Below are 54,148 nucleotides of genomic sequence, written 5' to 3' on the forward strand. Positions count from 1 at the left end.
AAATTGCCCTCTTCGCCCGCAGGCGCGCCGGGCGCACCCGACATGGTGAAGGCATTGCGCGACCAGTCGCAGGAGGCGCCAAGGCGCTTCAACTGACCGATGATCGTGTCGCCCGATTCCTGTTTCCAGCGCCAGATTTCATTGGTGAAATCCTTGCGGTTCCATTCGCGGCGCGGCGGCTTGCCCTCGGCGGCCAGCTTGCGTTCCACCACCATCTGGGTCGCGATGCCGGCATGGTCCTGACCGGGCTGCCATAGGGTGTCGAAACCGCGCATCCGGTGCCAGCGCACCAGAATATCTTGCAGCGTATTGTTCAGCGCGTGGCCGATATGCAGGCTACCGGTGACGTTCGGGGGTGGGATCACGACCGAGAAGCTTTCTGCCCCCGGTTTCGCGTTGGCACCGGCTGCGAAAGCATCGTTCGCCGCCCATTCACCCGCGATCCGCGCCTCGGCGGCATTCGCGTCGAAATTCTTTTCCATGGCCATACTGGTCACCCCTTTGATCGCCAAAGGGGATAGCGAAACACAGACAAAAGGCCAAGAGGTGCTAGGTCAGGAACCTTGCCGGAATAAGCTTGGGGAAGGGGAAAAGCTTGAGGTAAGGCAGCGCCTCGGTCCGGGCACGCTGAAACGAGGGCCGCGCCAACAGCCGTTCGAAATAGCCCGACAGCGCCGGACGGTCGCCGAACGGGTGCAGAATGCCCGCATAGAACAGCGCCGGAGAGGCCGCACAATCGGCCAGCCCGTATTCCCCCGCCGCCCATTCCCGCTTCTGCAAATGATGGTCCAGCGCATCATAGGCCAGATCAAGCTTGCCGCGGGCAAAGGCGCTGACCGGGGCCTCGGCCCCCTCGCCCATGAACAGCCGCGCATCGACGATCTGCTGGGCAATGCCATTGACCTGAAAGTCAAAGAAACGGTCCCATTGCCGCGCCAGAGACGCGGCATCGGGATCGGCGGGCAAGAGCTTGCGCGTGCCCGGATAGTGCAGGTGGATATAGTCGATCATCACCGTGGATTGCGACAGGATCACGCCGCGCGCCTCGTCCCGCAGGCCCGGCATGCGGCCCATCGGCTCAATCCGCTTCATCAGCGCGCGGTCCTCGGGGCTGCCCAGATCAATATGGCGAAAGGTGAAGGGCGCGCCGGTTTCATACAGCGCGACCAGCACCTTCTGGGTGTATGAGGATAGCGGGTGCCCATAGATCGTCAGCATCATGCAGCCTCGGCATAATGGGCAAGCTGTGCGGAAAGGGCGCGCTGGAAGGCGGGCCGCGTGGTCATGCGTTCAAGATAATCCGCCAGCACGGGATGCGGGGCAAGTTCGTCCATATGCTCGACCAGCCGCAATTCCTCGGCGATCAGGATGTCGGCGGCGGTGAAGCGTCCGGCAGCGATGAAGTCGCGCTTGGCAATGATCGGTGTCAGTTGCCGCAGGCGCTCATGCAGGCGCGGCTCGAGCAGCGAGACTGCCGTCGCGTTCCCGTCGCTGATCGTGGCGATGAAATAGGCCATGATGACCGGCTCCAGCGTATTCAGGCCCGCGACCATCCATTGCTGGGTCTCGGCCCGCTGGGCGGGGTCGCGGGGCATCAGCGCCTCGTGCCGGTCGCCCAGATACAGAAGGATCGCGCCGCTTTCGAACAACGAGATATCCCCATCGTCGATCATCGGCACCTGCCCGAAGGGCTGGCGCAGGATGAACGGCAGCGTCTTGTCCCGCACGCTGGTCGATTCGACATGATAGGGAATGCCCGCCTCTTCGCAGGCCCAGCGGATTCGGATATCGCGCACGTAGCCGACCGAGATCTCGGGGACCCAGTCGAAGGTCGTGATCACAAGGGTCATGGCTCACTCCTTTCGAGCGAACTCGGCGTCGATCCCGATCAGGATCGGCTCGGTGAAAAACGCGTTGAGGCCATAGGCCTGAGGGTCGATTTCGGTCATGGCGTGCAGGCCGATCAGATCGCGGATGACGGGATTGCCGTTCTCGTCGCCGGTGAAACCCTTGCCCGCACCGATCAGTTCGACCTTGAACGTCGCCGGATGGGTTCTACCCATCAGGGTCAGTTGGCCGGTAACCGTACCGGAAGTATTACTTTCGGCGGCGAAGCTTTCGGACACAAAGCTGGCCGTCGGGTTCGCGGCGCTGTCCAGATAGTCCTTGCCCGTCAGGATCTCGGAAAAACCCTGCACCGGAGTCGCGATGGACCCGACCTCGACTGTCGCGGTCAGCTTGCTGGCCGTTGGGTCATCGGGGTTCCAGTCAAGCGTGCCGCTGACCTTGTCGAAACGGAAAACGCTGTAGGAAAACCCCAGATGCAGGACGCGGGCGATGATGCCGGTATGGCCGGCGTCCAAGGCATAGCTGCCCGCGCCCGCGGCATGATAGTCCTTCTGCCCATGCGGCACGTCCGAGGGTTTGTAGTCCTGCGCCACCACGGGGGTGACGCAGAAAGCCAGCGCAAGGCAGGCCGCGCGGATCATGGCGTATTTTCCTTGGGCCCCACGATCGAGAAATGGGCCCCCTGCGGATCGCGGAAGAAAGCGATGAACGCCCCGCCGGGAACTTCGACAGGCCCGTGCAGCAGTTCGCCGCCGCCTGACGAAATCCGCTCGATCGCGTCATTGACGCCATTCACGCCGAAATATGGTAGCCAGTTCGGCACGGGCGAATTGCCCAGCCCCATCATTCCGCCGATATCCGCACCCTGCCACGAGAACAGCTGATAAGTTCCCATCTCGCCCATATCGACCGGAGTCGATTTGGTCCAACCCAGCAACTCGGCATAGAAGTCGAACCCCGCCTTCGGGTCCGAGGACATCAATTCGATCCAGTTGCCGTGGCTTTCCTTGTTCTGGTCGAACGCCCCGCCGTCGCTTGAAGGGTTCTGTTTGTCCATCGGCAGCGGTTGCAGGACCCCGAATGCCGCACCTTGCGGGTCCGACAGGATGGCGAAACGTCCCGTGCGGGGAATGTCAGCCGGTTCGCGAAAGATCTTGCCGCCCAAGGATTTGACCTTGCTGGCCGCAGCATCCGCGTCATCGACATCGAAATACACCATCCAGAACGGAGGGATCTCGGCACAGTCATCCGGCATCTCCATCATGCCGGCGACCATGTCTCCGCCATAGCTGGCCAGATGATAGGTGAAACCCTGCATACCGGCATCGGCAACGGACCAGCCGAAGACCTTGCTGTAGAAATCATCAGCGTCCGAAAGCCCGCCTTTGGCGGCGGAAAGCTCGAACCAGATCGGTTTACCGTGATACATGGCTCGGCCCTCAGCTTTCATCCAGAACGGGCTCGAACCCGCCCCAGATCATCCGCATGCCGTCGAAGGGCATTTCTCCCATATTCGCCATTTCGGGATCGGACATCATCTTGTCATAGGCGGCGTCGGCGGTCGCCTTGTCGGCCCATTCGACCCAGGAAAACATGATCGTCTCATCCTCCTTCGCCTTGGTCGCCATATAGAAGTCGGTCACCTTGCCGTGGGGGACATCGACCCCCCAGTTCTCGACCATGCGGCGAGCGCCCAGCTTCTTGAAATAGGGCCAGGCTTTGCGCGCGTGATCGACGTATTTCTGTTTGTTCGCGGTCGGCACAGCCAGAAGAAAACCGGAATAGTAAGTCATCTGTCGTCCTCCTCATCACGACGCATGAAAACGTCGGGTGAGTCGAAGGGTCGCAGTTGAAGTTGTAAAAAGCAACTGCTAATATGAAAACATGACAGAGTTGAGCCAAACCCCGCGTATCCGCTATGATGAAGGGTGCCTCGGCGCCCATGCGTTGAATTTCATCGGCGACAGATGGGCGCTACTGGTGGTGCGCGAACTGATGTTCGCGCCCAAGCGCTTCCAGATGATCCGCGCCGGAATGCCGGGGATCACGGCAAGCGTTCTGACCCAACGCCTGACACAACTGGCTCTGTCGGGTGTCGTCGCGCATGACGAGATTCTGGGAATCTATGAACTGACCCCGTCCGGACGGGCCTTGCATCCGGTCCTGACCGAGCTTTGTCGTTGGGCCCTACTGATGCCCGGACATGATCCGTCAAAATTCATCAGCATTTCGGCGCTGATGATCTCGATCTCGGCAACGGTTAATCGGGTGCAGGCGGCCGGTTCCGATCTGCGGGCCGGCTTCCTGTCCGGCAGCGAGGGTTTCGAGGTCACGCTGACCCGTGACGGGCTGGCCGATGTGCGCGCAAGCCGTCATCCCGATGCGGATTTTGTTCTGGAAGGCAGCGGAAACAATCTGGCCGCGGCTGTTTACGGCCCCCCGCCCACGGCATTGGCGGCGGGAGGACATATTTCCCTGCACGGCGATCCTTTCGCCGCGCAGGCATTTACCAAGCTGTTCAGCCTGAGACCTCAGACGAGATCCAGCAGCGAGTCGCCCGAAGAAATGGTGCAGGCGCCAGCGGCTTCCTCGACCTGAATCTCGGTCACGACACCATCGGACAGCAGCATGGCATAGCGCTTCGAGCGGCCATTGACCCAGCCCGCGCCTTCGATGTTCAGGCCAAGCGCCTTGGTGAAGCTGCCATCGGCATCGGCCAGAACCTCGATCCCGGCATCAGCGGCTCCGGTCGCCTTGGACCATGCGCCCGCGACAAAGGGGTCGTTGACGGTGATGCAGACGACGCGCGAGACGCCCTTCTCGCGGAATTTGTCGGCATTTTTCACGAAGCTCGGCATGTGGCTGTTCGAGCAGGTGGGCGTGAAGGCACCCGGCACGGCAAAGATCGCCACCTTGCCTTGAGCCAGTTCGGCGGTATCGACCTCGGCCGGACCGGCCTCGCCGAGTTTGAACAGTTTGCCGGCGGGCAGCTTGTCGCCTTTGGAAATGGACATGCGCGTTCTCCAAGATTTGCATCGATGCGGGGCGGACTATAGATTGCGCGCCTTGGGCAGACCAGAAGGGCTTGGAATGAATATCGTGATCCTTGGCGCGGGGCAGGCAGCGGCATCAATGGCAGCGAAATTGCGCGCGCTGGGGCATGAGGGCAGGATCACCGTGATCGGCGACGAGCCCGCGCCCCCCTACCAGCGCCCGCCCTTGTCCAAGGCCTACCTGCTGGGCGATATGGATCTGGACCGCCTGACCCTGCGCGGTGCCGAATGGTGGGACGAGCATCAGATCACCCTGCGCCTTGGCGAGCGTGCAACCGGCATCGACCGTGATCGCCGCGTTATTGTCACCGACAAGGGCGAGGTTGCCTATGACGCGCTGGCCTTGACGCTTGGCGCAAGCCCGCGCCGCCTACCTGCGGCCATGGGCGGCCACCTGCGCGGCGTGCATGTCGTGCGCAACCTTGCCGATATCGCGGGCGTGCGGCCCGAACTGGTCGCCGGTCGCCGCCTTGTCGTGATCGGCGGCGGCTATATCGGGCTCGAGGCCGCCGCCGTCGCCCGCAAGCTGGGGCTCGAGGTGACGCTGGTCGAAGCCGCTCCCCGTATCCTTGGCCGTGTCGCCGCATCCGAGACCGCCGATATGATCCGCGCGCTGCATGTCTCGCATGGGGTCGAGGTCATCGAGGGCGTGGGGATCGAGCGCATCACGGGCGACAGCGCCGCCGATGGCGTGACGCTGGCCGATGGTCGCCACCTGCCCGCCGATCTGGTCATTTGCGGCATCGGCGTCGCGCCGGAAACCACTTTGGCCGAGTCCGCCGGACTTGCGCTGGACAATGGCATCGCGACGGATGCGCAGGGCCGGACCTCGGACCCCTCGATCTGGGCTGCGGGTGATTGCGCCAGTTTCCCTGCCCCTGACGGTCAGATGCGACTGGAAAGCGTCGGCAATGCCATCGATATGGCCGAGGCTGTCGCCGCGAATATCCTTGGCGCGGATGCCGCATATATCCCGAAGCCATGGTTCTGGTCGGACCAATTCGAAGCCAAACTGCAGATCGCGGGGCTGAACGTAGGCTATAACCGCGTAGTGACCCGCTCTGGCGCGGGCGCGCATGGCGGCTCGGTCTGGTATTACCGTGACGGGCGGCTGATCGCCGTCGATGCCCTGAACGATGCCCGCGCCTATATGATAGGCAAGCGCCTGATCGAAGGCGGAAAATCCCCCTCTCCGGAGGCCGTTCTGGAGGCCACCGACCTGAAGGCGTTGATGTAATGCGGATCATCGGAGGCAATCTGCGCGGACTGAAGCTCGCCGATGTCGGCGAAGGCGACAAGGCCGCCCATCTGCGCCCGACAACCGATCGTGTGCGGGAATCGATCTTCAACCTTCTGGTCAATGGCACGCATGGCAATCCGATCCCGAATGCGCGGGTACTGGACCTGTTCGCAGGCACTGGCGCCTTGGGATTGGAGGCCCTGTCGCGCGGCGCGGCCCGCGTAGCCTTTGTCGATGACGGAGTTGCGGCACGGGCTTTGCTGCGGGCCAATATCGAAAAGACCCGCGCCATGGGCGTGACCGATGTCTGGCGGCGCGACGCCACCAATCTGGGCATCAACCGCAGTCCGGGATTCGACCTGATCTTTCTGGACCCGCCTTACGGCAAAGGGCTGGGGGAAAAAGCCCTGATCACCGGACTGGCCGGAGGCTGGTTCGCGCCCGGCGCCATGATCGTCTGGGAAGAGGCTGCCCCGCCTCCGGCTGTTGCCGGGCTCGAGCGGATCGACCAGCGCAAATATGGCGACACTGTCATTACGCTTCTGCGCCCCGAGCAGGGTTAGGTCGCCCGATCCAGCTTGGTCGACAGGTGGATCAGGCTTTCGCTGGAACGAACGCCGGTCAAACTGCCTATCTGGTCCAGCACATCGTCAAGCTGGCTGGTCGAACTGGCAGCCAACTGCAACAGCAGATCGACACGTCCGCTGGTCGTGTGGATCCGCTCGACCTCGGGCAGGCTGCGCAAACGGGTCAGGATTCCGGCCTGCGAGCGCGGCTCGATGGTCAGAAGACAGGTTGCGCGAATACGATTTTCCCGCGCAGAATCGCCCAAACGCAGGGTGTATCCTGCAATCGCGCCCGATGTTTCCAGACGCTCCAGCCGCGCCTGCACGGTTGAGCGTGCCACTTTCAGACGCCGCGCCAAGACAGCCACCGATTGCCGCGCATCCTGCGCAAGTTGGGCCAGAATGCCCCGATCAAGCTCGTCCAAGACCTACCCCGTCATATTGACACCAGTTTCGTCGATTTAACCGATCCTGCGCATTTTTCCAGCCTTTTCGTTGCTTCAATCGGAATCCTTCGGGCGCAAACTTTCCCCGAAGCCCGTTCCACCACGCAAAACAAGGAACCGCCGATGGGATTGACCGAGGGCCGAGGCCCCAAGACTGTCTGGAAGAACCCTGCCGAACTTATCCGCGTTCTAGCGCCGGAAAATCCGGTCATGGTTCTGGACCGGTCCCGTCTTCGTGCCACCGCACAACGTTTCTTGCAGGGTTTTCCCGGCCTTGTGACCTACGCCGTCAAGTCCAATCCCCACCCCGCCATCATCCGGACGCTTGTCTCGGCGGGGGTGCAAGGCTTTGATGTAGCCTCGCCTTTCGAGATCGACCTGATCTCGCGCCTTGCCCCCAAAGCCGCTCGTCACTACCACAACCCCGTGCGCTCGCGCAGCGAGATTGCCCATGCGGTCGAGGCAGGGATCAAGTCGTGGTCGGTCGATAGCAGATCCGAATTACAGAAGATCTTTGAAAGGGTTCCGGTCGAAAACTGCGAGATTTCCGCCCGCTTCAAGCTGCCCGTCCTTGGCGCAGCCTATGATTTTGGCTCGAAGTTCGGCGCTTCGCCGGAACTGACGGCAGAATTGCTGCGCGAGATTGCTGGCCGCGGCTATATCCCGTCGCTGAACTTCCATCCCGGAACGCAATGCGTCGATCCACATGCCTGGGAAAGCTACATCGCCACGGCCGCCGAAATCTGTCGAATGGCGGGCGTCAAGGCGCGGCGGTTGAATGTCGGTGGAGGCTTTCCTTCGCACCGGATCGGGGGGATCGAACCTGACCTGACCAAGATTTTCGACGCGATCGAAACCGCCACCGCTACCGCCTTCGGGGCCGACCGTCCCGAACTGGTATGCGAGCCGGGCCGCGGCATCTGTGCCGATGCCCATGCGCTGGTTACGCGCATCAAGGCCGTGCGCGACGATACGCATGTCTTCCTGAATGATGGCGTCTATGGCGGCCTGACCGAACTGCCGCAGATCGGCAATCTGGACCGCCTGCAAGTCCTGACCCCCGAAGGCGTCAGACGTGGGGGTGCCCCCGTTCCGCGAGTCATTTTCGGCCCGACCTGCGACTCGCTCGACCGGCTTCCCGGCGAGGTGAACCTGCCCGCAGACGTTCAGGAGGGCGACTACGTGATCTTCCACGGTGCGGGTGCCTATTCAACCGTCACGAACACCCGCTTCAACGGCTTTGGACAGATGACCTACCTGTCTGTTCAGTCAGTTTTCTAACGTCGATAAATCTTCCGGTCACGAATCCGTGCTAGCTTTGCTTTATGGAATCTGAGCACGCAGAAATTTCTCATGTGGTGTTGATGGACGGCACCTTCGCCTCTCTGAAAGAGGGTAAAGGATCGTCCATTGCCCGGATACACGCGATGCTGTCGGGCAAACACGGCCCGACGGTCGGCAAAGTGAATTTGTACTATGCGCCAGGCCAGCAATGGGCGGCCTGGCGCACGCTTCCTTTGCTGATCTCGGGCCAGATGCTGGATCAGAACATCCGCGACGCCTATGGCTGGCTTGCGCGCAACTGGCGACCAGGCAATCCGTTGTTTCTGTTCGGTTATTCGCGTGGCGGCATCGGCGTTTGCGCCTTGGCCGATATGATCAGCCGCATCGGATTGCTGCTGCCCGAGGAGGCGACGGACGTCAATATCCTATGCGCGTGGAACTGCTACCGATATGCCGGAGGAATCCCACTTGCCCCGCACCGGCGGCACGATCACGTTCCGATCCATATGATCGGCTTGCTTGATACGGTCATGTCGCTGGGCATCCACTTGCCGTTCCGGCATTTCTATTCCGATCCCGACTTCGATTACTCTCGCGGGCGATTGGCCCCGAATGTCGCGCATGGCGTCCACGCTTTGGCGCTGGATGAGACGCGCAACGCGTTCTCGCCGATCCTGTGGGGCGGCGATGGCTGCGGGCAGAAGCTCGAACAGATGTGGTTCCGGGGCTGTCACGCCGATATCGGCGGTCAGTTGGACGGGCACGAGGCAGGTCGTCCATTGGCCAATCTTCCGCTGGTCTGGATGATGTCGCGCGCGCAGGAGGCCGGATTGCCTTTGCCCAAGGACTGGCAAACCAACCACCCCTGCGATCACCGTGCCCCAGCCTTGGGATCGTGGCATCGCTGGGGTAAGGCATTCCTTAACCGCCGCCCGCGGGATGTCGGCCTTGGGTCAAGCGAGGCACTGCATCCTTCGGTCGTCCTGCCCTATTCGGGACCAGCAAATTTACAGGGACAGCTGCAATCTGCGGCGGCAGAAACAATGCCACCCAAACCGATCATGCATCTCTCGAACGACCGCGACACCGACCGCTCAGCCCCCGCCTGAGTTCACGCGACCTCGGGCAACGCGTCCTTCGGCATAACCCCAAGCGCAGCGCAGACTTTCAGCACCAGTTCGGGTTTGTTCAGCGTGTAGAAGTGCAGCTTATCGACGCCACCCGCGACCAGATCTTCGCAAAGCTTGACGCAGACATCCAAAGCCAGCCGCGCCTCGCCTTCCTTGCCGGCATGGGCAAAGGCTTCTTCGGCCCAAGCCGGAACCGACGTCCCGCAGCGCTCGGCAAAGCGGCGCGCACCGGCCCAGCTTTGAATCGGCAGAATACCTGGCAGGATCGTCGCCGTCACACCCGCCGCGTCGCATTGGTCGCGGAAACGGAAGAACGTGTCGGCGTCAAAGAAGAACTGCGTGATCGCGCTGGTCGCACCGGCATCGGATTTCCGCTTCAGCCACGCCACGTCTGCGGCGGTGTCTGGGCTTTCGGGATGCGGCTCGGGATAGGCACCGCAGCGGATCGTCATGTCGCCACGCGCGGCAATCGCCTCGATCAGATCGACCGAGTTCGCAAAGCCCTGAGGATGCGCGGTGAAGCGGTCCTGCCCTTGGGGCGCGTCACCGCGCAAAGCGACGATCTCGTGGACGCCTGCTGCCGCGTAATCGGCGACGATCTGCATCGTTTCCTCACGCGTGGCATCGACGCATGTCAGGTGCGCAGCCACATTCAGGCCGTAATGGCTGGCCAGCGCCGTCACCGCCTCGTGGGTCAACTGCCGGGTCGTGCCGCCCGCGCCATAGGTCACCGACACGAAATCCGGCTGCAACGGAGCAAGCGCGCGCGCCGTGTCCCACAGGCGGAACGACTGGTCGAGGTTCCGAGGCGGGAAAAATTCGAAGCTGACGGCGGGCGTGGTCATGGCGGTGTCCTTTTGTTGCGGGACTTGTGACATGGGTCTCGACGTGAGACAAATTCATAATCCTCAAGATAGTAATGAGTTTCATTCAAGATGCACCTTGAGCTTCGCCACCTGCGCAGCCTGCGCGCCATCCATGAACAAGGCGGCCTTGCCCGTGCCGCCGAGACCCTGAACCTGACCCAATCCGCATTGTCCCATCAGATCAAGGCGTTAGAGGAACAGGCTGGCGTGGAACTGTTCCTTCGCAAGACCAAGCCGCTGCGCTTGTCGGCTGCGGGAATGCGTTTGCTGCGCACAGCCGAACAGGTTCTGCCCATCATCGAATCAGCCGAGGCCGAGTTCCGCGACGTCGAACTGGGCCGCGTGGGCCGTCTGCATGTCGCGATGGAATGTCATCATTGCTTCGATTGGCTGCTGCCGGTTCTGGACCAATTCCGCCGCACCTGGCCCGAGGTCGATCTGGATATCCGTTCCAGCCTCGCGCTGAAAGCCCTGCCCGCTTTGGTGCGCGGTCAGGTCGATCTCGTCATCTCGTCCGACCCCGAGGATATGCAGGGCATCGTCTTCCAGCCGCTGTTCGATTACGCCCCGACCATGGTCGTGCCTGCCAGCCATCCTCTGGTCGCCAAAGGTTTTGCCGAGCCAAAGGATTTCGTGACCGAGACCCTGATTACCTATCCCATGGATCGGGCGCGGCTGGATGTCTATTCGCAATTCCTTGACCCCGCCGGAGTCGAGCCCGCCCAGCACCGGCAGGTCGAACAGACCGCGGTCGCGCTGATGCTGATCGCCTCGGGTCGCGGGGTCGCGGTCATGCCCGATTGGGTGCTGCGCGCCCATGCCGGAAATCCCGAACTGGCGCTGCTGCCACTGGGTCCGCAAGGGATCTTACGCCGCCTTTACGCCGCCGTCCGCGAGGATGATCTGGCCCAGCCCTATATCGCGCATGTCCTGCGTCTGGCGCGCACCGAACCGGTGCGAATGATGCGGGCACTGTCGCAGGGCCGAAACATGTGATGCCCCGCACCGGTTTGACATTATGCGACAATCACCTGATGTTTGACGTCAATCCGTCGCGGCAGGGCGTGCCATGAACGATCTTTCCAAGGACCATGAACTGACCGTTGAAAGCGCGGACGATGCGCTGCGCCTTAGCGGCGAGTTCACCATCTGGACCTTGCCCAGACTGCCCGCCGACACAAACATCGCCCACCGGTTCGAGCTTTCCGGTCTGACGCGCCTCGACACCGCCGCCGCATGGTATCTGGCCCAATGTCAGGCGGCGGGCGCGGTGTTGCAGGGGCTGACACCCGAACAAGGCAAATTGCTGGATTCGGTCATCGCGGCGAGCCCCATCCCCGATGATCCCGCGATCCGTCCCCACTTCTGGCAACGCTTACTGGAACCCATCGGCCAGCGCATGGTGCGTGCGTTGGTCTTTTTGCGCGAGATCGCCGAATATCTGGGCCGCTTTCTGGCCGCTTTGGCCCGCGCGATCCGGCATCCTTCGGATTTCCGCCTGACATCCTTTGTGCATCACTGTCAGGAAACTGGCCTGCGCGCCGTGCCCATCGTGGCTCTGATGTCCTTTCTCATCGGCGTGGTGCTGGCGTTTCAGGGTGCGGTGCAGTTGCGGCAGTTCGGGGCCGAGGTCTTTGTCGTCGATCTGATCGCGATCTCGATCCTGCGCGAACTGGGCATCCTTCTGACCGCGATCATCGTCGCCGGACGGACCGCGTCGGCACTGACCGCCTCGATCGGGTCGATGAAGATGCGCGAAGAGATCGACGCCATGCGGACCCTTGGCATGGATCCGGACATGGTTCTGATCCTGCCCCGTGTATTGGCGCTGGTCGTGACGCTGCCGATCCTAGGTCTGATCGCCAATGTCGCGGGCCTGATCGGCGGCGCGGTGATGACATGGTTCGAACTGGGCATCTCGCCCGCGATGTTCCGCTATCGGTTGATCACCGAAACCAGCGTCGAGAATGTCATCGCGGGGCTTGCCAAGGCTCCGGTCTTTGCCCTTGTGATCGGGATCATCGGTTGTCACGCAGGGATGAAGGTCGGCAAGGACGCGGAATCGCTTGGCGCGCAAACCTCGACAGCGGTGGTGAATGCGATTTTTGCCGTGATCGTTCTGGACGCGCTGTTCTCGATTTTCTTCGCCGAGGTCGGATTGTGACGGAAAACGTTATCGAAGTCCGCGGCCTGACCACCCGCTTCGGCAGCCATGTCGTACATGAGGCGCTGGATCTGGATCTTCGCCGTGGCGAGATTTTGGGCGTCGTCGGCGGTTCGGGAACGGGCAAATCGGTCCTGCTGCGCACCATTGTCGGGCTGATCCGTCCCGCCAAAGGCTCCGTGCGCGTGCTTGGGCAGGACGTCTCGGCGCTGTCGGGCCAAGCCCGAGAGTCGCTTGAGCGGCGCTGGGGCGTGATGTTTCAGGACGGGGCCCTGTTTTCGGCACTGTCGGTGCAGGAGAATGTCGAAGTCCCGATGCGCTCCGTGCCGAATCTGGCGCCGGATCAGCGCCAAAGTCTGGCGCAGCTCAAGGTGTCGATGGCCGGACTGCCATGGAGCGCCAATGACAAATACCCCGCCGAACTATCGGGCGGTATGAAAAAGCGGGCGGGCCTTGCCCGTGCCTTGGCGCTGGACCCCGAGATCGTCTTTCTGGACGAGCCGACTGCGGGTCTGGACCCGATCGGAGCGGATGCCTTTGACCGGCTGATCGTCGGATTGCGAGATGCGCTGAACCTGTCGGTATTTCTGGTGACGCATGATCTGGACACGCTGCACGCCTGTTGCGACCGCGTCGCGGTTCTGGCCGAAAGAAAGGTGCTGACCACCGGCACCATGGCCGAAATGCTGGACGTCGATCATCCTTGGGTCCACGAGTATTTCCACGGACCGCGTGCCCGCGCGCCAGACAAGGGAAAGGAGTAGCCGGATGGAAACCAAGGCCAATTTCGTCCTGATCGGCGCTTTCACCCTGCTCGGGTTTCTCGGGCTGCTGGCATTTCTCATGTGGTTCGCCAAGATCGAGTTGAACCAGCAATTCGCCACTTACGACATCTATTTCACCGAGGTCTCGGGTCTGGGTTCGTCCTCGGATGTGATGTTCGCGGGCCTCTCGGTCGGCAATGTCGTCGACATGCAGCTGGCAAGCGGCGAGAACGGGGCCGTTCGCGTTCGGGTGCAGGTGTCCGAGGACACGCCGATCCGCACCAATTCGCGGGCCTCGATCGAGATACAGGGCGTGACCGGTGTCTCGAACGTGGCGATCACCTCGGGCTCGCAGGACGCGCCGTTGCTGCGCAATGTCAATCCGGACAGTATCCCGGTCATTCCCGCCAACCGGTCGGCCTTGCAGACGCTCAGCGATCAGGGGCCGGAAATGATCTCGCGGCTGAACACCGTGGCCGAACAGATGACGCGCCTGCTGAGCGAGGACAACCAGCAGCGCGTCACGAATATCCTTGGCAATGTCGAACGCTCCAGCGCCAATCTGGACAAGGCATTGGCGGACGTGACCAAAGCGACCGAAGCAATCTCGGTCGCGGCGACGGATATCTCGGGGTTCGGCTCGCGGCTCGACAGCATCGGCGCAGCCGCCCAAACCACGCTTGGCAATGCCGACACCGCGATGGCGCAATTCAAGGAAACCGCGCAAAAGGCCGATACCGCGCTGGGATCGGCCACGGCAACGCTGGACGAGGTCCGTGACTATGTCTCGGGCGATCTGCGCGGACTGACCCGGAATCTGGGCGAAACCGCAACCGGCCTGCGCACCGACCTGACGCGGCTAAGCGACCGCGCGAGCGGCTCGATGGACCGGCTGGATGCCGCGCTAGAGGTAGGAAACCGCACCCTTGCCTCGGCCGAGCGTGCCTTTGACGGAGCCGACCGGATGATCAATACCGAGGTTGGTCCGGTTGCGGCAGATCTGCGCGCGACACTTGCCCGCTTCAACGAAGCCATCGGCAAGGTCACCGAGGATATTCCGGAAATCACCGCCCGACTGCGCGATGCCGCCTCTAGTGCCGATAGCGCGTTTTCCGGCCTGCAAGCCATGCTGGACAGCGCACGAGGTCCGGTGCAGGCTTTCGCACGCGAAGGTCTGCCGCAATTCACCAATACGGCCCGCGACTTGCGCTCTTTGGTGCAGAATGTGAACCAGTTGGTGAATGCGCTGAAACGCAACCCGTCGCAGATCATCACAGGGCCGCGCACGCCCGAATTCCGCCGCTGAGAGGTGCCATGACCCGCCTGCTGCCCCTGATTGCCCTGACCCTTGTGCCGCTGTTGTCGGGCTGCGCGGCGATCTCGAACCTGTCGGGCGGGCCGAAACTGGACGTGTTCGAATTGCGCCCGCTTTCGGACAGCCCCAAGCGTTGCGGACGTGGCCGCGTGGCCGAACTGGTCATCGAGGAACCGAAATCGCGCGGCACACTGAATACGGAACGGATCATGATCCGCCCCTCGGCCTTGCAGACGCAATATCTGCCGGACGCACAATGGGGCGATACCGTTCCGGTCACGCTGCAGAACCTGCTGGTGCGCGGTTTCGGCAGCTATGACGTATTCACCCATGTCGGTCGCGCACCCTTGGGCGGCGCGGGCGACTACGCCCTGATCAGCGAGATCAACGATTTCAATGCCGAAGTCTCGGGCAAGGGCGCGATGATCAAACTGTCGGTCGACGCGCAACTGGTCAGCGAGATGGAGGCCTCGGTCGTCTCACGCGGGCATTTCAATGTCTCGGTTCCGGCTGAATCCACTCGTACCGCTGATCTGGTTCCGGCCTTCGACATGGCAGGTCAGCAATTGCTGGCGCAGATGACGGACTGGGGCCTGCGCGGCATCGGGGTCAATCCGGCCAACTGCCGCTAAGAAAGAACGGGAAGCAGCAGCGCGCCGCTTCCCGCCGGATTTTCAACGGATCAGACCTCGGTCGAGGTGATCTCGTAGGTAAAGGCTTTCGCGTCCAGCTCGTTGACGTCTTTTCCACCGATGGTCGCTTGCGGATACATCAGGAACGGTAGAGTGCTGGCGCGCCCCGGCAGGGCCAGATCCTCGGCGGTGTTATAGGCGACCCAGTTTCCTTCCCAATTGCCGAACAGCGCATTGTTCACCTGCGCGACCAACGGATCGCTGGGGTCCTTGATCCATGTCTCGGATTCGGCGCGCATGACTTTCAGCACATCGGCGGGGTCCATGGCGACCCAGCCATAGCCCGACAGCCAGACCTCGGCACGGCAATGCTGCGCGCCGGTGATCACTGCGTTATTCGCGCCCAGTTGTTTGTAGCCAAAGGCCGAAGGCGCAACCCGCACGCCGAACACATCCCGCGCCGGCACGCCCGACGCGCGGGCCAGACCGACGAACAACCCGTTCAGGTCCGCACATTTGCCGCCAAGTCCCGCCGTGGTCAGCGTCGCGACGTTATCGCCCGGACCGCAGCCCGGCACATCCATATTGCGGTGGCAGTTCGACACGATCCACGCATAGATCGCCTTGACCTTGTCGACATCGGTTGCGGCCCCCGCAGTGATCTTCTTGGCGGTCTCGGCAACGACCCCGTCCAGCGGTTTATAGGTCGAGGGCTTCAGCGCCGCTTCCAGCACCATCGGATCTTCGGACACATCGGATTTCCGCAACCAGTCGATAGTGCGGTTGCGAGTCTCGAAACTGCTGACCAACTCGATATGGGGCGCACCGCCATTCTCGAAGGTCGCGCGCAGGAATTTTGCGCCTGTGGCCTCGTCGGTCACCAGTTCGGCAGCGGTGGCATTGCCCGTCCAGCTATTCTGCAATCCGCGCTGGTAGTCGCTTTCAACCGAAGGCACCGGCAGCCAGACCTGCGCCGGACCCTGACCATCGGGAAGGGTGACGACGGTGCGGGTTTCGAACTTGCGCCAATCGGTTGCGGCGGGGGCATAGGGGCGATCAGCCGCGAAAGCCTGTCGGGCGAACCCACCAACCATCGGAGCAGCACCCGCCAGCAAGGCGAGTTTCAGGACATTGCGACGAGAACGCGAAATCATGGGCTACCTCTTCAAGCGAAGGACGGCAGGGAAACCCCGCCTTTTGCCTTTCAAAGGGTAGCCCCCGAACCGGTTCGGTTCAACTTTAATTGGCAGCGCTGCGCCCGATCAAAAGAAGCTTTGCGGATCGATATCGACCGACAGCCGCAGATTGGCCGGAGATTTCGGTGCCAGCGCCAGCCATTGCGAGATCGCCTGCTGCAAGGGGGCCTGACGCGGCGCGCGGATCAGCATCCGGACCCGGAAGCGCCCCCGCACCCGGGCAATCGGCGCAGGGGCCGGTCCCCACAACTCGGCCCCGATGGCGCGCAAAGGATCGGCACGGCGGGCCATCTCGCGGGCATGGTCCTCGACCACGGGTTGGTCGGGATGGGACAGGATCACCCCCGCCAATCGACCAAAAGGCGGCATTCCGGCATGTTGGCGTTGCGTCGCCTCGGCGTCCCAGAACTCCTCGTCCTCTCCCGACAGGATGGCACGGATCACCGGATGCTCGGGTTGATGGGTCTGTAGCAGCGCCAGCCCCCGCGCATCGCCGCCCTCGCGTCCGGCGCGTCCCGCCACCTGCCGCATCAGTTGAAAGCTGCGTTCGGCGGCCCGCATATCCGCACCCTGCAAGCCCAGATCGGCATCTATGACGCCGACCAAGGTCAGGCGCGGGAAGTTATGGCCCTTGGCGACGATCTGCGTGCCGATGATGATGTCAGTCTCGCCGTCGCTGATCTGGACAATCGCCTCTTTCAGCGCCCGCGCAGAGTGGAACAGGTCCGAGGACAGCACGGTCGCGCGCGCCTCGGGGAAGCGCTCGGCCACTTCCTCGGCCAGACGCTCGACCCCCGGACCGATGGCGGTCATCCGGCCTTCGACACCGCAGCTCGGGCAAGCAACAGGCACGGGCTTCGTCTCGCCGCATTGATGGCAGACTAGGCGGTTCTGGAAGCGATGCTCGACCATGCGGGCATCGCATTGATCGCAACCGACCTGCTGCCCGCAGGCCCGACAGGCAGTGATCGGCGCATAGCCGCGCCGGTTCAGGAACAACAGCGACTGCTCTCCCTTTTCCGTGCGCAACCTGATCTCGGATGCCAGACGCGGAGAGATCCAGCGCCCTTTTTCCATATCCTGCTTGCGCAGGTCGATCGTTCCCATCTCGGGCAATTCGGCACTGCCATAGCGTGACCTCAGATCGATGCGGGCATATTTCCCCGCACCCGCATTCACCCAGCTTTCCAGAGAAGGCGTGGCCGAGGCGAGCACGACCTGCGACCTGGCCAGACTCGCCCGCAGCACCGCCATGTCGCGCGCGCTGTAAAAGACGACGTCTTCCTGCTTATACGATCCGTCATGTTCCTCATCGACCACGATCAGCCCCAGATCGGCAAAAGGCAGGAACAAGGCCGAGCGCGCGCCGACCACCATGCCGACATGGTTCGTGGCCGCCATGGTCCATAACCGACGCCGCTCCGAGCGCGTGATGCCGCTATGCCATTCTCCCGGACGCTGCCCGAACCGCGCCTCGACACGGCTCAAGAACTCCGAGGACAACGCGATCTCCGGCAGCAGGACCAGCGCTTGCCTGCCCTGCCGCAGGCATTCCGCGACGGCCTCAAGATAGACCTCGGTTTTCCCCGAACCCGTGACCCCGCGCAAAAGCGTCGTGCCGTAACGCCCGCCCTTCAGGGCATCGCGCAATTGCTGCGCCGCTTCCACCTGATCGGGCGCAAGCGGCTTGCCGGGCAGATCGGGATCAAGCGCAGGATAGGGCGTATCACGCGGAGCCAGAACCTCGGTCAGGGTCCCGGCCTTGACCAGACCTTGCACCACTCCCGAACTGACACCCGCCAGTTGCGCCAACTCGCTTGGCGCGAACCCTGCCCCGCCATGATCCTCGATCACGCGCAGGACCGCAGCGCGGGCATCGGTCATCCGCTCGGGCTCGGGGCCGGCGCGATGGATCACTCGCCGCGCCGATGGCGGCTGGTCCAGATCCGGCGCCCGTGTCGCCATGCGCAGCATCAAGGGCAGCGGCGTCAGGGTATATTCCCCCATCCGGATCAGGAACTCGATCATCTCGGGCTGCAAGGGCGGCGCATCGACCAGCCGTCCGACCGGACGCAGCTTGGCCATATCGAAATCACCCGTCCCCGGCCCCCAGACCGCCCCCATCACACGGCGCGGACCAAGCGGCACAACGACAAGCTGTCCCAGACGGACACCGCCCTCGGGCGCGAGATAGTCGAGAATGCCGACGATTTCCTGCGTCAGGACAGCGATGCGCGTGCCATGCGGATAGAATAGCGGATGGCTCATGCGGTCAGTTGCAGGCGGGCTTGGTTCAGGGGCATTTCCACGGCATTCTCCGGCACGGCTGGCCGGATAGTGACACGCGGCGTCGATCAGCCGCAAGCGGCCTGCCCGGACTTCACCCGCGCCGCTTTATCGGCTAAACCCGACCCAAAGCCGCAACAAGGGCAATTGCCATGAAATTCTTCGTCGACACCGCCGACACCGCCGCCATCCGTGAACTCAATGATCTCGGTATGGTCGATGGCGTCACCACCAACCCCTCGCTGATCCTGAAATCGGGCCGCGACATCATCGAAGTGACCAAGGAAATCTGCGACATCGTCGAAGGTCCGGTCAGCGCCGAGGTCGTTGCCAAGGACGCAGCCGACATGATCCGCGAAGGCAAGCACCTTGCCACCATCGCACCGAACATCACCGTCAAGGTTCCGCTGACCTGGGACGGGCTCAAGGCCTGCAAGGTACTGTCCTCGGAAGGCCACATGGTCAACGTCACCCTGTGCTTCAGCGCAGCACAGGCGCTGCTGGCCGCAAAAGCCGGCGCGACCTTCATCAGCCCCTTCATCGGCCGTCTCGATGACATCAACATCGACGGCATGCAGCTGATCGAAGACATCCGCGTGATCTACGACAATTACGACTTCAAGACCGAGATCCTTGCCGCCTCGATCCGTTCGGTGAACCACATTACCGACGCCGCCCGCGTCGGCGCCGACGTGATCACCGCGCCGCCCGCCGTCATCAAGGCGATGGCGAATCACGTCTTGACCGACAAGGGTCTGGCGCAGTTCGACGCCGACTGGGCCAAGACCGGCCAGAAGATCGGCTGATGAGCAACGATCAGGCCGTCGACCTTCCCGAGGATCTGCGCGCCCGGCTATTGGCCCGGCCCGATCTGATCCTTTCGGACCGCGACCTGATGCGCGCGCTGATCGGCGCGCGCGAGGCGGATTTCGGTGAAAACGTCATCGACATCCGCGGCCGGGCAATGGAGGCGCTGGAAACGCGCCTCGATCGTCTGGAAACCGCCCATGAGTCGGTGATCTCGGCCGCCTATGACAACCAGTCGGGGATGAACACCATCCACCGCGCGGTCCTGTCATTGCTGGAGCCGATGGATTTCGAGGCATTTCTTGAAAACCTCGAAACCGAGATCGCCCCGATCCTGCGGGTCGAGACCCTGCGTCTGATCATGGAATCCGGCTCCAAGGAGCCGCCGCGGGACGTCGCGGGTCCGCTGACCATCGTGCCCGCGGGCACCGTGGCCGAGCTGATCTCGGGCGGCAGACGCGCGCCGCGTGGCGATGATATCATCTTGCGCCGTGTCGCCGAACTATCCCTGCCCCACCACGGCAGTACCCGCGCCCCGATCCGGTCCGAGGCCCTGTTGCCCATCGACCTCGGCCCCGGCCGCTTCCCGGCGCTCTTGCTGATGGGTTCGGCCGAACTCGGCCGCTTCAATCCGGCGCATGGTACGGACCTGCTGCGATTCTTCGGTCAGGCATTCCGGCTGGTGCTGATTTCCTGGCTGCGCGAATGACGAAAGGGGCCGAGCCGATCGCACTTGCCCCCCTTATGGCCGAACAGCTTGGCCGTTTTCTCGATAGCGAACGGGCGACCCGCGACCGTTCGGACCACACCATCCGCGCCTATCAGACCGACCTGCTGGCCTTCCTGTCCTTTCTGGGCGGCTATCACGGGCGTGCCGCCGTACCGAACACATTGGGCGAACTGACCCAAAGCGACATGCGCGCCTTTTCGGCATCCGAACGCGCCCGCGGCCTTGGTGCCAGATCGCTTGCCCGCAGATTGTCGGCGGTGCGCAGCTTCATCCGCTGGATGTCGGACCGGCACGGCTTTGACGCGTCAAAAGCGCTGGCCTCGCGCGGACCGAAATTCACCCGCTCGTTGCCGCGACCGCTTGCCCCCGAGCAGGCGCAGGATCTGCTGGAAATCGCTGCAGAATCCCATCCGGAACCGTGGATCGCCGCCCGCGATGCCGCGGTGCTGACCCTGCTTTACGGCTGTGGTCTGCGCATCTCCGAGGCGTTGCAGCTTGACGGATCGGACCTGCCCCTACGCGACGTGCTGACCATCCGCGGCAAGGGCCAAAAGGAACGTCAGGTTCCCGTCCTGCCCATCGCCCGCGAGGCCGTGGCCCATTACCTGCAGCTCTGCCCCTTCCCGACCGAGGCTGACGCGCCGCTGTTTCGTGGGGCGCGGGGCGCACGGCTGAACCCCTCGGTGCTGGGCCATGCGATGCGGATCATGCGCCAGTCGCTGGGCCTGCCGCCCTCGGCCACACCCCATGCACTGAGGCATTCCTTCGCCACCCACCTGCTTGCAGCGGGCGGCGATCTGCGCACGATCCAGGAATTGCTGGGCCATGCCAGCCTGTCGACAACGCAGGTCTATACCGGCGTCGACGACGCTCGATTGCTGGCCGTCTACCGCGCGGCGCATCCGCGCGGCTAAGGCCCTGTTGCGCGTTTCCCGCAGGTCGCGGATTTCAGGATAGCCGTCCGTCAAGGCGACCTCCGCTGCCTTTACAATTCCGCAACGCCGTCCCAATAGGCGGCCATGCTCGACCTTTCCCTTGAACTCGTTCTCATCCTCGCGGGCGCTGCTTTTGCCGCGGGCTTCGTCGATTCCATCGCCGGAGGCGGAGGCCTGATCACCGTTCCGGTCCTGATGCTGGTGGGCATACCCCCGACACAGGCCCTGGCCACGAACAAGGTGCAAGGCGCATTCGGCGCAGCCACGGCAGCGATCTCATACGCGCGCCGCGGGCTGGTCGATCCCAGCAAACAGCTTGGCGCGGCGGCAATGGCCTTTGCCGCCGGATTGGCCGGTGCATTATTCGTCAGTTCCGTGCCGACCGAGGCCCTGTATTACGGCCTGCCGATCCTGCTGATCGCGATCGCGCTGTTCTTCGCCTTCAAGCCCGGCCTGAACGACACCGACCGCGTCAGACGGATCTCGCCCGAATTGTTCACCGCCACGGCCGTGCCGCTGATCGGCTTTTATGACGGGCTGATCGGCCCCGGCACCGGAGCCTTCCTGATGCTGGGCTTCGTCCTGCTGGCAGGTTACGGCATCCTCAAGGCGACCGCACATACCAAGCTGCTGAACTTCGCCTCGAATCTTGGCGGGCTTGTCGCCTTCGCGGCGGTCGCGCAACCGCTCTGGGCGCTTGGGGCCATCATGGCCGTCGCCCAGATCGGAGGCGCAATGCTGGGCTCCCGCCTTGCCGTGCGGATCGGGTCGCGGATCATCAAGCCATTGCTGGTCTTCACCTCGACCGCGCTGGCGTTGCGGCTGATCTGGCAGATGCTCTGACCAGCCGCCGACAGGTCAGACGAAGTCGAACATCGAGGCGTCGAGCTGCCCCATAGGTACGCCTTCAAGGGTCAGCGAATTGCCGCCGCCAAACGAAAAGACGATATTCTTGCCCACTTGATCGGCCACCGCCATCAACTCGGCATAATTGTCGATTCCCGCGATATTTATGGTCACCGCCTCGGCCGGAGCGCCGGTCTCGGTGCCATCCGCGCGCAGGCCGGTTTCGAAATCGATGATCTTGTCGGCCCCGCCGTCAAAGACAAAGACGTCGTGCCCCCAGCCGCCGGACATCAGGTCATTGCCAGCGCCGCCGCTTAACGTGTCATCGCCGAAATCGCCGCGCAGCGTGTCCTTGCCCGCTCCGCCCAGAAGATTGTCATTGCCGTAACCGCCATAAAGCGAATCGTTTCCGGCCTCGCCCACCAGACGGTCATTGCCGTAGAACCCGTACAGGCTGTCATTGCCCACACCGCCAAAGATCGTGTCATTGCCGGTGCCGCCATCGATAAAATCATTGCCGGACTGACCCCAGAACTTGTCGTTTCCGGAATCGCCGAACAGGAAATCGCCCTGATCGCCGCCCCAGAAACTGTCGTCACCGGTTCCGCCCAGCATGAAGTCCACTCCGGCACCGCCGGACATGCTGTCATTGCCCGCCAGACCGATCAGTCCGTCATCGCCCGAAGTTCCGTTCAGCTTGTCGTTACCCATCGTGCCGGTCCGGCCGTTCAGGGAATCCAACCGGTCCATTTGCGCGTCCAGCGTGTCCGCGACATCGGCCAGCATATCGGCATAGGTCACTGCGTAGTATCGATAGGAGAGGGTCGCCATGAGGGGCTCCTTACGTGATGCAGACTCAGCGTGATGCATCATTTATGCCACAGCCATGACGTTGCTACGACGCAGCGAGTCAAATACCCCAGCGATCAGCGGAATTTCGACAGTTGCAAAGCGGATATCCGCGCAACTCGGGCGGAACTGCGTCCAGAACGGGACGAAGCTGCGCAGCAGCCAAGCAGACTGCCGCGCAGGGCCGCATCGGACAAACCCGTGAAGGGGAAGCCGCCCTATCCTATTGCGGGAAACCTTTTGCGCGGCGCAACTCACCCGTTATCCGACCACGCCAATTGGTTTGCGGAGCGGTCAGATACTTACGCGCAGCCGGATCGTTCTCGGACAAAAGCCCCAGATGCAGCATCAGCGCGGTGATCGCCGCCTCGGCGCCGCGGGTGCCGCCATCAACGATCTTCAGGGCGATGCCCAGACCCCGCTCGGGCACGATTCCGACAAAGACCGCTTCGGCTCCGGTCTTAAGCGCGGCCTTGCCGCCAAGCGCCCGCATCAATTCGGTGCAGGCACGACCCTCTCCCGCGACCAGTTCGGGATGGGCGATCATCGCCTCGACCAGACGACGCTGCGCCGCGCCGCGCGAATCATTGGCCGGTTTGGCGAATCCCGCCATCGCCCGCGCCAGCCCCTCGACCGAACAGGCAAAGTTCGGGGCCGAGCAGCCGTCAACTCCCCAGCCCGCAACGCGCTCGCCCGTCGTCTCCTCGAACGCTTCGCGCACGGCCATTTGCACCGGATGGTCCAGCTCGACATATTCCGGCCCGCCACGCAATTTCTGGTTCAATGTCAGAAATCCTGCATGTTTGCCCGAGCAGTTATTGTGCAGCTGACAGGGCGATGTCCCGGAACAGACCAGCCCTTTGCGCGCTTCGGGATCGTTCGGCATATGGCTTCCGCAGCGAAGGTCTGATTCGGACAGTCCCAGCCCCTCCAGCCAGTTTTCCACGCGTTTCGTGTGCATTTCGGCGCCGTTATGACTGGCGCAGGCCAGCGCCAGATGCTCGGAAGTCAGTCCGGCCGCATCGGCGGCACCACTTTCGACCAAAGGCAAGGCCTGAATCATCTTGCAGGACGAACGCGGAAAGATCACCGCGCCGGGATCGCCCCACGCTTCGACAATCCCGTTCGAATCCGCAATGACGACATGCCCGCGATGGCTGCTTTCCAACAGACCGCCCCGCCATAATTCGATCAATCGGGCCTCTGACATCAAGCTCCCCCCTGACATTCCCGCGATTTCCCCAATCGGGGGTTTTTCAACCTCCGATTTTCGCATTATCCTGTTACTAGATGGTTGAAACCACCCCGTTCATCAGTAACAAGCCGGGATAAACCGGACTACGGCAGGAGGCCAGAGCATGTTGAATTCCGCGTCGCGCGTGGCGGCGGCAGCCGCACTTATCGCAATCGCGACTTCCACCCCCCTATTCGCGCAGGAATCAACCAAGCAGCTCGCCAACCAAGGCGACTGGACTGCATTCTCCGCGAGCAGCCCCAAAGAGTGCTGGGCCGTGTCGGCCCCGAAATCGACCCAGAACACCGACTCGAGCGGGAATTCCAAGGACGTGACGCGCGGCGATATCCGCCTTTATGTCGCGTATCGCCCCGGTGGCTCCTCGGGCGAGGTCTCGTTCTCGGGCGGCTATCCGTTCGCGCCGGATTCGACGGTCGAGGTCAATATCGGCGGTCAGGTCTTCAAGCTGTTCACCGAAGGTGAAAGCGCATGGCCGGGTTCGGCTGCCGAAGATGGCAAACTGATCTCGGCGCTGCGTTCGGGTTCTAGCGCGATCATCTCGGGTCGTTCGGCGCGCGGCACGATGACCAAGGACACTTTCAGCCTGTCGGGCATCACCGCCATGACGAATGCGGCGCGTTCGGGCTGCCAATAAGCCCCGATCGCAGCATTTCCCGAAGAATTCGCAAAGCAGGGGCCTTGGCCCCTGTTTTCTTTTTGGCGTGATTACCCTATATACACGCCTTCCCCCATCGTCGCCCGGACACCCCAGCCATGACCGCCCCGATCACGCAGGACCTTTTGACCATTCCGCGCAAACTGCCGGAAACGCCGCTGATGAACATCGTGGGTCTGACCCGCGACCAGCTGCGCGACGCGTTGATTCAGGCCGGAACGCCGGAAAAGCAAGCCAAGATGCGTGTGGGCCAGATCTGGCAATGGGTCTATCACTGGGGCGTACGCGATTTCGCGCAGATGACCAACCTTGCCAAGGATTACCGAGTATTCCTCGCCGAGCGGTTCGAAATCTCGGTGCCCGAGATCGTCACCCGTCAGGTCAGCGCCGACGGCACCCGCAAATACCTGCTGCGCATCGCTGGCGGCCACGAGGTCGAGACCGTCTACATCCCCGAGGAATCGCGCGGAACGCTGTGCATTTCGTCTCAGGTCGGCTGCACGCTGACCTGTTCCTTCTGCCACACCGGCACGCAAAAGCTGGTGCGCAACCTGACGGCTGGGGAAATCGTCGGGCAGGTCATGGTGGCGCGCGACGATCTGGGCGAATGGCCGGTACAGGGCGCGCCCAAGGACGAGACTCGTCTGGTCAGCAACGTCGTGCTGATGGGCATGGGCGAGCCGCTTTACAATTTCGACAATGTCCGCGACGCGATGAAGGTCGTGATGGATGGCGAGGGCATCAGCCTGTCGCGCCGCCGCATCACGCTGTCGACCTCGGGCATCGTCCCCGAGATCGCCAAGACCGCCGAGGAAATCGGCTGCCTTCTGGCCGTCAGCTTCCATGCCACCACCGACGAGACCCGCAATATGCTGGTCCCGGTGAACAAGAAATGGAACATCGAGACGCTGCTGAACGCGCTGCGCGAATACCCGCGCCTGTCGAACAGCGAACGCATCACCTTTGAATATGTGATGCTCGACGGCGTGAATGACAGCGACGCGGATGCCCGCCGTCTGGTCAAGCTGATCCGTGGCATTCCGGCCAAGATCAACCTGATCCCGTTCAACGAATGGCCCGGTGTCGCCTATAAGCGCTCCAGCTGGGAACGGATCGAGGCCTTTGCCGATATCGTCCACAAAGCGGGCTATGCGAGCCCCATCCGCACCCCGCGTGGCGAAGACATCATGGCCGCCTGCGGCCAGCTGAAGTCGGCCACCGAGCGCGGCCGCAAATCCCGCGCCGAAATCGCAGCGGAAGCCGCCGCAGGGGCCTGATCCGTCAGGCCTCGCCCGCCGCGATCTGCCGCAAAATCTCCATGGCCTCGGATTCGCGCCCATCGGGCACGAACAGATGGTCATGGAAATAGCCCGAGACCGGATTGACCCCGACGCCCCGCCGCGCCAGTGCGGCGGCGATATGGGCGATGAAGCCCACGGCCTCCAGCGAGGAATGGATGTCCAGCGTGACCATCCGGCAGGGAAACTCGTAAGCAAGCCCATAGGCATCCGCTTCTGATCGCAGCAGAATCAACGTCGCCCCCTCGGCCTCGTGAAAGACCATGCGCGGCGTCAGACCCGCAGGGATCGCGCCGCGAGGCAAAGTCGCAAAAACATGGACGCCCTCGACCAATCGGGCCGACACGCTGCGCAGCAGCTTTTCCAGATCCGTCTCGCCACCCATTGCCTACTCCCCATGTCCAAGCCGATCATCTGCCGTCCCAAGGGGCAAAGGCAAACACGGAATCGTCAGTGTCGGGCGCGTGAACACCCCGAACTTGCCCCGCGCGACGGAGGGTCGTAGAAGCGTCTGGACCATGAAAGAGACCCCTATGACGCATCCGAAACCCGTCGTCCTTTGCATCCTTGATGGTTGGGGCATTTCCACCCGCCCCGAGCAAAGCGCGCCGGATCAGGCCAATACTCCGAATTTCGACCGGCTGATGACCGACTGCCCGCATGGCACGCTGATCACCTTCGGTCCCGATGTCGGCCTGCCGCGCGGCCAGATGGGCAATTCCGAGGTCGGCCACACCAATATCGGCGCGGGCCGCGTCGTCGCGATGGATCTGGGCCAGATCGACCTAGCGATCGAGGATGGCAGCTTCTTCGCCAATCCCGAGATCGTCGCCTTTGCCGACAAGCTGAAAGCCAGCGGCGGCACCGCGCATCTGATGGGCGTCGTCTCGGATGGCGGCGTGCATGGCCATATCCAGCATGTGCTGGCGGCTGCAAAGGCCATCGCCGACAAGGGCGTTCCGGTCGTCCTGCATGCGATCACCGATGGCCGCGACGTGCCGCCGAAATCGGCCGAGGGCTATGTCGAGGAGCTGCTGGGCAACCTGCCCGCAGGCGTCTCGGTCGGCACGGTGATCGGGCGCTATTACGCCATGGACCGCGACAACCGCTGGGAGCGCGTCAGCCGCGCCTTTGCCGCGATGACCCGCGCCGAAGGTCTTCATGCCGCAGATGCCGCACAGGCTGTCGAGGCTGCCTATGCCCGTGGCGAGACCGATGAATTCATCGAGCCGACCGTGCTGGACGGCTTCACTGGCGCCAAGGATGGCGACGGCATCTTCTGCCTGAACTTCCGCGCCGACCGCGCGCGAGAGATCCTTGCCGCCCTCGGCCAGCCCGATTTCGACGCTTTCGACACCGGCACGCGCCCGCAATGGGCAGCGCTTCTGGGCATGGTCGATTACTCGGCTAAGCATGACGAATATATGCAGGCCGCCTATCCCAAGCGTCAGGTGGTGAACACGCTGGGTGCATGGGTCGCGGCCAAGGGGCTGAAACAGTTCCGCCTCGCCGAGACCGAGAAATACCCCCATGTCACCTTCTTCCTGAACGGTGGCCGCGAGGCCCCCGAGGCAGGCGAGGACCGCTTCATGCCCTCCAGCCCCAAGGTCGCGACCTATGACCTTGCACCGGAAATGGCCGCGCCCGAGGTCAGCGCCAAGCTGGTCGAGGCGATCGAGGCAGGCCACGACCTGATCGTGGTGAACTTCGCCAATCCCGACATGGTCGGCCATACCGGCAGCCTGCCCGCCGCCGTCCGCGCCGTCGAGGCGGTGGACAAGGGCCTTGGCATGATGCTGGACGCGCTGGAAAAGGCCGGAGGTGCGGCGGTCGTCATCGCGGACCACGGCAATTGCGAAACCATGATCGACCCCGAGACCGGCGGTCCCCACACCGCCCATACCGTGAATCCGGTTCCGGTGATCGTCTTCGGGGCTCCGGAAGGCAGCAGGCTGCGTAGCGGACGCCTTGCCGATGTCGCGCCGACCGTGCTTGATCTGATGGGTCTTGACCTGCCGCCCGAGATGACCGGCAAATCCCTTATCGAGCCCGCATGAAGCTGACATTTGTCCTGCCCGCCCTTCTGGTTGCCGGTCTGGCCACCGTTGCACCCGCGCAACAGGCGACCTCGGGCCAACAGAATTCGGGCCAGCAGAACGCGGCACTAAGTCAGGCCGCGCAGGAGGCCGCTGCGGCGGCTGAAATCCTGCGCGATGCGACCGGCCAGCTGGACACCGCGCTCAGCAAAGAGGATCAGGTCGCCTCGCTGACCCAGATGATCCGCGCCTACGAGCAGGGCCTGTCCGCCCTGCGCGACGGCCTGCGCCGCGCCGGTATCCGCGAACAGCAGATCCATGCCGAATTCGAAGCCCGCCGCGACAAGCTGGGTCGGGTCGTCGGCGTGATGACCGCGATGCAGCGCTCGCCGGAAACGACGCTGCTGTTGCACCCTGCCGGACCGGAAGCCTCGGCGCGGGCGGGGATGATCCTGTCCTCGGTCGCGCCCGGCCTGCAATCCGAGGCCGAGGTGATGCAGAAGCAGCTGGAAGAAATCCGCACCGTCCGAACCATCCAGCTGAATGCGGCAAACACGCTGGCACAGGGGCTGGGACAGGTTCAGGAGGCGCGGCGTTTGCTGGCCTCGGCCGTCACGGATCGCTCGCAAATGCCAGTCCGCTTCGGCGACAACCCGACCGAACTGACCGCGCTGGTCCAATCGGCCGACACGCTGGACGCGTTTGCCTCGGGCATCGTCGGGATGGAGCAGGACATCGGCGCGCCCATGGCCGATTTCGAAGGCGCGCAAGGCAGCCTGCCCTTGCCCGTCATGGGCCGCGTGCTGCGCCACTACAAGGAACCCGATGCCGCCGGCGTCGAGCGCCCCGGCATGGTGCTGGCGACCGGACCCGCCGCGCTGGTCACGTCCCCATGGGCCGCGACCATCCGCTACCGTGGCCCGCTGCTGGATTACGGCAATGTGATGATCATTGAACCCGCGCGCGGCTATCTGGTGATATTTGCCGGATTGGCCGAGGTCTTTGGCGAAGTCGGGGATGTCCTTACCGCTGGCGAGCCCATAGGGCTGATGGGCGGGGCGGAACCCCCCGCCGAAGAGTTCGGCGCGGAATTTGTTGCCAATGCAGCCATAGGAGGCGGCGCTGGACAGACCGAAACACTGTATGTTGAACTTCGCAAGGGCAAGGAAACACTGGACCCGGCGGAGTGGTTCGTGATGAATCCCATCATGGGCGAGGCCGCTCGCGAAACACACGGCCACAACGGAACCGGGCAGGACGGAAACACGGAATGAAACATTACCTTCTGGCCGGCGCGATCGGCACTCTGGCGGGCGCAGTGGTCGCCACGCAATTCGCGGGCCCGCTGGTCGCACAAGAGACCGGCAAGAACGCTTCGATCTACGAACAGCTCGATCTGTTCGGCAACGTGTTCGAGCGCGTCCGCGCCGATTATGTCGAGCAGGTCGATGACAAGAAGCTGATCGAGGCCGCGATCAACGGCATGCTGACCTCGCTTGACCCGCATAGCTCGTTCCTGTCGGCCAAGGATTACGAGGACATGCAGACCACGACGCGGGGCAGCTTCGGCGGCCTTGGCATCGAGGTCGGGCAGGAAGACGGCCTCGTCAAGGTCATCTCGCCCATCGACGACACCCCCGCCGCCGAGGCCGGTGTGAAATCGGGCGATTTCATCACCCATGTGAACGGCGAATCACTGATGGGCCTGTCGCTGGACGACGCGGTCGAGAAGATGCGCGGGCCGGTCGGATCGGAAATCAAGATCACCATCCTGCGTCAGGGCGAACAGGAACCCTTCGACCTGACCATCGTGCGCGACACCATCAAACTGACCGTGGTCAAAACCCGCATCGAAAGCCACGCGGTCGTCCTGCGCGTCTCGACCTTCAACGACGAGACGATGGACACGCTGCGCTCGGAGATGACCAAATCCATCAAGGATGCGGGCGGCATCGATAAGGTCACCGGCTTCGTGCTGGACCTGCGCAACAACCCCGGCGGTCTGCTCAATCAGGCCATCGAGGTCTCGGACGCCTTCCTCGACAAGGGCGAGATCGTCTCGACCCGCGGCCGCAAGCCCGAGGAATCCGAGCGCTGGAACGCCCAGCTTGGCGATCTCGCCGAAGGCAAGCCGATGGTCGTGCTGATCAATGGCGGCTCGGCCTCGGCATCAGAGATCGTGACCGGCGCATTGCAGGATCACCGCCGCGCCATCGTCGTCGGCACCAAATCCTTCGGCAAGGGCTCGGTCCAGACCGTCATGCCGGTCACCTCGGACAGCGCCATCCGCCTGACCACGGCGCGCTATTACACGCCGTCGGGCCGCTCGATCCAGTCGCTGGGCATCCAGCCCGACATCATCGTCGAACAGCCGCAACCGGCCAAGGTCGAGGAAGGCGAGGAAAACAAGCCCAAGTCCGACTCGAAATTCCTCAGTTCGGAAGCGGATCTGCGCGGCGCGCTGAACAACGATTCGATCAGCGATGACGAGCGCAAGCAGATCGAGGAAGAAGCCAAGCAGGTCGAGGCCACCGCCAAGCTGCGCGAGGAAGACTACCAGCTCGCCTATGCGGTCGATATCCTCAAAGGTCTGTCTGCTGTCAGCTTCCATGCCGACGCCGTTCCAGACAATGCCAAGCCCGCCGTGACGGGCGAGGACGCGACCAGCGAGGGCGCGAAGAAACAATGACCGACCTGCGTTCCGGGCCGTCGGGCCTGCCCTATCGGCCCTGCGCGGGTGTCGTGCTGATCAATGCCGAAGGATTGATCTTCGCCGGTCAGCGCATCGACAATCCCGGCCATGCCTGGCAAATGCCTCAGGGCGGCATCGACGCGGGGGAAACCCCGCGCGAGGCCGCCTTGCGCGAACTGACCGAAGAAACCGGCGTGACCTCGGATCTTGTCGAGGTTCTGGCCGAATCCCCCGATTGGGTGACCTACAATCTGCCGCCCGAACTGCTGGGCAAGGTCTGGAAAGGCCGCTTCGGTGGCCAGCAACAAAAATGGCTGGCGCTGCGTTTTCTCGGCACCGACTCGGACGTGCGGATCGAAACCGACCATCCCGAATTCGACCGCTGGCAATGGATGCCCGCCGCGGACCTGCTGGAAAGCATCGTGCCCTTCAAGCGCGCGGTCTATGAACAGGTGTTCAAGGACTTCAAGGGTCTGCTGGCCTAAGGGCCTATTCGGCCCATTCCCGATCCGTGGTGAAGGCGATCGTCAACCAGCGATCCGGCCCTTCACCACCGATTTCCTCACCGATTTCATCGCGGATACGGTCCCATTCCTCTAGCGGGCGGGCCGGAGCGCCGGTCGGCACGATGAAATAGATCTCGATCTGCCGCCCGCGGCCGACCCGCGCGACATAAGCGCGATGGCCGAGAAAGCCGTATTTCCCGACCTGCCGCTCGGCCACCTCATCGACATGCTGACGCAGCACCGGCGGCGTCACCAGCAGGATATCCGCCAGCGCCTGCCGCACCGTCGAAAGCGGGATCGGAATCACCACAACCGAGATCAGCGCCAGCACCGCCGGATCGACATAGGGCGACATCCATTCCAGATTCGTGCCCTGAATCGCCCAGCCGAACACGAATGCCACCAGAAGCGCGCCGGTCAGCGACACCGACATGATCCATGCCTTGACGTCCAGCGCCAGAAAGCTCGACCTGATCCTGCGGTTGGCCCGCCTCCCATAGCTGGCCATGAAGCAGCCCGCGACAATCGTGATGGCGGCATAGACAATGGCCCAGCCGAATTCCAGATGCCGCCCGCCGGTCAGCAGGCTTCCGATAGCGTTGATCAATCCGTAGATCGAGGCGCCGATCAGCATCGCCCCGTTCAGCCCCAGCACGATCGGCTCGAGATGCCAGAAGCCCATATTGAAGCGCTCGGTCAGCTTGGAATGCTGCCCCACGCTTCCCGCCGCGATCAGCCGCGTGACCCACAAAGACAGGACCGTCATGCTGGCATCGGTCAGCGAATAGATCCCGTCGAACACGATCGAATACGAGCCGGTCATCAGCCCGAACCCCACGCCGATTGCGGCAATGATGAAGGTGACGATGATCGAACGCCGCAGCACCTGCTGTTCCGATGACATGGCGACCCTCCTGTTTCCGCGCAAGAATCGACGGCTACCATAGCTTGCGCGCCTCGAACCGCCCAGCCGGACCGGATCGCCCGTCCCGTTTCGCCCCGACCCTTGCCTCGATGCGCTCGGTTTCCTATATCTGGCCCGAGGACGACCTCACCATCACGGCAAACGAACGGGACGGCCCGATCAACAGGAGATCAGGCATGGCTTGGTTCTATTTGCTCGCTGCGGGACTGCTGGAAGTCGTCTGGGCCTACGCGATGAAAAAATCCGAAGGCTTCACACTGCTCACCCCCTCAATCGTCACACTTGTCGCGATGATCGCCAGCTTCGCCTTGCTGTCGATTGCGATGCGGACCCTTCCGCTCGGGACCGCCTACACAGTGTGGACCGGTATCGGCGCGGTCGGTGCGTTCATTCTGGGCATTACGTTTCTTGGTGAAGCCATCACGCCGATGCGCATCGTCGCAGCCCTGCTGATCGTCAGCGGCATCGTGGCCATGAAGCTCAGCAGCGCGCATTGACGCTGTAACGGCATACACCCTGTGTACGGACGGTGTACGCATGTCACAGATCAATATTTCGCAAATTCAAAGCGTTACGCAGGGGCGTTGCACCCTCTGCGTCCGCAGGCGTTGCGCGGCCTACAACTTCCGCGCCAACACCTCCAGTTGGTCCGCGGCGATCCCCCAACCGACGTGAAAACCCATCGCTTCATGTTCGGCCTTCACCTCGGGCGTCCAATGCATCGCGCGGGCCTCGTAATGGGTCTGCCCGTCCCCCGCATCCGCCAGCGTCACGCTGGCCGCCATGAATGGCCGCCCCGCCGGACGCCAACCGGGTTCGAACGCATCGGTAAAGATCAGCCGCTCACCGGGGACAACCTCCAGCATGACACCCAGATTCTCGACCCGCTCGCCATCCGGCCCGTTCATCACGGTCATCACCTCGCCGCCGGGCCATAATTCCATGCGGGAATCCGAGACATACCAAGGCTTTGGACAAAACCACTGGCGCAGCAACTCGGGCTCGGTCCAGCAGCGCCAGATGGCTGCGCGAGGCGCGTCCAGAATTCGTTTCAGGATCAGATCATTGGTCGCATCAGACATGGAACCTCTCCGGTATGATCCGGCAAGGATACCATGAAAGACGGGATCAGGCAGCCGCGCCCAGTCCCGCCAAACGCGCTTTCAATGCCTCGCGCGGGACTTCGGCCCGCGTGCCGGAAATGACCGGACGCCCGCGTTCGAGCATCAGGAAACGGTCGCCAAGATCATGGGCGAAGTCGAAGAACTGCTCGACCAGAACGATCGCCATATCGCCACGATCCCGCAAGCCTTTGATCACACGCCCGATCTGTTGGATGATATTGGGCTGGATGCCCTCGGTCGGCTCGTCCAGAAGCAGCACCTTGGGCTTCATGATCAGCGCGCGGGCAATGGAAAGCTGCTGTTGCTGCCCGCCCGAAAGATCACCGCCACGACGATGGCTCATCTCGGCCAGGACGGGGAAATGCTCGAAGATTTCATCCGGAATCTTGCGTTCGCCGCGCGGCAAGATCGCCAGACCGGTCTCGAGATTCTCGCGCACGGTCAGCAGCGGAAAGATCATCCGCCCCTGCGGAACATAGCCCACCCCCTTCAACGCCATGGTCTGGGCATTGACCCGACCCAGATCCTCACCGTTCAGGCGCAATGTCCCGCCCGAGCGGGGATGACTGCCAGACAGCACCTTCAGCAGGCTGGTCTTGCCGACCCCGTTATTTCCCATGACGCAAGTGACCTGCCCCGGTTCGGCGATCAGATCGACGCCGTAAAGGATCTGGCTGCCGCCGTAGCTTAGCGTAATATCACGTGCTTCCAGCATCTTAACCCCGACCCAGATAGACTTCGATGACCTGCGGATTGGCGGTGACGTGATCCAGACTGCCCTCGGCCAGAACCGATCCCTCGTGCAGGACCGTCACCTTGCAATCCAGCCGGCGCACGAAATCCATGTCATGTTCGACCACGACCACCGCATGTTTTTCGGCCAAGTTGCGCAGCAAAGTGGTCGTCTGCTCGCGCTCGGCCAGCGTCATGCCCGCTGCTGGCTCGTCCACCAGCAGCAAGCGCGGCTCTTGTGCCAGAAGCATCCCGATCTCCAGCCACTGCTTCTGTCCATGGCTGAGTTCACCCGATTTCCGGCCCAGTTGATCACCCAAGCCGACCTCGGTCGCCAATTCGCCCACACGCGTCACACTATCCTGCGTCGGCTTCCAGCGCAGGACACTGAACGGGCTTCGGGACGCGCTCAGCGCCATGGTCAGGTTCTCGGCCACGGTCTGGTCCTCGAACACGGTCGGGCGCTGGAATTTACGCCCGATGCCCGCCCTCGCGATCTGGGATTCGTTCATCCTGAGCAGGCTTTTCGAGTTCTCGCCCCACAGAACCTGCCCCTCGTTCGGGCGGGTTTTTCCGGTCACGATGTCCATGAAAGTGGTTTTTCCCGCACCATTCGGGCCGATAATGGCACGGAGCTCGCGGTCGGCAATCTCGAAGGACAGGTTATTGATCGCGCGGAATCCGTCGAAACTGACCGAGATCCCCCGCACTTCCAGCAGCGCCGTCATTCCACCGCCTCCTTCTCGCGAAGCGATCCCATGTCGGGCCCCATCGGCTGCCCCTGTCGCTTGGGGGGACGTAATCCCTCGAACAGATCGACCAGCCCCGCGATGCCCTTGGGCGCAAGCAAGGTCACCAGAACGAAGCTGAGGCCCAGCAGCACCTGCCACCAATCGACCCATTTGATGGTGTAGAAACCAAGGTTCACATCGGGCGCGCGGCCACCGGTGAACCAGCTCGACAACATCGAGACAAAGATCGCCCCGATCGCCGCGCCGTATAGCCTGCCCCGTCCGCCAATCGCGACCCACACCGCCAGATAGATCGAGGCGATAGGGGCCAGTTCAGCGGGGTTGATGATCCCTGCCTGCGGGTAATACAGCGCGCCTGCAATGGCGGTGACGACGGCGGCAAGGACAAAGACCACCAGCTTGTACCCCTCGACCGAATAGCCAAGGAAGCGCACACGGGCCTCGTCGTCGCGTATAGCGCGGGTCACGCTGCCGAACTTGCCCGACGCGACCCATGCGATCAGAAGATACCCCAACCCAAGAGTGACAGCGGAAGCCCAAAGGAACCAGATCGACAGCTTCTCCTGCGAGACGGCGTCCAGACCGGGGATATTCTGCAAGCCTGACAAGCCGTTATTGCCGCGAAGTCCCGAGTCGTTCTGGAACAGGTACAGCGCCAGTGCCAGCGTCATCGCCTGTGTCAGGATCGAAAGATAAACCCCGTTCACGCGCGACCGGAACGCCAGCCAGCCAAAGACCAGCGCCAGCAGGCCGGGGACCAGCACAACCAGCGCCAACTGCCCCCAAAGCGAGCCGGAAAACGCCCAGATCATCGGGAATTTATCCGATCCGACGACACCGAATATCTGGGTCGCGACCGCCGCGGAAATCTCGGCATCGGTGGGCGGTATCGGCAGGTTCGCCAATGACCCCGCGACGATCCCCTCGGTGCGGGCGACCATCAGCCACATGCCGATCATATAACCGCCAAGCGCGAAGAACGCCATTTGCCCAAGGCTCAGGATGCCCGCATAGCCCCAGACAAGGTCCATCGCGACGGCAGCGAGCGCCAGACATAGCGTCTTGCCCAAGGTCTTGACCATGCTGGTCGAGATCGCGCCAGTGCCATAGCCCGCCGACAGGACCGTGACCGCAACGGTAAACACCGCCAGCACGCCCAGAAAGACAAGGATCGAGGGATGCCGCAGAACAAGTGGTTTGCGCATGTCAGGCCCCCACGGCGCGGCCCTTGGCGGCGATGATGCCGCGCGGCCGGAACTGGATGAAGATGATGATGAACAGGATCATATAGGTCTGCGCGGCCAGCGTATTGGCCGGATTGAACCACTCGATCCCCTTTTGCAGGAAGCCGATCAGCGCCGCCCCCGCCAGCGTGCCCCAGATATTGCCGACACCGCCGACAACGACCGTCATGAAGCTTTGCACGATGTAATCGCTGCCCAGTTCCGACGTCACCTTGGCGAAAAGCCCGATCGCCACGCCCGCAATCCCCGCGATCCCCGAGCCAAGACCAAAGGTCAGCATATTGATGCGGTCGGGGCTGATCCCCATGCTGGCCGCCATGGCCGGGTTCTGGGTCACGGCGCGGACCTCGAGCCCCAGCCGGGTGCGGTTCATGATGAACAGGTAAAGCCCCAGAAACACCAGCGCGAGGACGAAGATCGCGATGCGGATATAGCTGATCGAGACGACATCGTTGAACGTCAGCGCCCCGTCGAGCCACGCCGGAGAGGTCAGCGGCCTCGCCTGCGTGCCGAAGATGTTCTTCGCCAATTGCTGCAAAGCGATGGACACGCCGAAGGTCGCAAGCAGTGTCTCCAGCGGGCGCTTGTAAAGGTGGCGGATCACCAGCCGCTCCAGCGCGACGCCCGCCGCGAAAGTCACGACAAAGGCCAAAGGCAGCGCGACGATCAGCGAGACAGTCCGGTCGGCGATGAATTGCTGGACGACATAACCGGTATAGGCGCCCATCATGATGAACTCGCCATGCGCCATGTTGATGACGCCCATCACGCCAAAGGTGACGGCAAGCCCGATGGCGGCAAGAAAATAGATCGAGGCCAAGGACAACGCATCCAAGGACAGGTCGGCTGCCTGCATCAAACCGATGCGCGTCTCGGTGCTGCGCAATGCGGCACGGGCAGCGGTCGTGACATCGGGGTTCGGCTCGGCATAGACATCAAGAAACTTGTAACGGGCAAGTGCGGCCTCGACCTCGTCATCGCTGGCGGCGGGCTGAACAGTGCCTTGGGCTTCAAGCGCGGTATAGGCGCGGTCGCGGGCATCCTGATCGGCAAGCTGGGCCAGCGGCACCCCTCCGACCGAGCCTTGCACGATATGCTGCGCCAGCGTGGCCCGCATCGCCTGAGGCGTCAGCCGCGCGGGGGCAAGCCCCTCAGCGACCAGCATCGCGTAAGCATCCTCGCGCGAGAGATCGCCGCCAAGGGAAAGTTCTTTCGCGATATTGGTGCCAGACGGAATTTCTTCGAAAGCGACACGCCGCATGGCAAGGATCGGATTCAGGCTGGCGCGGAAATCCAGACCGGAATCGCCGCCAAAGCCTTCGATCGCGGCAATCCTTGCGGCGGGATCGGAATCGTATTGAATGGTCAGCATCCGCTCGAGCCGCTGCTTGCGTGCGGCCAGTGCGGGATCAGGATCGTCCATCGCCTCGCGCAGCAGGGCAAGCTGGCTGGCATCGGCGCGGCGCGACATCGAATCCAGCGCCTCGATCCGGCGCTTCGGATCGGGATCGGACAGCGCGTTTCCGGCCATCGCCGCCGAGATCACCCCCCGCACACCCGAATTCGGACGCAGCATCGTCACATCCGCTTCGGCAGCAGAACCAAGATCCGCGCCGGTCGCGGCGTCGGTCAGTTTCAACCCGTCACCTTCGGGCGCGGCAATCACCAACAGGCCATCGCTTTTGCGCAGACCCAGCAGACGTTCGTTCCAGGCTTGCAGCAAAGCCGCGCCTTGGGCACCGGTTGCCGCGATCTCGTCGACGACAGGACCGATAGATTGCCGCGAGGGCTTTTCGATCTGATCGCGATATTGCGAGACGACCGCGGCAAGGTCAGCAGTTTGCGCCCGAGCATGGATCGGCAGAACCAGCGCGACGAAGGCCAGGACAAGTAGAAAAAGACGCATGGGTTCCTCGAAGGCCGGAGGTGGGCGGCGCATCACGCCGCCCAGAGCAGCACCAGATCAGTAGTTCGAGCCGAGCTGCACGCAGCTGTTGGTCTCGGTATTCCACATGCCGCATTTCTTGCCGGTCCAGTCCGAATCCAACTTGGCGCTGTCCGGCAGGAAGTCGGTCCAGGCATCGCCCGCGACTTCGTCGGTCTGGCTGACGATGTCGAACTGGCCATCGGCGCGGATCTCGCCGATCAGAACCGGCTTGGTCAGGTGGTGGTTCGGCAGGACGGTGGCCGTGCCACCGGTCAGGTTCGGAACCTCGACGCCGACGATGGCATCCAGAACCGGATCGGTATCGGTGGTGCCCGCTTTTTCGACCGCCTTCACCCAGGCGTTGAAGCCGATCATCGTGGCTTCCATCGGGTCATTGGTCACACGCTTGTCGTTCTTGGTGAACTTGTGCCATTCGTCGATGAAGGCCTTGTTTTCGGGCGTGTCGGCGGATTCGAAATAGTTCCAGGCCGCCAGATGGCCGACAAGGTTGGTCGTATCCAGGCCCGCCAGCTCTTCCTCGCCGACCGAGAAGGCCATGACCGGAATATCGTCTGCCGAGACGCCTGCCGCAGCGAGTTCCTTGTAGAAACCGATATTCGCATCGCCGTTGATGGTCGAGACGACGCCGACCTTCTTGCCGTCCGCACCCAGCGCGACGACATCCGCAACGATCTTGGACCAGTCCGAATGGCCGAAGGGGGTGTAGTTGACGAAGATGTCACCCTCGGCCACGCCTTTGCCTTTCAGATAGGCATCAAGGATGTTGTTCGTGGTGCGGGGATAGACGTAATCGGTGCCCAGCAGCGCCCATTTTTCGACGCCCAGTTCCTCGGCCATGTAATCAACGGCAGGAATGGCCTGCTGGTTCGGCGCGGCGCCGGTGTAGATCACGTTCTTCGAGGATTCTTCGCCCTCGTATTGAACGGGATAGAACAGCAGACCGTTCAGTTCCTCGATGACCGGCAGAACCGATTTGCGGCTGACGCTGGTCCAGCAGCCAAAGATCGCATCGACGCCATTGACCGAGATCAGTTCGCGGGCTTTCTCGGCAAATAGCGGCCAATCCGAGGCCGGGTCCACGACAACCGCCTCGATTTTCTTGCCAAGCAGCCCGCCTTTGGCGTTTTGCTGCTCGACCATCATCAGCACGGTATCTTTCAGCGTCGTCTCCGAGATCGCCATCGTTCCCGACAGCGAATGCAGCACGCCGATCTTGATCGTATCGTCTTGCGCCCAACCGGTGCCAGCCAGGCCAACCGTCATAAGGGCGGCGGCCAAGGCGCTGCTATAGTACTTCATCCCTGTTTTTCCCTCTCGTTGATTACGCCGCGTCACGGCTGGGACGATGAGGGCAGCGAGTCCGGTTTTTGCCAAGTTCTAGGGCAGTCCGAAAATCACAGGTTCTGAATTGACGAGTTAACTGAGTAATTTGTAGGCAGCTCAGTTGATCCTATGGCAATTTGAAAATGAAGTGGGCGGCCAGAGCCGCCCGATGCATCGTTTCATCCGAAATCAGCCACGCAGCATGCCCAGCAAATTGCTGTCGGCATAGCCATCCGGCACCAACCCGCGTGAGCGTTGATAGGCCTTGACCGCCTCGACCGATTTCGAACCGAGTTTGCCGTCCACACCGCCGGTATCGAAGCCGCGCGCCATCAGAAGGCGCTGGATTTCTGCCTTTTCGCTGTTCGACAACGTGCGGTCGCCACGCGGCCAGCTGCCCCGGATGCCCGAACGACCGGCAATTGCATCGCCCAGATAGGACACCGCCAATGCATAGCTGTCCGAAGCGTTATACTTCAGGATCGCACGGAAATTCTCGGTGATGACAAAAGCCGGTCCCCGCGCACCTGCCGGTGCAAGGATCGCGCCCGAAGGCACCGCGCCGCCCGAGGCAGTCCGCACGCCCATCGACACCCATTGGCTACCCGATTTCGTGATCGACTTGCTGACCTGATTATAGTCGAAGCCTTGCGGCAACACGACCTCGGCCCCCCAGGGCTGCCCCGGACGCCAACCGTTCTCGCGCAGATACGAGGCTGTCGAGGCCAGCGAATCCGTCGGATCGTCGGACCAGATATCGCGGCGGCCATCACCGTTGAAATCGACTGCATGGCTCAGGAACGACGATGGCATGAACTGGGTGTGGCCCATCGCCCCTGCCCAGCTTCCGACCATATGCGAGGAATCCACGTCGCCGGCTTGGATGATGCGCAGGGCGGCGACCAGTTCGCCCGCGAAGAACTCGCCCCGACGGCCATCATATGCCAAGGTCGCAAGAGCGGGCACGGTCTGGGTATTCCCACGGTTCGCGCCGAAATTCGATTCCATGCCCCAGACCGCAAGAACGATCTCGCGCGGGACGCCGTAACGGGCCTCGATCGCGCTGAGGGTGCTGGAGTAGCGGGCCGACATCTGCCGTCCGGTCGAGATACGGCTGCCGCCGACCGCACCGTCAAGATACTCCCAGATCGGTTTGCTGAACTCGCTTTGTTTGCCGTCCAGCGTCACGATGCTGGGTTGGAAATGTGCGCTGGACATCGCGCTGTCAAAGACCTGAGGAGAGACACCTGCCGCCAAAGCACGCGGGCGGAAGCTTTGCACCCAGTTCTGGAAACCCGCTTCCGAACCCTGACCCTGAGCCGTGGGCAATCCGCTGAAGTTGCCGCCCGCGCCGGGCGCCCGGTTCGACACACCGCAACTTCCCATCACGCAGACCAGCAGGGCTGCGGTCGCAACTCGGAAATACCGTCCTGTCATTTGCCTGTCCGTTCCGTGCTCTTGTTCTGGTTGGAAACCAGTCTAGCCGAGCACGGCACGGCTGAATAGGCCCGCTTCAGGCATCCTCGTCAAAGTCGTCTTCGTCGCCGTAAAGCGGTTCCATCTGGGCGACGATGACCGAATTCTCGGCCAGCGCCCGATCCATCAAGGCGCGTTCCTCGTCGGGTATTTCATGGCCTTCGGCCAGACGTTCCTCGATCGTGCCGTGACCGGTCACTTCGATCGGGGCCAGACCTGCCTGTTTCAGAATGGCCACAGTCTCGCGTACCGCCTCGTCCTCGGTCACGCCCGAGGCGTAGCAAACCAGCGCTGCACCCGACGCGCCCTTGGGCATTCCGTCATCGGCCGCGCGACCGACCTCGACCAGAAGCGTATAGACCTGCTGTGTCATGACTTTCCCCTTGATGCGGTTTTCGGTCATATCCCCGAAACACCGGAGAGAAACAATGAGCAAGAGCCTTGCACGCGTACGTGCCGCACTGGAAGCCGCCGGAGTCACCTCGGAGATCCGCGAAACCGATGATCGCGCCCGAACGGCTCAGGGGGCGGCGGAAGTGGTCGGCTGCGAGGTGGATCAGATCGCCAAATCCATCATCTTCCGGGGCGAGGAATCCGGCCATGTCATCCTGTTCCTGACCGCAGGCGGCAATCGCGTCGATGCCGGCAAGGCGACGCTTGTCGCGGGCCAGCCTTTGGGCAAAGCCGACGCCGCACAGATCAGGGCGGAAACGGGTTTTGCGATTGGCGGCGTGTCTCCGGTCGGCCATCTGGGCCGGATCGACGCATATATCGACCCGCGTCTGACACAATTCCGGATCGTCTGGGCTGCGGCAGGAACTCCGCGTCACCTGTTCTCGATCGCACCCGACGAATTGATCCGTATCACCGGCGCGCGACTGGCCGAGTTCACGGCATGAAAAAGGGGCGGTGAACCGCCCCTCACGCACCTATTTCGCAACCGCTCGATAAAGCCAGATCAAGATCACCGCGCCGAACAGGCCGACGAAACCCTGAGCGATCCAACTGCCATGCTGCGCATTCAGTCCCAGCACACCAAGGATGGCGTTGCCGACCACCGCACCGACGATGCCCAGCACGATATTCAGGAAAACCCCAGTATCGGCCTTCATAATATTGCTGGCAATCCAGCCCGCGATACCGCCCACGATGATGGCGGCGATCCAGCCCAAGCCTTCCATGCGTCTCTCCTTGCGATAGGGTGTCCTGCGGGTCAACGCGGACACCCCCATGGAAGTTCACGGCTGTCTGCTTGGCCTTAGTCGCGCAGCAATTCGTTGATCGAGGTCTTGGACCGGGTCTGCGCATCGACCCGTTTGACGATGACCGCGCAGTACAGGTTCACCCCGTTCTTGGACGGCAACGAGCCGGATACGACGACCGAGCCCGCAGGAACTTCGCCATACATGATCTCGCCGGTTTCGCGGTCGACGATCTTGGTCGATTTGCCGATATAGACGCCCATGCCAAGGACCGAGCCCTCGCGGATGATGCAGCCTTCGACGACTTCCGAACGCGCGCCGATGAAACAGTTGTCCTCGATGATGGTCGGGCCCGCCTGCATCGGTTCCAGCACACCGCCAATGCCGACGCCGCCGGACAAGTGGACGTTCTTGCCGATCTGCGCGCAGGAACCGACTGTGGCCCAGGTATCGACCATGGTGCCCTCATCGACATAGGCGCCCAGATTCACGAAGGACGGCATCAGGACAACGCCTTTGCCGATGAAGGCCGATTTGCGCACGATGCAGTTCGGAACGGCACGAAAGCCGGCTTCGCGCCAGCGGTTCTCGCCCCAACCGGCGAATTTGCTGTCGACCTTGTCCCACCAGCCGCCGTTCTGCGGACCGCCTTCATGGATCTCCATGTCCTTCAGACGGAAACCCAGCAGGACGGCTTTCTTCGCCCATTGGTTCACATGCCAGTCATTGCCGCGCTTTTCGGCGACACGCAGCTCGCCCTTGTCCAAAGCGTCCAGCGTGGCCTCGACGGCTTCGCGGGTCTCGCCGGTGGTCGCGGGGGTGATCTGGTCGCGGATTTCCCAGGCGGATTCGATGGCGGCTTCAAGCTGCGCGTTCGACATGGCATCTCTCTTTTCTGGAACTCGGGTGGAAACTGTCACGCAAGGGCTATAAATCGAGGGGGGAGGCCGCGCAATCCGCGCACGTCCCCTGTCAGAGGTTTCGATGATCGAAGAAGACGCGCGCAACCACCCTATCCGAGACAGCCAGCAGGACGCCGCCGCTGCCCGCAAACTGCCCGATACGCCGCAGACCCGTGCACCCGCCTATCGACTGGCCTTTACCGATAACGAATTCCTGCTGCGCGACGAATTGCGTCCGGTCCGTCTGCAACTTGAATTGCTCAAGCCCCAGATGATCATGGATGCGCGCGGGATCCGTTCGACCATCGTCCTGTTCGGCGGAGCCCGCATCCCTTCGCCCGAAAATCGCGACACGGCCAAGACCCCGACTCTGGGCGAGCTTTCGCGCTATTATGACGAGGCCCGCAAATTCTCCCGCATGATGACCGAGCGCAGCCTTGAAAGCTACGGCGCCGAAGACGTCATCTGCACCGGTGGCGGTCCCGGTGTGATGGAGGCGGGCAATCTGGGCGCGCATGAGGCAGGCGGTGCCTCGATCGGGCTATCCATCGTCCTGCCGCACGAGCAGGCCCCGAACGAGTATGTCACGCCGGATCTGTGCTTCAATTTCCACTATTTCGCGATCCGGAAAATGCATTTCCTGATGCGGGCCAAGGCCGTGACCATTTTCCCCGGAGGCTTCGGCACGCTCGACGAGATGTTCGAGGCACTGACCCTGATCCAGACCGGCCGGATGCAGCGTGTACCCTTCATCCTGTTCGGCACGGCGTTCTGGCACCAGATCATCAACTGGGATGCGCTGGCCGAGGCCGGAACCATCAGCCGCGAAGATCTTGGCCTGATCAGCTTTGTCGAGACCGCCGAGGAGGCCGTCGAGATCATCGACAATTGGGATTATCCCTGCGCCTGAACCGTCTCAGACCCGATGATACGGGCTGCCAGCCAGAATGGTGGTGGCCCGGTAAATCTGCTCGGTCAGCATGACCCGCACCAGCATATGCGGCCATACCATGCGCCCGAAACTGATCGCAAGATCGGCACGCGCGCGCAGTTCGGGATCGATGCCGTCTGCACCGCCGATAACAAAAGCGATGTCGCGCGCCTGATCACGAAAATCCGCGATTCTCTGGGCAAATTCCGGCGAACTCAGCATCTGTCCGCGCTCGTCCATGATGACCAGCGCTGCCCCTTCGGGTATGGCGCGCTGCAACAAGGGAGCCTCGGAGGCCATACCGCCGCCGCGCTTGTCTTCGACCTCGGTAATGGTAACCGGAGGCAGACCCAAGGCGCGACCTGCCTTGGCGTGACGATCAAGATAATCGTCGATAAGCTTCGCTTCGGGTCCCTGCCGCAGCCGCCCGACCGCGGCAATGACCATCCGCATCATTCAGTTCCGTATCAGATCTGGTTCCGGCGGGCTTCTTCGGCGGCATGATCGGCACGCAGACGATCAAGCGTGGCCGAGCGCAGCGCGTCCGCAGGCATCCACATTTTTTCCAGTTGGTAGAATTCGCGCACTTCGGGGCGGAAGACATGGACGATCACATCGTCGGTGTCGATCAGCACCCAATCGCCGGTTTCCTTGCCCTCGATGCGGGCAGAGCGGCCGGTTTGCTCTTTCAGTCGCTGGACGAGTTTTTCGGCGATAGCGGCCACCTGACGCGACGAACGGCCCGAGGCGATCACCATGTGATCGGCCATAGCCGAACGACCCCGGAGATCGATGGTCACGACCTCTTCAGCCTTGTCATCATCAAGCGAGGTAAGAATGCGGTCCAGTAGCTGATCGCTGGTCAGCTCGGACTCCGCGGCGAACGCAGCCGGCGCAGGTGCCGGCGAAGCGGTATCGGACAGGGGTTCATCCTCCGGTCATCGCGCCGACAAGCCCCGGCGCAGGGTAGCTCTAATGTAGCATGAATAACTGCTTGCTCAATGAGCCAAACGCGGATTTATTGGTGTATTCCCCAGCGTACAACCTGAAATCGGCACATTTCCCCAAGGTTTCGGGCATTTGACCAATCCATCGGCCCAAGCAAGCTGATGGCTTTGAAGCCGCGCCATTTCGCGCGCGCGATCCACCGGACCGTCCACGACGACAACGCCAAGGGCAAAAACTGCCACCATGACGAGTGGAATCACCCGAAAGAACACACGAATCAACATTGCCCGACCTCCTTGCTTTTTCCGTCAGGATAGCGGGCATGTCCCAATTTGGAATTAACACCCTCGTGCGCTGATATTGCCTGACAGAGGAAAGCGGCGTATTACTGCCCCCATGCGAGGATTCGTCTATTTCGACATCCATGACCGTGCCCGTTTGCCGGGTCGGTTCTACGGCGAAAGCCTTTCCGTCACTGCTCGACTTTGACGGCAGATGGCGCATGTCCTGCGCCTCGCCGCGGATCGCGGCCCCCTCCTTCGATTTTCCAGCTACTCTTTCAGAAAGAGAAAGCCATGACCGGCAATATCAATGCGGGCGCCCCCCGCACGCTCTATGACAAGATCTTCGACGCCCATGTGGTCGATCGCAGCGATGACGGCACCTGCGTGCTGTATATCGACCGCCATCTGGTCCACGAAGTCACCTCGCCCCAAGCCTTCGAAGGTCTGCGCATGGCCGGCCGCAAGGTCCGCCGCCCCGACCAGACTATCGCCGTGCCGGACCATAACGTGCCCACCACTGCCGACCGCGTGCAGGGCATCGAGAACCCCGAGGGCCGCATCCAAGTCGCGGAACTGGACAAGAACGCCCGCGAATTCGGGCTGAACTACTATCCGATGTCGGATGTCCGTCAGGGCATCGTCCATATCGTCGGTCCCGAACAGGGCTGGACCCTGCCCGGCATGACCGTCGTTTGCGGCGACAGCCACACCGCGACGCATGGCGCATTCGGCGCGCTGGCCCATGGCATCGGCACCTCGGAAGTCGAGCACGTTCTGGCGACGCAAACGCTGATCCAGAAAAAATCGAAGAACATGAAGGTCGAAATCACCGGCAGGCTGCTGCCGGGCGTCACGGCCAAGGACATCACCCTTGCCGTCATCGGCAAGACCGGCACCGCTGGCGGCACCGGCTATGTCATCGAATATTGCGGCGAAGCCATCCGCGAGCTGTCGATGGAAGGCCGGATGACGGTCTGCAACATGGCGATCGAAGGCGGCGCGCGCGCGGGTCTGATCGCGCCGGATGACAAGACCTTTGCCTATTGCCAGGGCCGTCCCCACGCCCCGAAAGGTGCCGCCTGGGAAGCCGCTGTGACGTGGTGGAAGACGCTGTTCACCGACGAGGGCGCGCATTGGGACAAGGTCATCACCATCCGCGGCGAGGATATCGCCCCGGTCGTGACCTGGGGCACCTCGCCCGAGGACGTGCTGGCGATCACCGACAAGGTTCCGGCCCCCGAAGATTTCGAAGGCGGCAAGATCGAGGCCGCACGCCGCAGCCTCGACTATATGGGCCTGAAGCCCGGCACGCCGCTGAATGAAATCAAGATCGACGCGGTCTTCATCGGCTCGTGCACCAACGGCCGGATCGAGGATCTGCGCGCCGCCGCTGGCATCCTGAAAGGTCAGCGTCTGGCGACGGGCGTGCGCGGCATGGTCGTTCCGGGCTCGGGCCTTGTCCGTCTTCAGGCCGAGGAAGAGGGTCTGGACAAGATCTTCACAAATGCCGGTTTCGAATGGCGTCTGGCAGGCTGCTCGATGTGCCTGGGCATGAACCCGGACCAACTGGCCCCGGGTGAGCGCTGCGCCGCGACCTCGAACCGCAACTTCGAGGGCCGCATGGGCCGCGGTGGGCGCACCCACCTGATGTCGCCGGTGATGGCTGCCGCCGCAGGCATCAAAGGGCATCTGACCGATATTCGTGAGTTTATGGCCGAGATGGCCTGAACCCTGTGCGGCGGGGCGCATTGCCCCGCCTGAGCAGGAAGATGGCGTTCACGGCAATCATCACCAGCCCGGTATTCTCGAACAGGAAGTTGAACCGAATGCTCGCGAGATCCATGCTGATGAGACGGTCGACATGATGGAAACCCACCGCCCGCACCAGCACAAAACCGCACAGAATGGCCAGCCCCAACAGGGCAAGGCCATTCGACAGCAGTTGACCGCGCAGCAGGCGCAGGCCGATCATCATCGCCATCACCACGAGCAGGATCAGAGCGGCGATAAAGCCGAGCTGCACAAAATGTCGGTAGTCGTACCAGCCCTGCATATGCGACAGACAGCGCCCCGTCGCGGTCAAGGCAGTCTGCAGATCAAGCTGCTTGTTGACGGCCAGAAACGCCATCAACGGCGCGATCAAGGCCCAAAGGCTGACCGACGTGCCGCGCGGAAGGCGCCTCAGCACCATCACGGCAAGCACAAAGCAGGTCACGTAGAACAGCACCGTCACCCAGGCACCGATATTCGGATCGCCGATCCGTGGCGACCATTCCCCTGCAACGCATCTGCGCAGGTCGGAAAAACTCGTGACCCCGAACATAAAACCATCCCTGTGGCGGAAACATTAACCGTCGCCCGAAAAAGTTAACGGCCACCCACGCGGCCAGTCAATTCTGCGAGGAAGCAAATGGACAAATTCACCACGTTGACGGGAATTGCGGCACCGATGCCGCTGGTCAACATCGACACGGACATGATCATTCCCAAGCAGTTCCTGAAAACGATCCATCGTTCGGGGCTGGGCAAGAACCTGTTCGACGAAATGCGCTACAAGGATGACGGCTCGGAAGTCGAGGATTTCATCCTGAACCAGCCCGCCTATCGCGCCTCGCAGATTATCGTCGCCGGCGACAACTTCGGCTGCGGTTCGTCGCGCGAGCATGCCCCTTGGGCGCTGCTGGATTACGGCATCCGCTGCGTGATCTCGACCAGCTTTGCCGATATCTTTTACAATAACTGTTTCAAGAACGGCATCCTGCCGATCGTCATGCCGCAGGACGTGGTGGACGCGCTGATGGAGGATGCCCGCAAAGGCGCGAATGCCCGTATCACCGTTGACCTGGAAAACCAGACCGTCACGACCTCGGACGGGCAAAGCTTCGGCTTCGAAATCGACCCCTTCAAAAAGCATTGCCTGCTGAACGGTCTGGACGATATCGGCCTGACGATGGAAAAATCGGCCTCGATCGATACGTTCGAAGCCCAGATGGCGCAGAGCCGTCCTTGGGTCTGAGGACATTTGCGGGGGCGGCCCTGATTGCCGCCCTTGCCCAAACGTCCAGTGCAGAGCCATTGCGCATCGCCACGTTCAGCCCCGACCTTTCACGCAAGGGGCCGGGGATTCTGCTACGCGATCTGGGCCGCAAGGACGCGCAGATCGAGGCCTCGATCAGCGTCATCACCGAGACCCGTCCCGACATCCTGCTGCTGACCGGATTTGATTGGGACCATGACGGTCTGGCGCTTCAGGCTTTTCGCGACCGGCTTGCCAAGGCCGGAATCGTCTATCCCCATAGCTTTGCCGCGCGTCCGAACGCAGGCGTGCCAAGCGGGCAGGATCTGGACGGCGATGGCCGCCTGGGCGAAGCCGAGGATCGGCAAGGCTTTGGCCGCTTCACCGGCCAAGGCGGCATGGCCATCCTTTCGCGGCATCCGATCGGGCCGGTGACCGATTACAGCGACCGGCTATGGCGCGACCTGACCGACAACCTGATGCCTGAAAGCACACCCGAGACAGCAGCGGCGCAGCGCCTGTCATCCGTCGCACATTGGGATGCTGTGGTAAGTGTTGCCGGACGGGATCTGCACCTATTGGCGATATCCGCTTCGCCCCCCGTTTTTGACGGACCCGAGGACCGCAATGGCCGTCGCAACCATGACGAACTGGCGTTTTGGCTGGATCACCTGCCCGACGCTCCGTTTGTTCTGGCCGGCAAGCTCAACATCGACCTGTCCGACAGCGAAGGCCGTCCCGAGGCTTTGACCCGTATTTTACCGCATGTCACGGATACCCATCCGAGCAGCGAAGGCGGTGCGGCGGCCCGCGAATTGGGCGTCAACGCCACGCAGAAAGGTGACCCTGCACTCGACACCGCGGACTGGCCCGACGACAAGCCGCCGGGCAATCTGCGCGTCGATTACGTCCTGCCGAGCAAAGCGATGAATGTGATCGATTCCGGCGTGTTCTGGCCCGCTTCGGGTGATCTGGTAAAGGTTGCCGAGACCGCATCAAGCCACCGCTTGGTCTGGGTCGATCTTGATTGGTGAGCGGCGGTGGAAAAAACCGCCGTCCCTGATTTGCGCGGAGGGAGGAGAGACGCTACAGGAACGGCGGCACTGCCATGAAGAACCCCGTGCGGCTCGGGGCTGGCGAGGATAAGCATCCCCGTCCATCACAGGTTGCGCTGCGATGCAGAATCGCTCAACCAGAAAACCGGTTCTGCGCCCCGACACGCCATATTTGCTTAAAAATTCGCCGCTATTGACCTGTATGGCACAAAAATGCGGATCAACCTTTACGTTATCACGAGTCTTGACCACTGATCCTTCTACAGGACACCATGCCGCAATGATCCTTCCAGTCGCCCCATCCGCCCTTTCCGCCGCCGAAGCCGAGGCCCTCTCCGAGCTTTACCGACGGGGCACGCCACAGAACACCATCCGCGCATGGGAACGCGACCTTGCCTATCTGGCCGCGTGGAAGCTTGCCGCTTTCGGGAAACCGCTGGACTGGCCGGAAACCGAATCCGTGGCGCTGCGCTTTATTCTGGATCATTCGATAGATCTTAGCCAAGCGACCACGCCTGCCCGTGAGGTCGCCGACCAGTTGATCTCGGCGGGTTTGCGCAAAAGTCTCGCCTGCCCCGCGCCTTCGACTCTGGATCGTCGGATCGCCAGTTGGCGGGCATTTCACCGGATGAAGAACCTGCCCTCTCCGTTCGACGCGCCGCTGATCTCGCAAGCGCGTGGCCGGGCGCGTCGCGCAGCGGCACGACCACGGTTACGCAAATCCAGCAATCCGGTGACGCGCGACGTGCTCGAGGCCATACTTCTCACCTGCGATCACAGCCATCGCGGCATGCGGGACCGTGCCGCCCTGATGCTGGGATGGGCCTCGGGTGGGCGACGGCGTTCAGAGATCGTCGCGCTGAACCGCGAGGATATCGACGATTCCGAATTTGCCGAAAAGGGACTGCTGCGAATCCGCTTGCTGACCACCAAGACCACCGGTCAGGACCGCGCGCCCCGACTACCGCTCAAGGGGCGGGCGGCGCTGGCGGTGATGCGCTGGATCGCCGTCTCGCGCATCACAAGCGGCCCGTTATTCCGTCCGGTCAGCCAAGCCGATCGCGTTCTGAAACGCCGCCTGTCGCCGGACGGCCTGCGCGAGATCCTGCGTCACCGCTTGGTGCTGGCAGGTTATCCTGCGGATTTTGCCAGCCCGCATGGGCTAAGGGCGGGCTTCCTGACGCAAGCCGCACTGGACGGTGCGCCGCTGGCCGCCGCCATGCAACTCAGCCTGCATCGCAGCGTCAATCAGGCCCAAAGCTATTACGCGGATATCGAAGTCGCCGACAATCCGGCGACCGATCTGCTGGGCTAGGCTGCTCACGAAAACGGCACTGACACGAATATTGGCAGAAGCATCGGCCTGTGTAACTCTGGCAGCGCGTCAGACACTTGCAGCCCAAGAGCCACAAAAGGACAGACGACATGCGCATTCTTGCCGCCACTGCCATTGCCGCCTTTACGTTCCTTCCCCTAGCCGCCACTGCCGACGATGCGATCAAGGACGCGATCGAGGCGCGTCACGGTTTCTACAAAATGCTGGCGATGAACATGGGGACGCTGGCCGGCATGGCCAAAGGCGAAGTCCTCTATGACGAGGCCTCCGCCAGCCGCGCCGCCGCCAATATCGAAGCGCTGACGCATTACGATCTGCCAAGCCTGTTCATCGAGGGCAGTGCCTCGGGGCAAGCCGAGGACAGCGCCGCCAAGCCCGACATCTGGACGAACATGGATGACTTCAAAGCCAAATTCGCCGGTCTGGTCGAGGCCGCCTCGGGCGCATCCGAGGCCGTCAAGGGCGGACAGGACAAGGTCGGACCCGTCGTCGGCAAGCTTGGTGCGGCTTGCAAGGCCTGTCACGACAGCTATCGCGAGAAAAGCTGATGCAGGGCCGCGCGCCCGTCCGCGAAATCAAGCTTTGGGACCCGCTTTTACGCGGGTTCCACTGGATGCTTGCGTTGTTTGTGACCGCCGCGTGGCTTCTGGGTCAGTTCGGCCCCGCCAAGATGACGCTGCATTTCTGGTGCGGTTACGTCGTTATCGGGCTTTTGATCTTTCGCCTGTGTTGGGGATTTATCGGCCCCGCGCCGGCGCGGTTCTCGCATTTCCTCTGCGGCCCCGTCACAATCGCCAGCTACCTGCGCGGCATATTTATGCGCGAGCCCAGTTACTGGCCCGGTCACAACCCTTTAGGCGCTCTGTCGGTTATTGCGATGCTTGCCGTCTTGGCGGCGCAGGTCAGCAGCGGGCTGATCTCGGACCCTGACGATTACATCAATGTCGGGCCGCTCGCGAGCTATGTCAGCAGCGCCACCCGATCAAAAGCTGTGGGTTGGCACGAGTTCGGCGCAAATCTGGTGCTGATCCTTGTGTTGCTACATGTGGCGGTCATCCTATTCTACCGCTTCTGGAAAGGCGAGGATCTGGTCGGTCCGATGATCAACGGTCGCAAACAGGTTCGTGATCGGTAACCGGTTTCATTGAACGAATCGCCCCGAACTGCCACGCTGGCATTGCGAACCACGCACGGCTGACACCTGCTTTCGCCAACCGTGCCTTATCCCGAAGGAGCACGACGACATGACGAAAATCATTGCCGCCGCAGCTTTGGTCTTTTCAGTGGCCGCGCTGCCCGTCGCAGCCTGCCCCTACAGCAAGACCAAGATGGATCAATCGGCCTCGACGACCACCCCGACAGACGGCACCACGGTGATCCTCAAGCCCAAGGCAAACAGCTGAAACGCATCGGGGCCGGTCAATCGACCGGCCCCACGCCATTCAGTTGAACTTGTTGTCTCTCGGGAAACCGCGTGGCGCCATGTAGCCGCTGCCCGCGCGTTTGCCCAACCATTCGGTCAAATCAGGTTCGGTACGGGTGCGCCCGCCAGATTCCTGCCAGCGCAGACCATCGGCCAACGTGATGCAGATCGCGTCAGACAACCCGCCATCCTTGAACTTCTGCAAGCGGACGCCCTTGCCGCGACCCATCTCGGGCAATTCGTCCAGCGCAAAGACCAGCATCTTTCGGTTCTCGCCCACGGTCACGACATGATCGCCGCTGACGGTCCGGCAAAGCAGCGCGTCACCGTTCAGCACCTGCTTGCCCGCACGGGTTTGGGCCAGAATATCGGCCGAATTGACGATGAACCCGTCGCCCGCGGTTGACGCCACCAGATAGCGAATCCCATCGCGCCACGGGAACATGTCAATCACCGCCGCATCGTTCGGCAGGTCGATCATCAGACGCAAGGGCTCGCCCATGCCGCGCCCACCCGGAAGGTTGTTCGCGGGCAAGGTATAGAAGCGGCCATTCGCGCCATAAACCATCAGCTTGTCCGTGGTTTCGGCATGCAGCGCCATGAACGGGCCGTCGCCATCCTTGAACTTGATTTCGGCATCCAAAGGCTGATGCCCTTTCATCGCGCGAATCCAGCCCATTTTCGACAGGATCACGGTAATCGGCTCGCGCTCGATCATCGATTCCATGTCGATCTCGGTGACTTCGCCCGCCGCGCCGATTTCCGTGCGACGCTGGCCGCCGGGGGCAGATTTGCCGAACTTGCCGCGCGTCTCGCGCAACTCCTCGGCAATCTTCGTCCATTGCGCGCCTTCGTCGGAAAGCATCGCGGCAAGGCCTTCGCGCTCCTTGGTCAGGTTCTCATGCTCGGCGCGCAGCTCCATCTCTTCGAGACGGCGCAATGCGCGCAGGCGCATGTTCAGGATCGCCTCGACCTGAACTTCGGACAGCTTGAACTCGGCGGCTAGGACCGATTTGGGATCGTCCTCGAAGCGGATGATCTCGATCACGCGATCGAGGTTCAGGAAGGCGATCATATAGCCCTCCAGCACCTCGAGCCGCGCCGCGATCTTGTCGAGGCGGAAGTTCGCGCGCCGGACCAGCACCTCGCGGCGGTGATCGAGGAAGGCGCGCAGCACTTCTTTCAGCGAGCAGACCTTGGGCACCCGCCCGTCGATCAGCACGTTCATGTTCAACCCGAAACGGATCTCGAGGTCCGAGACGCGGAACAGCGCGGCCATCAACTGCTCGGGGTCCACGTTCCGGGCGCGGGGTTCCAGAACGATGCGGACATCCTCGGCGGATTCGTCGCGTACATCGGCAAGGATCGGAATTTTTTTCAGCTGGATCAGCTCGGCCAGACGCTCGATCAGCTTGGATTTCTGCACCTGATAGGGGATCTCGGTGACGACGATCTGCCAAGCGCCACGACCCAGATCCTCGACCGCCCAGCGGGCGCGCAGGCGCAAGCTGCCGCGACCGGTGCGGTAAGCCTCGGCGATGGTCTCGCGCGATTCGACAAGCACGCCGCCTGTCGGAAAGTCCGGGCCGGGCACGATGTTGACCAGCGTGTCGTCGCGGGCATCGGGGGCCTTGATCAGATGCAGGCAGGCATCGATGACTTCGTGCAGGTTATGCGGCGGCACGTTCGTCGCCATGCCGACCGCGATGCCGGATGCGCCGTTGCACAAAAGGTTCGGGAAAGCGGCGGGCAGAACAATAGGTTCTTCCAGCGTGCCGTCATAGTTCGGGCGGAAATCGACCGCGTTCTCCGTCAGCCCCTCCATCAACGCTTCCGAGGCGGCGGTCAAGCGGGCCTCGGTGTAGCGGCTGGCGGCGGGGTTATCGCCGTCGATATTGCCGAAGTTCCCCTGACCATCGACCAGCGGGTAGCGCATGGCAAAGGGCTGGGCCAAGCGCGCCATCGCATCGTAGATCGCGGCATCGCCATGCGGGTGATAGTTGCCCATCACATCGCCGGTGATCTTGGCGGATTTCCGGAAGGCTCCGGTCGGAGACAGCCGCAATTCGCGCATCGCGTAAAGGATACGGCGATGCACCGGCTTCAACCCGTCCCGCGCATCAGGCAG

Annotated in this window: 60 protein-coding genes (2 of these 60 running past the window's edge); 30 read left to right on the forward strand and 30 right to left on the reverse strand. The window is 62.5% G+C overall.

The genetic code is table 11. The features are described from left to right. The 6 genes from GL286_RS02825 to GL286_RS02850 form a co-directional block, all read right to left on the reverse strand. A protein-coding gene (locus tag GL286_RS02825) for a valine--tRNA ligase (protein WP_155094010.1) crosses the window boundary here: on the reverse strand, positions 1-488 show its 5' end (the start). The gene continues 2,605 nt to the left of window position 1, outside the view; only the first 488 of its 3,093 coding nucleotides appear in the window; the start codon lies at positions 486-488; its stop codon lies beyond the left edge, outside the window. 61 nt (positions 489-549) lie between these two features. Beyond that, a complete protein-coding gene (locus tag GL286_RS02830; RefSeq protein WP_211596167.1) occupies positions 550-1,218 on the reverse strand; it encodes a glutathione S-transferase family protein in 669 nt (222 codons plus the stop codon). Next, positions 1,218-1,850: a glutathione S-transferase family protein gene (locus GL286_RS02835; RefSeq protein WP_155094012.1), complete on the reverse strand. Its 633-nt coding sequence runs from the start codon at positions 1,848-1,850 to the stop codon at positions 1,218-1,220. Before GL286_RS02835 ends, GL286_RS02830 begins: the two co-directional genes overlap by 1 nt. 3 nt (positions 1,851-1,853) lie before the next feature. Beyond that, a complete protein-coding gene (locus tag GL286_RS02840) occupies positions 1,854-2,489 on the reverse strand; it encodes a YceI family protein (RefSeq protein ID WP_155094013.1) in 636 nt (211 codons plus the stop codon). Then, complete coding sequence (locus tag GL286_RS02845; RefSeq protein ID WP_155094014.1) at positions 2,486-3,277, reverse strand: VOC family protein; 792 nt, start codon at positions 3,275-3,277, stop codon at positions 2,486-2,488. The genes GL286_RS02840 and GL286_RS02845 overlap by 4 nt, the downstream gene beginning before the upstream one ends. A gap of 10 nt (positions 3,278-3,287) precedes the next feature. After that, complete coding sequence (locus GL286_RS02850; RefSeq protein ID WP_155094015.1) at positions 3,288-3,641, reverse strand: DUF1428 domain-containing protein; 354 nt, start codon at positions 3,639-3,641, stop codon at positions 3,288-3,290. A gap of 91 nt (positions 3,642-3,732) precedes the next feature. Here GL286_RS02850 and GL286_RS02855 point away from each other — a divergent pair, with 91 nt between their 5' ends. After that, a complete protein-coding gene (locus GL286_RS02855; protein WP_155094016.1) occupies positions 3,733-4,446 on the forward strand; it encodes a winged helix-turn-helix transcriptional regulator in 714 nt (237 codons plus the stop codon). Here the strand turns inward: GL286_RS02855 and GL286_RS02860 are convergent. Then, a complete protein-coding gene (locus GL286_RS02860; protein WP_155094017.1) occupies positions 4,380-4,862 on the reverse strand; it encodes a peroxiredoxin in 483 nt (160 codons plus the stop codon). The genes GL286_RS02855 and GL286_RS02860 overlap by 67 nt on opposite strands. Before the next feature lie 76 nt (positions 4,863-4,938). On the opposite strand from GL286_RS02860, the gene GL286_RS02865 reads away from it, so the two are divergent. Both GL286_RS02865 and rsmD read left to right on the forward strand, forming a co-directional pair. Beyond that, positions 4,939-6,138, forward strand: coding sequence for an NAD(P)/FAD-dependent oxidoreductase (locus tag GL286_RS02865; RefSeq protein WP_155094018.1), 1,200 nt, complete (start codon positions 4,939-4,941; stop codon positions 6,136-6,138). Further along, the gene (gene rsmD / locus GL286_RS02870; RefSeq protein ID WP_155094019.1) at positions 6,138-6,704 is read left to right on the forward strand and encodes a 16S rRNA (guanine(966)-N(2))-methyltransferase RsmD; all 567 of its coding nucleotides are present in this window, start codon (positions 6,138-6,140) and stop codon (positions 6,702-6,704) included. Before GL286_RS02865 ends, rsmD begins: the two co-directional genes overlap by 1 nt. On the opposite strand, the gene GL286_RS02875 is transcribed toward rsmD, so the two are convergent. Further along, complete coding sequence (locus GL286_RS02875) at positions 6,701-7,132, reverse strand: Lrp/AsnC family transcriptional regulator (protein ID WP_155094020.1); 432 nt, start codon at positions 7,130-7,132, stop codon at positions 6,701-6,703. The two genes, rsmD and GL286_RS02875, sit on opposite strands and share 4 nt — an antisense overlap. A gap of 144 nt (positions 7,133-7,276) precedes the next feature. Here GL286_RS02875 and GL286_RS02880 point away from each other — a divergent pair, with 144 nt between their 5' ends. Both GL286_RS02880 and GL286_RS02885 read left to right on the forward strand, forming a co-directional pair. Beyond that, the gene (locus GL286_RS02880; protein ID WP_155094021.1) at positions 7,277-8,434 is read left to right on the forward strand and encodes a type III PLP-dependent enzyme; all 1,158 of its coding nucleotides are present in this window, start codon (positions 7,277-7,279) and stop codon (positions 8,432-8,434) included. Positions 8,435-8,517: 83 nt separating this feature from the next. Then, complete coding sequence (locus GL286_RS02885) at positions 8,518-9,546, forward strand: phospholipase effector Tle1 domain-containing protein (RefSeq protein ID WP_170295019.1); 1,029 nt, start codon at positions 8,518-8,520, stop codon at positions 9,544-9,546. 2 nt (positions 9,547-9,548) lie between these two features. Here the strand turns inward: GL286_RS02885 and metF are convergent, their stop codons facing one another. Continuing rightward, positions 9,549-10,412: a methylenetetrahydrofolate reductase [NAD(P)H] gene (gene metF, locus GL286_RS02890; protein WP_155094023.1), complete on the reverse strand. Its 864-nt coding sequence runs from the start codon at positions 10,410-10,412 to the stop codon at positions 9,549-9,551. A gap of 90 nt (positions 10,413-10,502) precedes the next feature. Here metF and GL286_RS02895 point away from each other — a divergent pair, with 90 nt between their 5' ends. From GL286_RS02895 to GL286_RS02915, 5 genes are all read left to right on the forward strand, one after another. Next, positions 10,503-11,429 carry a LysR substrate-binding domain-containing protein gene (locus tag GL286_RS02895; RefSeq protein ID WP_155094024.1) on the forward strand — a complete coding sequence of 309 codons (927 nt, stop codon included), beginning with the start codon at positions 10,503-10,505 and terminating at the stop codon, positions 11,427-11,429. Between the two features lie 73 nt (positions 11,430-11,502). Next, complete coding sequence (locus GL286_RS02900; RefSeq protein ID WP_155094025.1) at positions 11,503-12,597, forward strand: MlaE family ABC transporter permease; 1,095 nt, start codon at positions 11,503-11,505, stop codon at positions 12,595-12,597. Further along, positions 12,594-13,361 (forward strand): ATP-binding cassette domain-containing protein, encoded by a 768-nt coding sequence (locus GL286_RS02905; RefSeq protein ID WP_170295020.1) that lies wholly within the window; start codon positions 12,594-12,596, stop codon positions 13,359-13,361. The genes GL286_RS02900 and GL286_RS02905 overlap by 4 nt, the downstream gene beginning before the upstream one ends. 4 nt (positions 13,362-13,365) lie before the next feature. Beyond that, complete coding sequence (locus GL286_RS02910; protein ID WP_155094026.1) at positions 13,366-14,667, forward strand: MlaD family protein; 1,302 nt, start codon at positions 13,366-13,368, stop codon at positions 14,665-14,667. An 8-nt stretch (positions 14,668-14,675) separates the two neighbouring features. Beyond that, positions 14,676-15,308, forward strand: coding sequence for an ABC-type transport auxiliary lipoprotein family protein (locus GL286_RS02915; RefSeq protein ID WP_155094027.1), 633 nt, complete (start codon positions 14,676-14,678; stop codon positions 15,306-15,308). Positions 15,309-15,358: 50 nt separating this feature from the next. On the opposite strand, the gene GL286_RS02920 is transcribed toward GL286_RS02915, so the two are convergent. Together GL286_RS02920 and GL286_RS02925 are read right to left on the reverse strand one after the other, a co-directional pair. Next, positions 15,359-16,462 carry a transglutaminase-like domain-containing protein gene (locus GL286_RS02920; protein ID WP_155094028.1) on the reverse strand — a complete coding sequence of 368 codons (1,104 nt, stop codon included), beginning with the start codon at positions 16,460-16,462 and terminating at the stop codon, positions 15,359-15,361. 108 nt (positions 16,463-16,570) lie between these two features. Further along, positions 16,571-18,772, reverse strand: a complete 2,202-nt coding sequence (locus GL286_RS02925) for a primosomal protein N' (RefSeq protein WP_155094029.1) — start codon at positions 18,770-18,772, stop codon at positions 16,571-16,573. 170 nt (positions 18,773-18,942) lie between these two features. On the opposite strand from GL286_RS02925, the gene fsa reads away from it, so the two are divergent. The 4 genes from fsa to GL286_RS02945 all read left to right on the forward strand — a co-directional run bounded on the left by fsa (position 18,943) and on the right by GL286_RS02945 (position 22,105). Continuing rightward, on the forward strand, positions 18,943-19,596 hold the full coding sequence (fsa, locus tag GL286_RS02930; RefSeq protein ID WP_155094030.1) for a fructose-6-phosphate aldolase: 654 nt from the start codon (positions 18,943-18,945) through the stop codon (positions 19,594-19,596). Then, positions 19,596-20,306, forward strand: coding sequence for a DUF484 family protein (locus GL286_RS02935; RefSeq protein WP_155094031.1), 711 nt, complete (start codon positions 19,596-19,598; stop codon positions 20,304-20,306). Before fsa ends, GL286_RS02935 begins: the two co-directional genes overlap by 1 nt. After that, on the forward strand, positions 20,303-21,241 hold the full coding sequence (locus tag GL286_RS02940; RefSeq protein WP_155094032.1) for a tyrosine recombinase XerC: 939 nt from the start codon (positions 20,303-20,305) through the stop codon (positions 21,239-21,241). The genes GL286_RS02935 and GL286_RS02940 overlap by 4 nt, the downstream gene beginning before the upstream one ends. A gap of 105 nt (positions 21,242-21,346) precedes the next feature. Next, positions 21,347-22,105 (forward strand): TSUP family transporter, encoded by a 759-nt coding sequence (locus GL286_RS02945; protein WP_155094033.1) that lies wholly within the window; start codon positions 21,347-21,349, stop codon positions 22,103-22,105. 15 nt (positions 22,106-22,120) lie between these two features. Here the strand turns inward: GL286_RS02945 and GL286_RS02950 are convergent, their stop codons facing one another. Beyond that, on the reverse strand, positions 22,121-22,939 hold the full coding sequence (locus GL286_RS02950; protein ID WP_170295021.1) for a calcium-binding protein: 819 nt from the start codon (positions 22,937-22,939) through the stop codon (positions 22,121-22,123). A gap of 241 nt (positions 22,940-23,180) precedes the next feature. Beyond that, entirely contained in the window at positions 23,181-24,170 is a 990-nt protein-coding gene (locus GL286_RS02955) for an asparaginase (RefSeq protein ID WP_170295022.1), read from the reverse strand. A gap of 145 nt (positions 24,171-24,315) precedes the next feature. On the opposite strand from GL286_RS02955, the gene GL286_RS02960 reads away from it, so the two are divergent. Together GL286_RS02960 and rlmN are read left to right on the forward strand one after the other, a co-directional pair. After that, entirely contained in the window at positions 24,316-24,846 is a 531-nt protein-coding gene (locus tag GL286_RS02960) for an invasion associated locus B family protein (protein ID WP_155094036.1), read from the forward strand. A gap of 119 nt (positions 24,847-24,965) precedes the next feature. Then, complete coding sequence (gene rlmN / locus GL286_RS02965) at positions 24,966-26,144, forward strand: dual-specificity RNA methyltransferase RlmN (protein WP_155094037.1); 1,179 nt, start codon at positions 24,966-24,968, stop codon at positions 26,142-26,144. Positions 26,145-26,148: 4 nt separating this feature from the next. Here rlmN and GL286_RS02970 read toward each other — a convergent pair whose 3' ends face one another. After that, positions 26,149-26,550, reverse strand: coding sequence for an ACT domain-containing protein (locus GL286_RS02970; protein ID WP_155094038.1), 402 nt, complete (start codon positions 26,548-26,550; stop codon positions 26,149-26,151). 148 nt (positions 26,551-26,698) lie between these two features. Here GL286_RS02970 and gpmI point away from each other — a divergent pair, with 148 nt between their 5' ends. Genes gpmI through GL286_RS02990 form a run of 4 tightly spaced genes read left to right on the forward strand, consistent with a single transcriptional unit; the run spans position 26,699 to position 31,378 of the window. Next, positions 26,699-28,222 (forward strand): 2,3-bisphosphoglycerate-independent phosphoglycerate mutase, encoded by a 1,524-nt coding sequence (gene gpmI, locus GL286_RS02975; protein ID WP_155094039.1) that lies wholly within the window; start codon positions 26,699-26,701, stop codon positions 28,220-28,222. Next, positions 28,219-29,475: a murein hydrolase activator EnvC family protein gene (locus tag GL286_RS02980; protein ID WP_155094040.1), complete on the forward strand. Its 1,257-nt coding sequence runs from the start codon at positions 28,219-28,221 to the stop codon at positions 29,473-29,475. Before gpmI ends, GL286_RS02980 begins: the two co-directional genes overlap by 4 nt. Further along, entirely contained in the window at positions 29,472-30,890 is a 1,419-nt protein-coding gene (locus GL286_RS02985; RefSeq protein ID WP_155094041.1) for a S41 family peptidase, read from the forward strand. Before GL286_RS02980 ends, GL286_RS02985 begins: the two co-directional genes overlap by 4 nt. Continuing rightward, a complete protein-coding gene (locus GL286_RS02990) occupies positions 30,887-31,378 on the forward strand; it encodes an RNA pyrophosphohydrolase (RefSeq protein WP_155094042.1) in 492 nt (163 codons plus the stop codon). The genes GL286_RS02985 and GL286_RS02990 overlap by 4 nt, the downstream gene beginning before the upstream one ends. Positions 31,379-31,382: 4 nt before the next feature. Here the strand turns inward: GL286_RS02990 and GL286_RS02995 are convergent, their stop codons facing one another. Then, positions 31,383-32,303, reverse strand: a complete 921-nt coding sequence (locus tag GL286_RS02995; protein ID WP_155094043.1) for a cation diffusion facilitator family transporter — start codon at positions 32,301-32,303, stop codon at positions 31,383-31,385. A gap of 197 nt (positions 32,304-32,500) precedes the next feature. Here GL286_RS02995 and GL286_RS03000 point away from each other — a divergent pair, with 197 nt between their 5' ends. Beyond that, positions 32,501-32,821: a DMT family transporter gene (locus GL286_RS03000; RefSeq protein WP_155094516.1), complete on the forward strand. Its 321-nt coding sequence runs from the start codon at positions 32,501-32,503 to the stop codon at positions 32,819-32,821. Positions 32,822-32,941: 120 nt separating this feature from the next. On the opposite strand, the gene GL286_RS03005 is transcribed toward GL286_RS03000, so the two are convergent. From GL286_RS03005 to GL286_RS03040, 8 genes are all read right to left on the reverse strand, one after another. Beyond that, complete coding sequence (locus tag GL286_RS03005; RefSeq protein WP_155094044.1) at positions 32,942-33,406, reverse strand: SRPBCC family protein; 465 nt, start codon at positions 33,404-33,406, stop codon at positions 32,942-32,944. 46 nt (positions 33,407-33,452) lie between these two features. Continuing rightward, a complete protein-coding gene (gene urtE, locus GL286_RS03010; protein WP_155094045.1) occupies positions 33,453-34,163 on the reverse strand; it encodes an urea ABC transporter ATP-binding subunit UrtE in 711 nt (236 codons plus the stop codon). Position 34,164: 1 nt separating this feature from the next. Then, the gene (gene urtD / locus GL286_RS03015; protein ID WP_155094046.1) at positions 34,165-34,908 is read right to left on the reverse strand and encodes an urea ABC transporter ATP-binding protein UrtD; all 744 of its coding nucleotides are present in this window, start codon (positions 34,906-34,908) and stop codon (positions 34,165-34,167) included. Further along, positions 34,905-36,137, reverse strand: a complete 1,233-nt coding sequence (urtC, locus tag GL286_RS03020) for an urea ABC transporter permease subunit UrtC (protein ID WP_155094047.1) — start codon at positions 36,135-36,137, stop codon at positions 34,905-34,907. Before urtC ends, urtD begins: the two co-directional genes overlap by 4 nt. Position 36,138: 1 nt before the next feature. After that, on the reverse strand, positions 36,139-38,082 hold the full coding sequence (gene urtB / locus GL286_RS03025; RefSeq protein WP_155094048.1) for an urea ABC transporter permease subunit UrtB: 1,944 nt from the start codon (positions 38,080-38,082) through the stop codon (positions 36,139-36,141). Between the two features lie 57 nt (positions 38,083-38,139). Beyond that, positions 38,140-39,423, reverse strand: coding sequence for an urea ABC transporter substrate-binding protein (gene urtA, locus GL286_RS03030; protein WP_155094049.1), 1,284 nt, complete (start codon positions 39,421-39,423; stop codon positions 38,140-38,142). A gap of 213 nt (positions 39,424-39,636) precedes the next feature. After that, a complete protein-coding gene (locus GL286_RS03035) occupies positions 39,637-40,884 on the reverse strand; it encodes a lytic murein transglycosylase (protein WP_155094050.1) in 1,248 nt (415 codons plus the stop codon). Between the two features lie 76 nt (positions 40,885-40,960). Further along, on the reverse strand, positions 40,961-41,296 hold the full coding sequence (locus tag GL286_RS03040) for a hypothetical protein (RefSeq protein WP_155094051.1): 336 nt from the start codon (positions 41,294-41,296) through the stop codon (positions 40,961-40,963). Positions 41,297-41,351: 55 nt separating this feature from the next. Here GL286_RS03040 and GL286_RS03045 point away from each other — a divergent pair, with 55 nt between their 5' ends. Next, positions 41,352-41,822, forward strand: a complete 471-nt coding sequence (locus GL286_RS03045) for a YbaK/EbsC family protein (RefSeq protein WP_155094052.1) — start codon at positions 41,352-41,354, stop codon at positions 41,820-41,822. 30 nt (positions 41,823-41,852) lie between these two features. Here the strand turns inward: GL286_RS03045 and GL286_RS03050 are convergent, their stop codons facing one another. Together GL286_RS03050 and dapD are read right to left on the reverse strand one after the other, a co-directional pair. Continuing rightward, a complete protein-coding gene (locus GL286_RS03050) occupies positions 41,853-42,104 on the reverse strand; it encodes a GlsB/YeaQ/YmgE family stress response membrane protein (protein ID WP_155094053.1) in 252 nt (83 codons plus the stop codon). 77 nt (positions 42,105-42,181) lie between these two features. Continuing rightward, positions 42,182-43,006 (reverse strand): 2,3,4,5-tetrahydropyridine-2,6-dicarboxylate N-succinyltransferase, encoded by an 825-nt coding sequence (dapD, locus tag GL286_RS03055; RefSeq protein ID WP_155094054.1) that lies wholly within the window; start codon positions 43,004-43,006, stop codon positions 42,182-42,184. Positions 43,007-43,109: 103 nt separating this feature from the next. Here dapD and GL286_RS03060 point away from each other — a divergent pair, with 103 nt between their 5' ends. Further along, a complete protein-coding gene (locus tag GL286_RS03060; protein ID WP_155094055.1) occupies positions 43,110-43,937 on the forward strand; it encodes an LOG family protein in 828 nt (275 codons plus the stop codon). A 6-nt stretch (positions 43,938-43,943) separates the two neighbouring features. Here GL286_RS03060 and rlmH read toward each other — a convergent pair whose 3' ends face one another. The 3 genes from rlmH to GL286_RS03075 all read right to left on the reverse strand — a co-directional run bounded on the left by rlmH (position 43,944) and on the right by GL286_RS03075 (position 45,190). After that, entirely contained in the window at positions 43,944-44,411 is a 468-nt protein-coding gene (gene rlmH, locus GL286_RS03065; RefSeq protein WP_155094056.1) for a 23S rRNA (pseudouridine(1915)-N(3))-methyltransferase RlmH, read from the reverse strand. 14 nt (positions 44,412-44,425) lie between these two features. Next, complete coding sequence (rsfS, locus tag GL286_RS03070) at positions 44,426-44,881, reverse strand: ribosome silencing factor (protein ID WP_155094057.1); 456 nt, start codon at positions 44,879-44,881, stop codon at positions 44,426-44,428. A 75-nt stretch (positions 44,882-44,956) separates the two neighbouring features. Then, entirely contained in the window at positions 44,957-45,190 is a 234-nt protein-coding gene (locus GL286_RS03075; RefSeq protein ID WP_155094058.1) for a hypothetical protein, read from the reverse strand. A gap of 291 nt (positions 45,191-45,481) precedes the next feature. Between GL286_RS03075 and leuC the strand changes: the two genes are divergently transcribed. Further along, on the forward strand, positions 45,482-46,918 hold the full coding sequence (leuC, locus tag GL286_RS03085) for a 3-isopropylmalate dehydratase large subunit (protein WP_155094059.1): 1,437 nt from the start codon (positions 45,482-45,484) through the stop codon (positions 46,916-46,918). Here leuC and GL286_RS03090 read toward each other — a convergent pair. Beyond that, positions 46,899-47,513, reverse strand: coding sequence for a hypothetical protein (locus GL286_RS03090; RefSeq protein ID WP_155094060.1), 615 nt, complete (start codon positions 47,511-47,513; stop codon positions 46,899-46,901). The two genes, leuC and GL286_RS03090, sit on opposite strands and share 20 nt — an antisense overlap. A gap of 87 nt (positions 47,514-47,600) precedes the next feature. On the opposite strand from GL286_RS03090, the gene leuD reads away from it, so the two are divergent. The 6 genes from leuD (at position 47,601) to GL286_RS03120 (ending at position 52,000) form a co-directional block, all read left to right on the forward strand. Beyond that, positions 47,601-48,206 (forward strand): 3-isopropylmalate dehydratase small subunit, encoded by a 606-nt coding sequence (gene leuD / locus GL286_RS03095; RefSeq protein ID WP_155094061.1) that lies wholly within the window; start codon positions 47,601-47,603, stop codon positions 48,204-48,206. After that, positions 48,197-49,240 carry an endonuclease/exonuclease/phosphatase family protein gene (locus GL286_RS03100; RefSeq protein ID WP_155094062.1) on the forward strand — a complete coding sequence of 348 codons (1,044 nt, stop codon included), beginning with the start codon at positions 48,197-48,199 and terminating at the stop codon, positions 49,238-49,240. Before leuD ends, GL286_RS03100 begins: the two co-directional genes overlap by 10 nt. 301 nt (positions 49,241-49,541) lie before the next feature. Beyond that, entirely contained in the window at positions 49,542-50,576 is a 1,035-nt protein-coding gene (locus GL286_RS03105) for a tyrosine-type recombinase/integrase (RefSeq protein WP_155094063.1), read from the forward strand. A 110-nt stretch (positions 50,577-50,686) separates the two neighbouring features. Beyond that, positions 50,687-51,145: a c-type cytochrome gene (locus GL286_RS03110; RefSeq protein WP_155094064.1), complete on the forward strand. Its 459-nt coding sequence runs from the start codon at positions 50,687-50,689 to the stop codon at positions 51,143-51,145. Next, positions 51,145-51,732 carry a cytochrome b/b6 domain-containing protein gene (locus tag GL286_RS03115; RefSeq protein ID WP_155094065.1) on the forward strand — a complete coding sequence of 196 codons (588 nt, stop codon included), beginning with the start codon at positions 51,145-51,147 and terminating at the stop codon, positions 51,730-51,732. Before GL286_RS03110 ends, GL286_RS03115 begins: the two co-directional genes overlap by 1 nt. A gap of 109 nt (positions 51,733-51,841) precedes the next feature. Further along, positions 51,842-52,000: a hypothetical protein gene (locus GL286_RS03120; protein ID WP_155094066.1), complete on the forward strand. Its 159-nt coding sequence runs from the start codon at positions 51,842-51,844 to the stop codon at positions 51,998-52,000. Between the two features lie 39 nt (positions 52,001-52,039). Here GL286_RS03120 and parC read toward each other — a convergent pair whose 3' ends face one another. Further along, positions 52,040-54,148, reverse strand: partial view of a DNA topoisomerase IV subunit A gene (parC, locus tag GL286_RS03125; RefSeq protein WP_155094067.1) — the 3' portion only. It continues 120 nt past the right edge of the window; 2,109 of the gene's 2,229 nt are visible here — the last part of the coding sequence; the start codon falls outside the window, past its right edge; the stop codon is at positions 52,040-52,042.

Source organism: Paracoccus aestuariivivens (assembly GCF_009711225.1).
Lineage (GTDB): Bacteria > Pseudomonadota > Alphaproteobacteria > Rhodobacterales > Rhodobacteraceae > Paracoccus > Paracoccus aestuariivivens.

What these genes read in the sequence shown, in the direction of transcription:
- GL286_RS02900 (WP_155094025.1), top strand. Translation starts at nt 11,503, where the DNA reads ATGAACGATCTTTCCAAGGACCATGAACTGACCGTTGAAAGCGCGGAC.
- GL286_RS02835 (WP_155094012.1), bottom strand. Translation starts at nt 1,850, where the DNA reads ATGACCCTTGTGATCACGACCTTCGACTGGGTCCCCGAGATCTCGGTC.
- GL286_RS02850 (WP_155094015.1), bottom strand. Translation starts at nt 3,641, where the DNA reads ATGACTTACTATTCCGGTTTTCTTCTGGCTGTGCCGACCGCGAACAAA.
- GL286_RS03040 (WP_155094051.1), bottom strand. Translation starts at nt 41,296, where the DNA reads ATGACACAGCAGGTCTATACGCTTCTGGTCGAGGTCGGTCGCGCGGCC.
- GL286_RS02885 (WP_170295019.1), top strand. Translation starts at nt 8,518, where the DNA reads ATGGACGGCACCTTCGCCTCTCTGAAAGAGGGTAAAGGATCGTCCATT.
- GL286_RS02880 (WP_155094021.1), top strand. Translation starts at nt 7,277, where the DNA reads ATGGGATTGACCGAGGGCCGAGGCCCCAAGACTGTCTGGAAGAACCCT.
- GL286_RS03035 (WP_155094050.1), bottom strand. Translation starts at nt 40,884, where the DNA reads ATGACAGGACGGTATTTCCGAGTTGCGACCGCAGCCCTGCTGGTCTGC.
- urtB (WP_155094048.1), bottom strand. Translation starts at nt 38,082, where the DNA reads ATGCGTCTTTTTCTACTTGTCCTGGCCTTCGTCGCGCTGGTTCTGCCG.
- GL286_RS02920 (WP_155094028.1), bottom strand. Translation starts at nt 16,462, where the DNA reads ATGATTTCGCGTTCTCGTCGCAATGTCCTGAAACTCGCCTTGCTGGCG.
- GL286_RS03075 (WP_155094058.1), bottom strand. Translation starts at nt 45,190, where the DNA reads ATGTTGATTCGTGTGTTCTTTCGGGTGATTCCACTCGTCATGGTGGCA.
- dapD (WP_155094054.1), bottom strand. Translation starts at nt 43,006, where the DNA reads ATGTCGAACGCGCAGCTTGAAGCCGCCATCGAATCCGCCTGGGAAATC.
- urtD (WP_155094046.1), bottom strand. Translation starts at nt 34,908, where the DNA reads ATGACGGCGCTGCTGGAAGTGCGGGGGATCTCGGTCAGTTTCGACGGA.
- GL286_RS02895 (WP_155094024.1), top strand. Translation starts at nt 10,503, where the DNA reads ATGCACCTTGAGCTTCGCCACCTGCGCAGCCTGCGCGCCATCCATGAA.
- gpmI (WP_155094039.1), top strand. Translation starts at nt 26,699, where the DNA reads ATGACGCATCCGAAACCCGTCGTCCTTTGCATCCTTGATGGTTGGGGC.
- fsa (WP_155094030.1), top strand. Translation starts at nt 18,943, where the DNA reads ATGAAATTCTTCGTCGACACCGCCGACACCGCCGCCATCCGTGAACTC.
- metF (WP_155094023.1), bottom strand. Translation starts at nt 10,412, where the DNA reads ATGACCACGCCCGCCGTCAGCTTCGAATTTTTCCCGCCTCGGAACCTC.
- rsmD (WP_155094019.1), top strand. Translation starts at nt 6,138, where the DNA reads ATGCGGATCATCGGAGGCAATCTGCGCGGACTGAAGCTCGCCGATGTC.
- GL286_RS02940 (WP_155094032.1), top strand. Translation starts at nt 20,303, where the DNA reads ATGACGAAAGGGGCCGAGCCGATCGCACTTGCCCCCCTTATGGCCGAA.
- GL286_RS03105 (WP_155094063.1), top strand. Translation starts at nt 49,542, where the DNA reads ATGATCCTTCCAGTCGCCCCATCCGCCCTTTCCGCCGCCGAAGCCGAG.
- GL286_RS03110 (WP_155094064.1), top strand. Translation starts at nt 50,687, where the DNA reads ATGCGCATTCTTGCCGCCACTGCCATTGCCGCCTTTACGTTCCTTCCC.
- GL286_RS02860 (WP_155094017.1), bottom strand. Translation starts at nt 4,862, where the DNA reads ATGTCCATTTCCAAAGGCGACAAGCTGCCCGCCGGCAAACTGTTCAAA.
- GL286_RS02925 (WP_155094029.1), bottom strand. Translation starts at nt 18,772, where the DNA reads ATGAGCCATCCGCTATTCTATCCGCATGGCACGCGCATCGCTGTCCTG.
- GL286_RS03115 (WP_155094065.1), top strand. Translation starts at nt 51,145, where the DNA reads ATGCAGGGCCGCGCGCCCGTCCGCGAAATCAAGCTTTGGGACCCGCTT.
- rlmH (WP_155094056.1), bottom strand. Translation starts at nt 44,411, where the DNA reads ATGCGGATGGTCATTGCCGCGGTCGGGCGGCTGCGGCAGGGACCCGAA.
- GL286_RS02855 (WP_155094016.1), top strand. Translation starts at nt 3,733, where the DNA reads ATGACAGAGTTGAGCCAAACCCCGCGTATCCGCTATGATGAAGGGTGC.
- urtA (WP_155094049.1), bottom strand. Translation starts at nt 39,423, where the DNA reads ATGAAGTACTATAGCAGCGCCTTGGCCGCCGCCCTTATGACGGTTGGC.
- GL286_RS03050 (WP_155094053.1), bottom strand. Translation starts at nt 42,104, where the DNA reads ATGGAAGGCTTGGGCTGGATCGCCGCCATCATCGTGGGCGGTATCGCG.
- GL286_RS03000 (WP_155094516.1), top strand. Translation starts at nt 32,501, where the DNA reads ATGGCTTGGTTCTATTTGCTCGCTGCGGGACTGCTGGAAGTCGTCTGG.
- urtE (WP_155094045.1), bottom strand. Translation starts at nt 34,163, where the DNA reads ATGCTGGAAGCACGTGATATTACGCTAAGCTACGGCGGCAGCCAGATC.
- GL286_RS03060 (WP_155094055.1), top strand. Translation starts at nt 43,110, where the DNA reads ATGATCGAAGAAGACGCGCGCAACCACCCTATCCGAGACAGCCAGCAG.
- GL286_RS02990 (WP_155094042.1), top strand. Translation starts at nt 30,887, where the DNA reads ATGACCGACCTGCGTTCCGGGCCGTCGGGCCTGCCCTATCGGCCCTGC.
- GL286_RS02935 (WP_155094031.1), top strand. Translation starts at nt 19,596, where the DNA reads ATGAGCAACGATCAGGCCGTCGACCTTCCCGAGGATCTGCGCGCCCGG.
- GL286_RS03005 (WP_155094044.1), bottom strand. Translation starts at nt 33,406, where the DNA reads ATGTCTGATGCGACCAATGATCTGATCCTGAAACGAATTCTGGACGCG.
- leuC (WP_155094059.1), top strand. Translation starts at nt 45,482, where the DNA reads ATGACCGGCAATATCAATGCGGGCGCCCCCCGCACGCTCTATGACAAG.
- GL286_RS02985 (WP_155094041.1), top strand. Translation starts at nt 29,472, where the DNA reads ATGAAACATTACCTTCTGGCCGGCGCGATCGGCACTCTGGCGGGCGCA.
- GL286_RS02840 (WP_155094013.1), bottom strand. Translation starts at nt 2,489, where the DNA reads ATGATCCGCGCGGCCTGCCTTGCGCTGGCTTTCTGCGTCACCCCCGTG.
- GL286_RS02910 (WP_155094026.1), top strand. Translation starts at nt 13,366, where the DNA reads ATGGAAACCAAGGCCAATTTCGTCCTGATCGGCGCTTTCACCCTGCTC.
- urtC (WP_155094047.1), bottom strand. Translation starts at nt 36,137, where the DNA reads ATGCGCAAACCACTTGTTCTGCGGCATCCCTCGATCCTTGTCTTTCTG.
- GL286_RS02950 (WP_170295021.1), bottom strand. Translation starts at nt 22,939, where the DNA reads ATGGCGACCCTCTCCTATCGATACTACGCAGTGACCTATGCCGATATG.
- rlmN (WP_155094037.1), top strand. Translation starts at nt 24,966, where the DNA reads ATGACCGCCCCGATCACGCAGGACCTTTTGACCATTCCGCGCAAACTG.
- leuD (WP_155094061.1), top strand. Translation starts at nt 47,601, where the DNA reads ATGGACAAATTCACCACGTTGACGGGAATTGCGGCACCGATGCCGCTG.
- GL286_RS03090 (WP_155094060.1), bottom strand. Translation starts at nt 47,513, where the DNA reads ATGTTCGGGGTCACGAGTTTTTCCGACCTGCGCAGATGCGTTGCAGGG.
- GL286_RS02915 (WP_155094027.1), top strand. Translation starts at nt 14,676, where the DNA reads ATGACCCGCCTGCTGCCCCTGATTGCCCTGACCCTTGTGCCGCTGTTG.
- GL286_RS02945 (WP_155094033.1), top strand. Translation starts at nt 21,347, where the DNA reads ATGCTCGACCTTTCCCTTGAACTCGTTCTCATCCTCGCGGGCGCTGCT.
- GL286_RS02830 (WP_211596167.1), bottom strand. Translation starts at nt 1,218, where the DNA reads ATGCTGACGATCTATGGGCACCCGCTATCCTCATACACCCAGAAGGTG.
- GL286_RS02995 (WP_155094043.1), bottom strand. Translation starts at nt 32,303, where the DNA reads ATGTCATCGGAACAGCAGGTGCTGCGGCGTTCGATCATCGTCACCTTC.
- GL286_RS02980 (WP_155094040.1), top strand. Translation starts at nt 28,219, where the DNA reads ATGAAGCTGACATTTGTCCTGCCCGCCCTTCTGGTTGCCGGTCTGGCC.
- GL286_RS03120 (WP_155094066.1), top strand. Translation starts at nt 51,842, where the DNA reads ATGACGAAAATCATTGCCGCCGCAGCTTTGGTCTTTTCAGTGGCCGCG.
- GL286_RS02960 (WP_155094036.1), top strand. Translation starts at nt 24,316, where the DNA reads ATGTTGAATTCCGCGTCGCGCGTGGCGGCGGCAGCCGCACTTATCGCA.
- GL286_RS02845 (WP_155094014.1), bottom strand. Translation starts at nt 3,277, where the DNA reads ATGTATCACGGTAAACCGATCTGGTTCGAGCTTTCCGCCGCCAAAGGC.
- GL286_RS02865 (WP_155094018.1), top strand. Translation starts at nt 4,939, where the DNA reads ATGAATATCGTGATCCTTGGCGCGGGGCAGGCAGCGGCATCAATGGCA.
- GL286_RS03045 (WP_155094052.1), top strand. Translation starts at nt 41,352, where the DNA reads ATGAGCAAGAGCCTTGCACGCGTACGTGCCGCACTGGAAGCCGCCGGA.
- GL286_RS02970 (WP_155094038.1), bottom strand. Translation starts at nt 26,550, where the DNA reads ATGGGTGGCGAGACGGATCTGGAAAAGCTGCTGCGCAGCGTGTCGGCC.